Genomic DNA, 57,671 nt, shown 5'->3' with positions numbered 1-57,671 from the left:
ATCCACGTGATATTAAAAAAATGCTGCTCGTGAAAAGATCAACTGTATCAGTTTTAATACATCGGATGGAAATTCATGGCTTGATCAATAGGCATACTGATGAAAAAGATGCCCGACTCAAAAGGATTACATTGACTGATAAAGCTCTTCGAATCAGAAATATAGTAAATGATGGTTATAACGCTGAAATTCAAAAACGTCATTCACCCATATCAGAAGAAGAGTCTCACCAGTTAATCAATTTATTAAATAAACTTATTTATGGAGGTAATACCAGTTATGGTAAATACTGAGGAAAATATTTCACCACGTTTGATGTTATCAATTGTAGCAGCAGGACTGATGTCATTTTGTGGTGTCATTGGAGAAACTGCAGTCAATATTGCATTCCCAACCCTAATGAATCAATTCAATGTCTCCACTGATGCTGTTCAATGGATGACTACAATCAACCTGTTAGTTATCGCAATTATTGTTCCACTATCAGCAATTTTGAAGAAACGTTATAAAATGAAGAGTGTGTTCATTGTTGCTGATATTCTATTTTTGATTGGTCTACTACTTGATTCATTTTCACCACAATTTTCATTGTTAATCTTAGGCCGAGCAATTCAAGGTTTTGGAACTGGTCTATCATTACCATTAATGTTCAACATTATCTTGGAACAAGTTCCTGATGCAAAGAAAGGTATGATGATGGGCTTTGGCTCATTGATCACTGCCGTTGCTCCTGCGATCGGACCTGTTTTCGGTGGCGCTGTTGTTTCATCGATTGGCTGGCGTTACATTTTCATTCTATTAATTCCATTGATTGTAATTTCTCTTTTCTTAGGAATGAGTACAATTAGACAATCTAGCCCAATTGAAAAAGTTAACTTCGATATTCCAAGCTTTTTATTAATCATTGTTACTTTTGGTGGTTTGGTTTTTGGATTTAGTGAATTAGGTAGTGCTATGTTTGAAAGTTTATCTTTCATTATTATTGGAATATTAGCAATGATCGTTTGGGTAGTTCGTTCAAATAAACTCAAAACCCCAATCATTAATTTAAAGACACTCTGCCATTTTGATTTTAGTAGTCATGTCTTTTCAATTGCTGCCCTTCAATTTACTACTTTAGGATTATCATTTATTTTACCTAACTATGTTCAATTAGTTAATGGTAAGAGTGCCTTGATGGCTGGATTGATTATGCTACCAGGAGCTGCATTAGGTGCTTGTATGTCACCTTTTGCTGGTAAGTTACTTGATAAATTTGGTCCTAAAATGCCATTGATGGTCGGTTCCATTGTTATGATTATTGCCAACCTATTATTTTTCATCTTTGGATTGAACCTATCCAATCCATTGATCATGGTCTTTTACTTCATTTACATGATTGGGATGGGAATGATGTTCAGTAATTTAATGACGAATGGTATTCGTTCCTTGAACGATAAATTAGCTTCAGATGGAAACGCCATTAACAATACGGTTCAACAATTAGCCGGTGCCATTGGGACTTCAATTATTTCAGCTATTGTTGCCCTCAGTCAAAATGCTAAGGGTGTTTCCAAAGCTGCTGGAACTGCGATTGGGGCCCAACATGGATTACTTTTATTATTAGTTTTAATGGTTATTCAAATGATTATCTTAGCAATCGCATTATTTAAAAACAAAACTACTAAATAGATAACAGCATAATAAAAAAGAGTTGTACTCCATGTACAACTCTTTTTTATTTAAGCTTAATTTTGAACATCCAACTTCTTATCTATAACAACTTCATTTTGTTGTGGATACAATACAAATGATAGATCACCATTAGTAATGGATGCTAAGAATACTTGATTAATATCATAATGTTTGCCATTACGGACTAACGCTGCTTTCAATTGATTGACACTAACGTTTGCATCCGCTAAATTTTCTTTATCAACTTCACCATCAATAATCACAGTGTACGTAATGGTATCATTATTACCTTGTACGGTTAACGTCCCATTTCGTTCAAATAAGGCGTTCTTAACGCTTCGGAAATTATCAACTCCTAAACTTCTCAAGTAAAACATTAAATCACTCGCGGTCATCCCATTTCTCAAAAGTACATCAACATTTACGTGCCCGTTCTTGATTACTGTTAGGGGTTCCCCCACCATTATTCGAGTAAAGAACTTGGAGTTTCGAGCCAATATCCGCCATCCAAAAATGATAATAGACCATAAGAGTAAAACGATAATGAACGTTAATAATGTTACTGAAGTATTGTAAAGTACTCCCCCAATGATTCCACCTAAAACATAGTTCTGCATTTGATCAATAACGGTTGATTGGGCAACATTAGATTTACCTGATAAATTAATTTGTAGAACTAATACAAAGAAACCAATCAGGAGCTTTAATCCCAATAGCAAATAAAGGTTATTGAAGATATTAAGTGAAAAATCATTTTTATTAACGTAATTTACCTTGTTCGGAATGGCTTTAATTTTTGATAACTGATATCCAGTCTGATTGGCATCCAAATTAACGATGTAGTATTTTCGATTAACTTTAATCATCATCCCTTGCTTAATTGTCGTTGAATCAGTATAAATATTTTTTAAACTAACGTGTTTATCATGACTGATCTGTCTCATCATACTGGCGGTCTGACGACCATGCGAATAGTTATTATTGCTAATGTTACTAATTTGAATTCCGATCACTAATAACACCATAAAAAATAAAATAATTAAAAGATCACGAAATTTTAGATTTGTTCGATTCCTTAAATATTTGATTCCAAAAAATAATAATAATATACCAAATACAATCATTACAACTAAAAATAAGTAATTTAAAAAATCATAGTTTTTGTTCACAAAATCATAAGAATATAAATTCATATTTTTCCCTCATCCATTACAAATAAAAATGTTCAGTATGATGAGTACTAAACGCTTTTAAATCATTTTGTTAGACATTAAATTTAATTACAAGCTTACCAGTTGTGTGCCCATTTTCGCTTTCTTGAAGGGCGTTCTTAACATTTTCAAGATCAAAATTAAACTGCTTGGAAATAACTGTTTTAATATCTTTATTAGCAATTTGTTTAGCAATTTTACTTAAAACGTCAGGCTTTACATCAGTTTTGTTGAATAAACCTTTAATTCCTAATTTAGCACAAGTGCTTTGATCAGGCATACCACTTGTTGAAACAATGGAACCACCCTTTTTAACCAATCCATAACTTGTTTCAAGTGTCTTACCACCAATTAAGTCTAAGACTTTATCAAATTTATCAACGTCCTCAAAGGCATTAGCTTTATGGTAATCGATAACACCATCAGCTCCCAAATCCTTTAAAAAACCATCATGATTAGGACTTGCAGTTACATAAACTCTAGCACCAGCATTTTTAGCAAGTTGAATCACAAACATATCAACGGCACCTGCACCACCTTGAATAAGTAATCTATCACCAGATTGAATATCCAGACCTTCAAACAAAGATTGCCAAGCAGTTAATCCTGCAACTGGAATGGTTGCTCCTTCTTCAAATGATACTTAATTAGGTAGGACTGCAGTTAAACTATCATCCGTTACCGTGTATTCTTGGTATGTTCCCTTATAAGTAGCAACAAAAGAAAAGACTCGATCACCTGGTTTAAAACTGGTTACAGCAGAACCAACTAACTTAACAATTCCTGCTACATCTAATCCTGGCGTTATTGGGAATTGTAACGGCATCATTTTTTGCATGAATCCTTTCATTAATTTCCAATCCATTGGATTAATACTAACAGCTTTGTTTTCAATCACAATTTCATGTTCTTTAGGACTAGGTGCTTTTTTATCAACTAAATTCAAAACAGAATTATCACCGTATTCATTGTATTCGATTGCTTTCATATCTATAGAGCTCTTTAATTTATAATACTATTATCAACCATTTATACAATAAATGTTAGTATCATAACAAATTAAAGTCAATAAATCTGGCTACAAAAAATTAACTGATTTTAGTGATTCACTAAGTTTAGACAAACTATATTCAACTTTAGGTATTACAACAACATAAAATTTCCAACTTACAATTGAGTGACGATTTTTAAGCATTAATAAAATAAAAAATCCGAATTACTAAAGTTAATTACTTAGTAATTCGGATTTGTCCTTGTTATATTACTACATATTTATCAACGCTTTAATCGTTCTTCGTTCAGCCATTGCTTTGTAGGCGTCGTTAATATGATCCAAGTCAAATGAATCAGTAAATACTTTTCCTGGATTAATACGTCCATCTAACACTGCTTTTAATAAAATATTCTTAACATAAGTTGTAACAGAAGCAGGACCACCAGCTACCGAAATATTTTTATAGAATTGTGGTTTTGGATCCAGCCCTTCACCATGTGGTAATCCAACACGACCAACTGAAGCCCCTGGACGAGCCACTCCAATTGCAGTTTCAGTTGATAATGAACTTCCCACACATTCTAAAACAGCATCAGCACCAGCGTGATTAGTCATTTTCATAAGTTTATCGATTGCTTCTTTACCACGTTCTGCAACAACATCCGTTGCACCAAACTCAATTGCTAATTTTTGACGGTCTTCATGCCGACTCATAATAATAATTCTTTTAGCACCACGAAGTTGTGCAGCAATCACACCACATAAACCTACCGCACCATCTCCCACAACAACAACAGTATCACCTTTTTGAACGTTCGCAGTTCTAGCAGCATGATAACCAGTAGCCATAACATCTGAAAGTGCTAAAAATGATTTAATCATTGCATCGCTGTAATCATCAGGCTTACCAGGAATCTTAATTAATGCCCAATTAGCGTGTTGGTATCGAATATATTCTGCTTGTTCACCATTACTAAAATTATCTGAGTGGTTCAAGCAATCACCATCAAATCCTGCCCGACAAGCTTCACAGTGTCCACAACCATGAACGAAAGGTGCAATTACAAAATCACCAGGTTTGAAAGTTGTTATTTCACTTCCCACTGATTCAATGATTCCAATTGCTTCATGACCGGTATTTTCAGAATGTTCTGATTTCTTTTCTAAACCGCGATATGCCCATAAATCTGATCCACATACACATGTTTTAACTGTCCGAATGATAACGTCATCTGTTTTTTCGATTTTTGGTTTGTCAGTTTCTTTAATAGCAACTTGACCTGCTTTTACAAATTCTGTTGTTTTCATTAAAATACATCTCCTATTTAATATATATTGATTAGTCCTCATTACCATAGTAAAAAGATGCTGTTGCACCACCATCAGCTAAGAACGTTGATCCAGTAATAAACGCCCCTCTGTCATTCATTAACAATTCAGCAACATTGGCGATTTCATCTGCAATTCCTGGTCTTCCAGCTGGTGATTTAGCAAACATTTTCTTATAAAAATCACCACGAATGCCATTAAATTCATCAATAGCTAATGGAGTAACAATAATTCCAGGTGCGTTGGCATTTAACACGAGCACCAACAACGATCATTACATCTTTTTTCATACTCCACAACCCTTCTAATGTTTTTACCAACATTATATTCAACTACAATATCTATCACTGTTTAATATGATATCGTTTATAGTACATTATAAGTCAAATGAAAGTTTTAGAATCATGATTAATGTAATGAATATTTGCCCTTTAATTAAAAATTTAGCAAAAATAGTTGCGTTTTTATTTATGGCAACAATTACTTATCTTTTTAAAATCATATCTAAATGAGGAATTCCATCTTCTAAATACACATCTGATGACGTCTTAAAACCAAATGAAGCATAAAAGTTCTTTAAGTAATTTTGGGCTTGAATTTTAATTTGTGCCGAAGGAATCCGTCTAAAAATTTCATCAATGGTAGCTTGAACAATTTTTCGGCCAAGTTTTAATTTTCGATATTCTTTAACGACTAATACCCTTCCAAAACTAATGTAATTCTTATCATCATTGGGTACAATCCGTGTATAAGCAATAAATATGGTTATTTTGTAAAAAGGTAAACGTGCGTTGCATTATTATCCTTATCATCTACTTCTTGATAAGGACATTTTTGTTCTACAACGAATACTTTTACCCGTTCTTTCATAATATCAACGACTTCTTGTGGTGTTAACTGCTCAGTTGTTTTAACTACTTTTGTGATATTTTCCATTTTAATCTTCCTATCTAGAATTACATGGTTACTTTATTTAACTAGTTCATCATGAACTTTTTTCATCTGTGATGGTGCCATTTCACAACAACCACCAATCCACTTTGCTCCTAATTCATGCCATTTGTGTGCGTTATCAGCATACACGTTCTCAATTGGTTTACCCCATTTTTTAACACTTGGATTGTACTTAGCACCGGCATTAGGAGCTACTAAGATTTCTTTATCGCCCTTAGCAGTTTGACTTAAGTAACTCACTGCGCCATCAGCATATTTAGGATCGAAGCAGTTTACCCCATAAGCAATAATTGATGATTGTTGCTCTAAATAAGATTGAACATCACGCAAATTCGTTCCATCACTGATATGATGAGCATCTTTTAATGAACATGAGAAATAAACAGGAACATTAGGAAATTCACTAATCAAACTACATAAAGATTTAATTTCATCAAAATTAGGAATTGTTTTAATCGCTAATAATTCAACTCCAGCTTCAATCAACCACTTCATTCGATCAATATGAAAAGCTTTAAAATCATTGTCAGAAACATTATAGTCACCACGATACTCTGAACCATCTGCTAAATATGCTCCATAAGGTCCAATGGCTCCTGCAATCCACTTAGCTTGTTTCCCTGTACTATCCTCTCGAGCCTTTTGAGCTAATTGAACTGATTCTTTAATCCATTTTTCTGCTTGTCCTTTTGTATAACCAGAATCAATAAAACCTACAACATTCGCCTGATAAGTATCCGTTGAAGTAACATTTGAACCAGCATCAAAGTAACTCTTATGCACTTCATATATCTTTTCTGGATCAGTAATCAAAGCTTTAGCAGTCCAAAGTTTGTTGTTAACATCAAACCCTAAGTTCTTCAATCCTAATCCCATTGAACTATCAAACAATACTACTGGTTGTTTTGCTTCCCATTCTTTAAAATTCATTTTTATCCCGTCCTTTATATTTTGGCTTAACGATTACATAGTACAAGTAACATAAAACTGAAAATGGAATTCCAAAAATCAATGCAATCCGTTGGTTTGGATCAAACCCAATTCCAATAATTGAAGCAATACAAATAATGATTACTAACCATGGTATTATTGGGTATAGTGGTACATGATATTTTAAATCTGATAACTGATGATTCTTTAAATATTGTTTTCTAAAATTCAATTGAGCCCAACCAATTACCAACCAAACGGCAACAACTGCAAAAGCTGATAATGCATTTAAAGCCAAATAAACAGTTTGTGCTGCATAAATACTTGAAAACAATGATAAAAATCCACCTAACATGGTCAATAAGAGCCCATAAATTGGTAATCCGTGATGATTCAACTTCCCTAATTTAGGACTAATCTCTCCATGATCCGCTAATGACCAAATCATTCTTGAAGCTGCATATACTCCGGCATTAGATGCTGAAAACAACGTTATGATCAATACGGCATTCATCACATCTGCCGCATATGGAATTCCCGCTTGATTCAAAATGGCTACGAACGGACTTGTCGCTAGTGCTTTGCTATGTGGTGATAGTAACGCTCCCATAACGATAATTGCCCCGATGAACAAAACAATTAAAATAATCAATGTTTTACGAATGGCATCCGGAATTGTCTTAGATGGATCCTTAGTTTCACCAGCTGCGACTCCAATCATTTCCGTTCCTGAATAAGCAAAGTTAGCAGTTAGAATCGTTGCTAAAATTGGTCCAACCCCATGTGGTAAAATTCCACCCCTAAACAATTCACGAAAATGAGGCAACACATCTGTGTGCTTCACCATTGGCACTACTCCTAAAGTCATTAAAACCCCAATAATTATAAATGCCAATAAGGCAATTGTTTTGATCCACGACATTAACGACTCACTTTTAGTGAACCAAGATAAATTAATTAGGTTCAATCCTAATATAATAATCCCCAAAAATAAACTCAATTTCCAAATTGATATTTTTGGAAACCAGCGTTGAGTTAATAGGGACATCGTCAAAAAATTAGAACCTAAGGCAATTGTCCAAGTTAACCAGTATAGCCATGCAACTACAAAACCAACTCCAGGATTAATGAAGCGATTAGCATAATCATGAAAAGCCCCAGTTGTTGGCATATATACAGATAATTCACTTAAACACTGCATTACTAAACAAACGAGAATTGCCCCAATTAAATATGCAAAAATGGTTCCAATCGCTCCGGCACTCTGAATGAAGTACCCAGGACTCATAAAGATTCCAGTCCCAATTACGCCACCTAGTGACAAAGCAATTAAATGATTTGTTTTCATTGATTGATTCAACTTCGGTTCAGCCATTACAATTTTCCTCCTAAAATAAAAAAGCACTCGTCCTAAAAGGACAAATGCTCGTGGTACCACCTTAATTTATAAATCATCAAATAATCTATCTCTTAGTTCACTATAACGAGTGATATCGTAATAAATTAATTAATTCGTTTATTATCTCTCCAAGACCATCGTTCACTTAATCTCAATTTCCTGCTCTCACTATCTCAGGCTCGCTTTGCACCAAAATTAAATTACTCATCTTTTCAAAGAGAAACTATTAAATTGTTTTGATTATATCACCGTTATGATTTGAGTAGCAAGTATAATAATGAGATAATAATAAAACTTATTTTAAGCGTAAAAAATTCATTATCGGTTCTTTAATATCTTTTGCGATTTAATAGTTGTAGTAATGAAGAAATAAAGACGAGTGTTTATCATAAACGTAGTTTATGATATCATTTGTTGTAATTTAATTTCAGCTTAACTTCATAAATTATATTCTGGATCAAAATAACTATAATCTAGGAATTTTACTAATTTGATATGCACATTTGGTAATATGCCCATAACTTGTAATCTTATAGCCATGTTTATAACGTGTTAGCTTAATTGTTTCAGTTGGCTTATTTATCCCAAATACTTTATGAGCCTCAATATAATAAGTATTACCTTTTTTATGATAATTGGTTGCTATAACTGTATTCCTACCAGCATTCATAGCAATGAAATCCATTACATTACTACTTTTTACATATTTATTATAACGTGCATCCAATATTAAACAATTAGATGGCCTGTGTTCTTTCATTAGTTTCTTGTTAGCTCTTTCAGCATGTGTGACACTACTATAATTACTGAAAATCTTACCTTTGATGGCATTTGGGAGTCCATTATGTTGCACACTTGCATTAGCAGATACACCACTACTAACTATAAAAAATAAACCTACAATTGCAATTACAACAAAAATTAGATTACGTAACTTCATATTTAATATATCTCCTATTTTGAATGAATTGCTTAATTCAGCAGTAAATGTCTGAATACAATTTCATTCTACATTATTTAAAGAACAACTTCTAGAATCTTTATTATAGAATAATAGAACTATTTCTTGATAGTTTTTCATTTTAAATTTGATATTCTAACTAAGTAACATATATAATTATCGTCATTAAGAAAATTCTAAATAAACTAATAAGGATAATCATGATAAATAAGCTAAAATTTTTGTATAATAAATTCAACATTTAACGACACATTAGTAGTAAGGCTAATCGTGTGGCTTTATTTATAATTCTTAATACGATTTTGAACACTTTTTCAACCTTATTTAAAATTGGACTAGGTATCTTTTATGCAATCATTTTGGTTCTTGATATTTGTTTTTTATTATTTGATCTTACTAAGTAATCCGCGCTTATTTTCTAACCCGATATACACAAATTAGAACTATGAATTTACCATTAATCAATAAATTATCTTATGTTAGGATTAGAATAAGTAATAATTGTAATATAATGTCAGCATTTGAAACAGAAGAGTTCATAAAATAATTTAATTCAAAACATTAAAAAATATCTTTTTTTATGGATATTTTTGTTCGATAAATGATAGGAGATGAAAAAATAAGATAATGAAATGGTTTACTAAAAACTTATATGTCAATCTATTAGTAGTATTCATAGCAGTCATAATGATCGTGTTGGCATTCATCTTTTCTAACAGCACTGCCATTTCAACATTTGCTGGAACTTCACTAGGTTCAGTTTTAAGTTACTTTATTGCCAATTGGCAAATGCACAAACAAATTGATATCGAAAGATGGAGTAGAGAACATTCCGAAAAGGAAGATTACCTTATTCGGATTAGAAAAAATGCAGTTAGAATAAAGGAAACCATTAGAAAAACTGATAATTGGTTAGATGGAATGCCAACTACATTTAATAAAACTAGGAATGAAAAAATTCTTTTCTTTGAAATCCCCGACGAAATGGGTTCTTATGTTACAAATTACTTAAAGGAACTGAAAAATCTTAATGATAGTATTGATGAATATGCTTGGAATGCTGTTACAGTAATTTTTGTTCACAAACCCAAATATAATAACGATATTAATAAAGCTTTTCAGGATATTTTAGAGCAGAAAACAAAAATTAGTAAGGAGATTCGTAACATTGCTTTAGTCCATTCTCGCATTAATGATAGTGGTAAATTTAATCAAAACGAGTATAACGATAATCTTAAATCAATCAAAAAACATTTTAAATTCATTGATGATAAAGCAACTAGTATTATGGAAGACATTAAACTAATAAAATAATAGCGATTCACCCGTCACTGGGTAAGTCGCTATTTTTGGATAATCAATTAAATTATTTTTAGAATTTATATAAGTCAATTGATAGATAACGATCGTTGCCATCAGGAGCAACTGTCACTACCTTATGACCCTTTCCTAACTTCTTTGCAATTTCAATTTCTCCATAAACATTAGCTCCAGAAGAAATTCCAGGTATAAAACGTAATACTGTAAAATACAGTTGATTACTAACACTTTTCGAAAATATCACTAATAATAATTTAAACTCACTTAACCTTGATTATCAGAATCTACTTTCAGAAAAAATGAATAACATAGTCAACCGCTAAATTCCAACAACAAACCTTACAGTAGTTCATATCATCATAATCTACAACTGTTTACAATAAACCAATTTTACTTTAATTCATTCAAGCACTATTTTATTGATTGGTGAGAGCCAACTAAGAACTAAAATAATATACTTTTTAAAACAAAAGCCACTTTCATTCATTCGAACGAAAGTGGCTAAATAATTTTTATTGGTTAAGTGTATATTTATTTCGTTTGTTCGAAACATTTGGTGTTTTATGCATACTTTGATAAATAGCAAGAACAATCATTAAAATGATTAACAATAACCCAAACATTCCAATTCCGGGAGCAATTCCACCTAATGGGGAAAAACTACCTAAGAAGTTAACAACTGTTGGTGAGAAAGCAGTTCCGATGTTAGCACCAACAAGTAAAATGGAGTTAGCCAAAGCATCAGAACCCTTAGGAGCTGCAACCTCCATTAAGTTGAATAAGTAGTTTCCAGCTAATGGAAAGGCACATCCAATGATCATAACTGAAACAATCAACATTGGAAAAGTAGTTGCATAGTTCATGATAAGTGTTCCAACGGCTAACATGATGACTCCAAGAGTAAAGACGAATCGTTTGATCACATCGTAGATTTTACCAAACATAAAGCCCATTACCATACTAGTTAAAGTGAAGATGGTAATAACGAAACTAGCATCAGTGGCGGAACCCATCTTGTTACCAACCACAATGGATGGAGTCAAAATACTTACAATGGCCATTCCCATGGTTAGAATTCCACAGAAAATTCCGGCAGTAATAACTTTGAAGTTAACCTTAGGTTTTTCACTCTTTTTAGTTTTAGCTTGAGAAGATTGAGTTGCGGCATCATCAGTAAATGGTGGCACTACGAACCAGAACAATGCTAAAACAGCAAAAATAACTGCATATGATAAGAATGAAAATTGCCAACTAATGTTCAACATGAATCCAATTGAAAGGTTCATAATACATAAACCAATTTGTTCAAAGGAACTCCGGTTCCCTAACATTTGGGAACGATCATCACCGCTATAGAACAAGTTAACCATCGTAATTGCTAACGAGTTCAGAAGACCAATTCCAATCCCGAAGACAATCCGAGAAAGCAAAATAATCCAAAGATTAGGAATGAACGATGGGATAACTCCTGAAATTCCCATGATCAATAATCCTAATCCAATACAGTTCTTCATTCCTAATTTCCGTGAAATGGAAGCGGAGAACAATAAAACAATAAATGCTGGAATTTGTTGAATCGTCGCAATCGTATCAACTAATGAAGAAGGATAATTTGAAAAGGTCTTCTCCATCGCTGGTAATGCTGGCGAAATTGCAGTACCAATAGTAATAACTAGTGATACTGCTAAAATTGAAAATCGATGGAACAACGTTTTAGCGTTCCAACTATTCTTATCCTTAGCCATATCTTACAACTCCTATTGTGAATTTATTAATATTCACTCACTATTGTACTACCAGTCTTAAGATTGTGTTAATACTTTGCTCTATTCATTATCAGTTATGCTCATTTATAGATTTCTTAATTGCCATTTTTTGATTAATGTTTCGACCATAACGAGTTGACTGAACACCACTACTTAACTTACTCAATTCTTTACCACTAATGTTATGTGAATTCATCATAGTGATTTTACCTACTTTCTATTTGACAATTGGCAAACCTAAATTTTGATAAACTTTACTATCTCTAGCTTCAATTTTAGAAATAACATTCGAATCATCTAACTTAGCCGGAATTTCAAATTTATCAAATTTGAACCAATCATCTAAATCAGGAGAATATGATAGAATCCCCCATAACTTATTTTCAGCACTCTTTGATAAGTACTTTAATTCATGTTCATTATCATAAACTGTATTTAACGTAAAAGGTGTAGCATGTTTATTCAATGCAAAAGTTGCTTTTATATCAGTCTCATCTACTAATGATGCATCCTGAATTTGAACAATACAACTTAATACATGATGTCCATTAACCATTTCGTCATTAATTACTAAATTATTCATTTTAAAAAATCTCCTTTATTTACTTTCTAAATCTGGATTATCGGAATCAATATCATTTGTAACTTTCAAACATCTACTAATATAACTAATAATATTTTCTCGTTGTTTCTTAATAGCAGTTGTCCGGTCATTATCATTACTAGCATCCATAATTTCATTAACAGCCTCTAGTAATGAACTTAAATTAGCTTCAGATATCTTTTTTAACTTTGCATTTTGATCTTGAATTTTTTGTGCTGTAGTTAATTCATTTTGAAGCTTTTCAATCTTATCTTTCTTCTCATCAAACATACGACAAATCCCCCTATTGTGTTGTAAAGTTGTAACATATATGAATCATGATATCTAAATTGTCACAACAACAAATCAATATTAATATTTTAAATCCTTAATATCAATTAAATTGCTTATATGCTCACAGTGAGGGCAAATTCTTTGCCTAATTAACAAAAGTTCCTATAATTTAACTATAAACTTAAATAAAACATTTTGGAGGAATTATTATGTTAGTAGGAAAGAGAAAATGGTTCAAAGATGCTGTCGTTTATCAAGTTTATCCAATGAGCTTTCAAGATAGTAATCATGATGGAATTGGTGATATCAACGGAATTCGTAAGCGTTTAGATTACATAAAAAATTTAGGTGCAAATACGATTTGGTTAAACCCAATTTATAAGTCACCAAATAAGGATAATGGATATGACATTTCTGATTATGAATCCATTCAACCTGCATATGGGACCATGGAAGACTTTGATAAGATGCTTAAAGAAATGCATGAAAAGGGTCTTAAGTTGTTAATGGACCTTGTTGTTAACCATAATTCTGACCAAAGTAAGTGGTTCCAAATCAGTAAAACTTCACAAGATAATGAGTATGCTGATTTCTACATTTGGCGTGACCCCGTTGATGGCCATGAACCTAATAACTGGGGTTCTAACTTCAGTGGTTCTGCTTGGACCTATGTTCCTGCTAGAAAACAATACTACTTGCATTGTTTTGCTCCATGTCAACCAGACTTAAACTGGGACAATCCTAAACTACGTCAAACCATTTATAAAATGATGCGTTTCTGGTTAGATAAGGGTGTTGATGGTTTCAGAATGGATGTTATCAATTACATTTCTAAACCTGAAGGTCTTCTTGATGGTCCTGTTATGAAAGGCCAAAAATACTCTCCGGTCGATGTTCAAGTTACTAACGGTCCCCGTTTAGGTGAATATCTTAGTGAAATGAACAAGGAAGTTCTTTCTAAGTATGATGATATGACCGTTGGTGAAATGCCTGATTCCGAACCTGAAAATGCCATCGACTATGCTAACCTAGACGGTAGTCGTTTGAACATGGTCTTCCAATTCGAACACGTTAGTTTAGGTGTTAATCCTGACCGTCGTTTTGGTAAATGGTATGATTCCGCAGTTCCACTGAAAGATTTAAAGCTTTCATTAACTAAATGGCAACTTGCTCTTCAAGGTAAAAGTTGGAACAGTCTTTACTGGAGTAACCATGATCAACCTCGTGCCGTTTCTCGTTTTGGAAATGATGATCCTAAATACCGTGTAGTTTCAGCCAAAATGTTAGCTAATACTTTACACATGATGCAAGGTACTCCTTATGTTTATGAAGGAGAAGAACTTGGTATGACCAACGCTCATTTCAAGAAACTTTCTGATTATGAAGACATTGAATCGATCAACGCTTACCACCAATACGTTGACGAAGAAAAGATTGCTAAACCTGAACAAATGCTTAGCTACCTTGAAAGTCGTTCTCGTGATAATGCACGGACACTAATGCAATGGGACGATAGTGAAAATGCTGGTTTCTCCGATGCTAAACCTTGGTACACAGTAAATAATAACTACAAAGAAATTAATGCCAAAGCAGAAGTTGGGAAACCAGGTTCAGTATATAGTTACTATCAAAGAGTGATTAAATTACGTCATGACTACGATATCATTCGTTATGGTGACTTTGAAAAGTTAGACATTAATGATACAGAAGTCTTTGCATACAAACGTCATTATCAAGGTCAAACTTTATTAGTAATCAGCAACTTTACCGATAAAGAACTTACCCGTGATTATGATCAAAAAGATGGTCAATTATTAATTGGTAACTACGATGATGATAAAGGAACTACTTTCCGTCCATACGAAAGCAAAGTTTACTTATTCAAATAAAAAATAACTTAAAAAACAAGCTCTCCATCATTAAAATGGAGGACTTGTTTTTTAAGTTAAGGCAAAAGCTAGCAAGTATATCCCAATTATTAATAGGAGGAAAAATAAATATTTTAGAAATTTATTTTCTCCGTATTTAGATATTCCACTTAATGATAACAGGATTATTGTGCCTCCCATCATGATGATTAATATCATCCTTATAATGCTATATAACACATCGTTCACCCTTAATATAATTTTTATAAGATATCAAATTACGTTTCTAATGATTCACACTTGTGATATATCACAAGTGTGTTATACTTATATAGTTCACATATGTGAAATAGTAGATTACTATTCATATATGTGGATTCACCACACCTCTTAGCAAGGGTGAGATGATATATCGATTGCTAGATCGACACAGTAGGGTATATCTAACTTGCATTGTTTTATATCAATGCTCTTAGAAACCACGACCTTATCCTTGAATAAATTCAAAGATAGGTTGTGGTTTTTATTTTATCCAAACTGTTATCTAGTAATTTCTAATCACTTACCTGCTTTAGAGATTGGTAGATTAATGAATCATAGTCATGTGGAATAATTTTCCTAGTTTACATTTTATAAAGTAGTATCCAACATTTAATCCAGTGATATAGCCATCACTTACCCGTTTTAAAGTACCTCTTAAATAATCGTTAGAATTAACTTTTCTATAAATATAATTCTTCTTTGTTTCAGCAACGTCTTCCTTATCCATAAATAATATCTCCCTATTGTGTTTGTGTATTGTCTTAAATATTGTCATTTCACTTTAATACACTGTTTGATATAATGTAATAAATTTATTACATATTGTAAGTAAGGAGGAAGTTAAATGAGTAATCATGCTACACCTAAAAAAAAACAGTAAAAATAACATTATATTATTAATTATTATCCTTTCAATAACAACTGTTGGACAAGGTATTATGAATCCATCCGCTCGCTCTAGTTTTATAAAGGGTTTTGAAAAGGGTAGAAACGCTGCCGTAGCTAAACATCAAGTTAAAAACAAAAGTAATATTAATCAAGATAAATGAAACAAGTAATATTTATAATCATGTATAAAAAACATCCTGAAATTTTTTAGAGTAGTAAGTAAATAATTTCAGGATGTTTTTTATATTAATACTTCTCATCATACCCCCCATTTGTATAGTGAGTATCTTTAAAACTGTCATCATTTCGCTTTTTACGCTTTTCATGACTTTCTTCTTTAAATAAGTTTTCTTTAACAAATTGCTTCATTGCATGTTTACTGATTTGCGGATAGAGAACAAAACTAACTTTTCGATCAGTAACTTGAGCTAAGAAAACTTGATCAATTTTATACTGTTTTCCATTACGTTGTAATTGCACTTCAAGTTCATCCATAGATAACTTAGATTCATCCAGTGCTTGATGATTCAGATGCCCATCAACGATTACCGAATGGGTATCATTTTCATCTTTGACATGAACGGTTAGAGACCCATTTCGTTCAAACTCAGCATCCCTAACATTTCGGAAATCTTCAGCATCATGTTCCCGCAAATTGAACAATAAATCATCGGCTGACATTCCATTTTTTAATAGTGCATCAACATTCACAAGGCCGTTCCGAATGACTTTCGTTGGATGACCTATTAAGAAACGTTTGAACAGTCTAACATTTCGAGATAAAATTCGAACCGCAAACACAATTATTGACCATAATAACAATATAATCGTAAATTCAAGAATTGTAATGTTAGGCAAATAAATCATTACCCCAACTAAACTGCCCAAAACATAATTTTGCATTTGATCCAAAACAGTTGATTGAACTAAGGTTGATTTTCCAGAAAGGTTTATTTGAATTACCAACATGGCACAACCAAGCAGTAATTTTAATCCTAACGTTAAATAAGATGCCTCAAACAGGGTAATTCTGGGATGATGTTTTGGATTATACTTGATTGCATTAGGTGAAACAACTTTTGTTGGTGTCAAAGAATAACTCGTTTTGTGAGCATTGAAGTTAACATTATAAAACTTATTTTTTAATTTAATTGTCATCCCATTATGAAGGACTCGCGAATCACTTGCTACATCCTTAATTGGTGTTTTTTGAGCTAAACTCATCTCATACAAAAAATGGGCTGTTTGGCGACTATTATTCTGACTGCTTAATTCAACATTATGCCATTGTAATCCCATTAACAAAAATGAAATAAATAAAACCAGAATAAATAAATCCCTAAATTTTAAATTCGTTCGATGACGTAAATATTGCACCCCAAAAAAGATAAGCACAAAAATAAAAATGACTAATGCTGCCATTAAATAATAATTAACATTACTAACGTTGTGTTGCAAATAATGATAAGTATATAGGTTCATTAAATTGCTCCTTGCTTTAAAATTCTTGAATCATTAGAACACCTAGAAGTAGAATCACTAATCCAATAATTCGTTTTATGGTAATTGGGCGTTTGGGATTCCCCAAAAGTCCAAAACCATCAATTAAAGTACTTTCAATCATATTTCCTAATAGAACCACAACAATTGCAGTTCCTGTTCCCAGTAATGGTGCTAAAAATAAATTACCAGTGGTATATAAAGCTCCTAAAATTCCACCACTCCAAATTGATAGCGAAAAATCAGCACCTAAAACATTACCAAGTTGCCTAAAGTTATGTTGAATGATTCCCACCATGATCACCATAATTAATCCACCAGTTAAAAACGAAAAAGTCCCTGCTTTAATTGGTGACATAAACTCTTTATTTAACGCACCATTAATTGCTGTTTGGATAGCTAGTAAAATTCCATTTCCAATCCCTAGTAATTGCCATAACTCTTTTCCATGATTATTATTTTGTCCTTTAGAAGTACTAGTTGGTTTAATGATCATGAAAACTCCTATAAACAAAACCAATATTCCTAACAATCTGGGAACTGAAAAGGAATGAACTAAAGAATGGAACCAGCCCATATCATCAATTGTCATGCTTGCAATGATTTGACCAAGTAATGGCATTATAATCGTTTGAACAGCTCCTAATTTAGGTAATAATAAAACATTGATCGTTAATGCAATATCACCAAGTAATCCTCCAATCCATAACCAACTTGGTAACCGTTGAAATGATTGTAATGACACAACTGGCCACTGCATTGTGATTAAACTAAGGAATAACATGAAACAGGCTGCTACAACCATTGATACCATTGAAGCTAAATATGCTGATTGTACTTTTTTTCCTAATTCAGCATTAATTGATGTTTGAATTGGAAGAGCAAATCCTGCAATAATGCCTACTATAAATAACATAAAATCCACACTCTTCTTTATTATTTATAAATAATAAAAGGGTCATATCAACTGATATGACCCTTTTTAATAAATCATTGATTATTCACTAACTCTAGCATAACCAATCAAATTCCACCAAGGAGCATTTACGTTTTCAGTAATAACTCCACGGTCTTGAGCATCAATCATTTTACCGTTCCCCATATAGATTCCCACATGACTAATGTTATTTTCACTTGAACCAAAAAAGACTAAATCACCCTTCTTGGCATCACTAGCATCAACATGTTCAAAGGAATCATATTGTTGTTGAGCGGTTCTTGGTAGGGAAATATGATAATGTTGGTAAATATATTTTGTAAAACCAGAACAGTCGAATGTACCATTTTCGCCAGTTGCACCATATTCATAAGCTGCTCCAAGATATTTTTTACCTTCATTAATTATTTTTTTCATCGTTGAACTACTAGTATTATCACTAACAACAACAGAACTACTTGAATTATCAGCAGCGCTAGAGCTAGAATTTGCAGATGATGAATTTTGTGATGATTGGGAACTTTGATCCGAAACAGTCATCATGCTCTTATCAGCAGAACTAACTGTCATATCACTATCTGTGTTATGTAATGCACGCGATTTAAAACTAGCTGACTTCTTTTTCTTTGGTTTTAATTTTGTCATTACGCTAGCATTTTTAATTTGAGCTTTGTATTTTTTAATATTCTTCTTAGAAATCTTTGTTGCCTTTTTGGCTGTTGAATAAATATCACTCTTACCGGAATTTGTAGTAGTGGAGTTCTTTTTACTAGAAATACTGTAATTTACTGCAGCCCCACCTGCAACTGCAGCAGGTTTGTATCTATTGACCTTAACTTTCTTTACCTTAGGCTTTACGTTATTATATGTTACACCATTAACATTTTGTTTCTTAGTGGTGTTGGTATTATTAGCGTTATATGTAACTTGCTTATTAGCTGAGTAATTAGTATTGTTCTTAACATTTTTCACTTTATTTCTAACATTATTTACAGCAGCTTTAGCATCGTTCTGTAACCCTAACCCCCCAGCAATGATACCAACTGAGACAATTCCAGTTTTAATCAGTTTTGAATTTGTCATGTCAATACTCCCCTCAAACTCTATTTGTAATCTTTAAAAAATATGTAAGATTAATTATTGTGTATAGCTAAATTTTAACATATTTAAAAATAAATATCGAAAAAATTTAATTTTTTATTGACAAGAAATTAATTAGTAGATATAATCATAATCATAAATTTAATCGAATCCAAAGACAAAGCGTGAAATAGTAACCATCGGAAAGATTCCAGTGAGCTTCGTTAAGTGAAAAGAAGTAATCGGCAATTTGGTGAATGTAATTCACAAGTCATAACTATGATTTTTAAGTGTAGTAGTTATTGGGAATGCGCCCATTATCGCAATCGAGTATCGCGGCTTTTATAAGCTTGCCGTACTTGCAGAGTCTAGTATTGTAAAATACTGGAGAAAATGGGTGGTACCACGCTGAAAGCGTCCTTAGTTTATTCTAAGGGCGCTTTTTTTGTCGCCTGGATTTAAATCTTTTTTTGGAGGAATGACTTATGACTAATAAGTTGAGTTTGAAACATTATTTTCTTTTAGCATCATTAATTTTCGGTTTGTTTTTTGGCGCAGGTAATTTAATTTTCCCGCTTCATTTAGGACAATTGGCTGGCCATAACTGGGGATTAGCCACAATTGGATTTTTAATTTCTGCAATTGTTTTACCCCTGCTTTCAATTTTGGCGATTAGTAATACTGAATGTAATAGTTTGTATGATATTGCCTTACCAGCAGGAAAATGGTTTGCTTATATTTTCCTAGCCTTAATTCATCTATCACTAGGGGTTTTGATTTCATCTCCTAGAACTGCAACTGTTACTTATTCAATGGGAGTTCAACCTTTCTTACCACACGCAGGTCACATTGGATTATTCATTTTTTCATTTATTTTCTTTGCAATTGCATATATTCTTGCCTTCAAACAAGCAAAGTTAACTGATTACATCGGCAAAATTTTGAATCCTCTTTTCATTATTATTATATTTATTATTTTTATCATTGCTTTCTTTATTGAAGGTGATTTACGTTCTTTACCACTTATTGCTGCTCATCCCCAAACTAGTCAAATTACAAATGGATTTCTTCAAGGTTATAACACCATGGATGCAATTGCTGGTTTAGGATTTGGAGTTACAATCATTTCGGCTTTTGATCAATTTCACTTTAAGAATCATGATGAACGCTCACTTGCTGTTGCTAAAGTTGGAACATTAAGTATGGGTCTTGAAGCTCTAATTTATATTTTCTTGATTGCATTAGGGGCATCAAGTTTAAATTATCTTCATCTTTCTGCTGATGGTGGAACTGCATTTACCCAAATCATGACTCACTACACTGGATTAGCAGGAAGCGCTATTCTAGCCGCATTAACATTTTTAGCCTGTATCACTACTGAGATCGGGTTAATTACTTCCCTTTCTCAAGATTGGGGAAAACGTTTTCCAAAATTGGGCTATCATTTTTTCCTAACCATTGCAACCGTTCTTTCATTTATCATTGCTAATTTTGGTTTAGATAACATTATTTTATACTCTGCTCCGTTTTTAAATTTAGTTTATCCATTTGCTATTGCAATTATTTTACTTGGCCTCTTAACAAAATGGATTGATAGAAACACTATTTATTACAAAACTACGATTGTTTGGACAACAATTCCTGCTATCTTAGATTTTATCAATAACTTACCACCATTCTTTGCTCAATGGAATTGGATCAACACTCTTAAAATTTGGGGAACTAATCACATTCCACTATATAAAGAAGGTTTAGACTTTATTCCATTCTTAATCATTGGATTAATCTGTAGTTGGCTTATTAATAAGTTTACAAATAAAAAGGCATAAGTTCGAATTATTACTTCTCTTTAAAATCAATGTTAAAATAGGTTTATCGTATAAGATATAATTTATGAAAGTGAGTGAAATTCGGTGAATAAGAAATATGATTATGATGTTATCTACTTAGGCGGTGGCGTTGGTGCCGTTAATGGTGCGGTCCCCCTTGGCAAAAAGGGATTTAAGGCGGCAATTATTGAATCCACTGCAATTGGTGGCACCTGTCCTAACTTTGGTTGTACTCCTAAGTTCACACTAGATGTTCCCGCTGAATTAGCATATCATACTAAACAATTTCAAAAAATTTATGGTGGAAATGAATTAAAGGTTGATTGGTTTGAAGACATGCAGCGTAAGCATCGCAATATTGATGCGGCACCTGCAACTGGCATGCAAAAACGATTAAAAGAAGCAAAGGTTAAAGTTATTAAGGGTGTAGGTTCATTTGTAGATTCCCATACCATTAGTGTCAACGGTCAACATCTATCTGCCGATAAAATTGTGATTGCAACTGGTTTAACACCAAATCATATTGATGTTCCAGGAACTGAATTGACTCATGATAGCACTCACTTCTTATCAATTGATCATTTACCAAAACGATTAGCCGTGATTGGAAGTGGATATGTTGCAATTGAACTAGCTACCCTTGCTAACGAAGCAGGAGCTGATGTAACAATTCTAATGCATCATGATAAAGTCCTTCGGGCATTTGATGATTATCTTGTTGATAAATTAGTTGATGATTTAAAAAAACGGGGAATGAAGTTCATTCCTAATTCTGGTATCAATAAAATTAGTCAAAATGATAATGACTTAACCGTTCATTTTGGTGATAATAAAACTATTGAAACCGACTACGTTCTAGATGCTAGTGGTCGTCATCCTAACATTGACAAATTGAGGTTATCTGCTGTAAACGTTAAATATGATGAAAAAGGAATCAAAGTAAACAATCATCTTCAAACTAATGTAGATAACATTTATGCAGATGGAGATGTAATTGATTTTGGAAAACCGGAACTTTCTCCAGTTGCCACATTTGAATCTAAATATTTAACAAAACTTTTCAGTGGTGAAACTAATGATGAAATTAAGTTTCCAGCTATCCCCACAGCTGTCTTTACATCACCTCGAATAGCTCAAACAGGAGTTTCAATTCATGAAGCTGAAAGTAATCCTAACTATCGTATTGAACGTTCTGAATTAGGTGGCCAAATGTATTATAAAGCTTCTGGTGAATATGTATCTGCAAGAACTTTGATATTTGATCAAGATAATTATCTAGTTGGTGCTGGTGAATTAAGTGATGAAGCTGAAAATGCGGTTGGAATTTTTAATATGATTATTTCCTGGCATATTAGTCGAGAAAAAATTCAGGGATTAATAAATATTTTCCCATCATTAGGTAGTAATATTTTAACAAGTTTTTAGAAATAAAAAAACGTGATTTAAAATCACGTTTTTTTATTTTAATTTTTGGTTGTAATAATTAATTTCTTTAACATCTTTACGATTAGCACTAATATAAACACCATCAAAGGTCTTCAAAACTGTTTTATGATGACTTTTAACAATCGAAGTAACTGGAACTAATGATTTATATTGATAACCAATTGCATTTCCAGCACTATCATGTTGTAATTGAACAATCGTTTGACTAGGAGTATAGTTGTTACCCTTTTTTACTTCATTACTTTTTGTAAAATTCGTTGTTCTATAGGCAGTTAATCCCTTTTGATTAATGATTTTGAACCAATGCCAATTTCCCATTATTTTTAAAGTTGATTGAATTTCTTTTTCAGTTCTGTGTTCACTTTTAAGTTTATCAGCTAACCCAAAATATTTAAAACTAGTATAATAGTTTTTACTATTAACCCCACTCATTTTATTCTTAACAGCTACAGATTTATTTTTATGACTAGCATTAGCAACTGGACTAACTGCAGTTCCAATACTCATCGCTGCAACAAGCGTAATCAAAAATTTATTCTTCAATTTACCAACCTCCTTAATGAATCATGTACAATACTTTATTTTAAATCAAAAATCCAAAACTGCAACTATATTTACTAAATTGAAATCTAAATGACATATTTTACTCCTAATGATATCATGTAATCAAAGGAGGTTTTAATATTGTCTAAACCAGTTTTTATTAACAATCAAAAAGAATCAACATATAAAAGATACTGGACTCATTACTTTGATTTTAAGTCTAAAAGTACTAGAAAACAGTTTTGGTTCCCCATTCTTTGGAATACTTTTATTTATATTGCACTTATTATCTTAAATGTTATCTTATCAATTGTATTCCTTGATTTGGGAACTACATTTATAATTTCAATCTATACAATTCCAATAATATTTAGTTTAGCAACGCTAATTCCAAACATTGCCAATACTATCCGCCGTTATCGTGATGCTGGATTTGCCTGGTGGTATTTTATTCTATTAGATATACTTCCATTTATTTTAGCATTTTATTCTGAAAATATCGCAAGTAACCTGTTCATAAATATTGTAATTATAATCTTATGCTTTATAAATTTGTTTGTATTAATAAAGCCAAGTAAATAATAAAAATCGATAATCAAACGATTATCGATTTTTATCATTGATTTACAACCGTAAATCGTTTATTTACATATCTCGGATTCTTAACTTCATCAATAATTGCTTGAGCAAAGGTTCCACTGTTTACAACTGAAATCCCATCAAAATTACTCATTAAATTACTTGCTCCTCGAACATATCTAGTAACGGGACCTGCATGAAAATCTAAAGATGGAGAAACTCCCACCCAATTAACATTTTTAACGGTTTTAAGAAATTGATATTCATCAATTTGATTTTCTGAAATTGGAAGATATGGTTTTGCTTTAGGATCTTTTTCCAAATCCTTATAAACAAAATGACCATCTGAGCCACTGTGTAAACTGCCGGCACCAAGAATAAAGAAAATCCGTGGTGTTTTAGTATCCCTAAACATTGCAACTAATCGAGTAGCTAAATCAACATGTAGATATGCATGTTTTGGATCAGTCGCAAAGGCATCAACTAAAATATCAAATTTCGCTAATTGTTCATGATTAATTTCAAAAATATCTCCTACAATCCGAGGAGTATCTTTACCTAATTTCTCATTAATCTTATCTTCATTACGCGCGATTGCAGTCATTTCAAAACCAGCTTGACGACCTTGTTCCATAATAGCTGCACCAGCCATTCCGGTAGCACCAATTACACCAATCTTCATTTTAATCCACCCGCCTTTTATTTATCTACTTCCATATTAATTAAATTCTAAACTAAAAGCAATTAATTACTAAAATGAACGTGCAATCTTAGTAATTCCAAAAAACATTAATGCAAATGATAAAAAGAATAATGCAAATGAAATTGCTAACATTGGTTTAAATAACAAAACAATTCCAATAATAAATCCTAAAACAGACATTACTAAATTTAACCAATAATATCCGCCATGATCAATGTCAGTAAATTGATTTACCCAAAATTCAATAACCGCATTTAAAATTACAAATAACGAAATCGTAATCCAAATCATTGCAACTCCAAATCCTGGCATAATAAACAACAAAACACCAAATAAGATATCCAATACACTTGAAAAGTACCAACCACGTCGATCAATAGTTTTAAGTTGATCAACTTTTCGAATTTCAATAATCTTACTTATTCCCTGAACAATTGAAATTGCCCCAATTAAAAATGCTAAAGAAGCAATTGAACTTAACGGATTTCTCATTACTAATAATGAGGCAATAACTGATAAAACTCCTATAATTAATGAAAATGGATTGAACGTTGTTTCATTTGTCATGATAAAAACTCCCTTTTTAATTCTTCAATTATAATATTATCACGATTTGTCATTTTTAAACAAAAAATAGATTGTATTTCTACAATCTATCTTCAAAAATTATTTAATTGTAAGAGCTTTTTTACCGTATTCTTGTTTGAATTGAGCAAAGGATTCCCATGAAATTGCACCATGATCATATTTCATGTTCTTACCGCCGCTTCCAGCTGGTTTACTTGAGTTCGAGTACAATGGATCATAGACTCTGAACTGATGATTCTTATATCCAGTAATCGTTTTGATGTGATTACGAACATTATCACCTGGTTTTTGATAAGAAGAATAACCATAGAAAATTACGCAATGTCCACCTTGAATGTACTTTTTAATGTCATTCGTTGTTGCTCCAGAAATATTATAAACCTTTTTATCCCAATGACGAGCATATTTTGTTAAGGCACCAGGTTGAATAACATGACCAAATCCTGCTCCAGTAAATACATTTCCTTTTTGTCCTCCTTTAGTTGGGACCATTGGTAAATGATCTTGAGCATATTTTAAATCAACAGTTTTACCCTTAGAACTTAAAAGCATTGCCATCGAAGCGGATGCGCATCCCCAAGGAGCAAAAACTGGTTTATATTGACTAACGTATTTAACGTTATTTAACATAACAGTTTGGTTGGTTCCAGCTACTGCTTTTTTATTTACATATCCAATTACTGCATGTTTTTTAGAGTCAGTTAGTTGATAATATTTTTTATCATCTTTTTTAAACTCTTTTTTGACTAAATATTCATAATGAAACTTCTTCTTAGTAGTTGAAACCTTTTTATTAGCATCATTATAAATCTTGTATCCAGATTTAACGATGGAAACTTTAAAAGGTTTTACCTTCTTCATTACAATATTGGAGTTATTAGAATCTGCATTAACCATTGTTGGTAAACTACTGATCCCTAATAAACACACACTAAATACTAAAGCTACTTTGCTAGCTATTCTATACATATAAGACACTCCTGTTAGTTTAACAAAAAAATTTATAATTAATCATTTAATTAATTATTTTGTATTTTTATTAAATTAATTTATATTATTTTATAATTATATAATATGTCATTAAATTTTGTCAATCACCCAAAAAATTCAGAATGCGTTTTACTACTTTTTTTTTTAATATAATCTTATAATTATAGAAGTAAAATATAAAAGAAGAAGTGAAAATGATGAAATTATATTCATATCAATATTTAACCCATAATTCACACTTATTGGATTATTTATTTATCATTATTGGGTTAATCGTTGGAATCAGTATCATTATTCTTGGAATGAAATATGCCAAGGATCGAACCAATTTAAAGTTCAGAAATATTTTAATCGTAATGTTTGCGTTCGCTGCAATGATTATTTGTTTTGAAGTTGGTAAAATTCAAAATCAAGCTTCAACTAAAAGTGATTCTGGTGAAATTGCTCGGATCATGAAAAAAATTAGTCGGGATAAACATGTTGATATTAATAAAATGTATGTTAGTTCACCAACATTAGCTAAAGATCTTGTAATCAAAGCTGGAAAAACGTACTATCAAGCTGATATTAATAGTACAACTGAAGTTTACAGCATCAAAAAAGTTCATCCATATGTTAATAATGTAAAATACATCCATAAACAAGGTGCTAATTTAAATATTTCTAATAGTATGTTCTTTAATATTGCTGGAAAATTATTAATTGGATTTTTAATGTTAGTATTTCAAATTAATCTTTCTGGTAAGGGGAACCTTGATCCATCAAATGCTGTCGACCAATTGCAGAACTATGTCCTTGGTGGAATTGTCGGTGGAACCGTTTTTAATTTAGGAATCTCATTATTAGATTTTATTATCATTGTTTTAATTTGGACGATTATTATCTTTACTAGTAAGATATTGATTGATCAAAGTGACTTCTTTAAGAATTTAATGAATGGTAGCCCGAAGATACTAATTAGAAAAGGTAAGATTGATGTTGCGACTGCACTACGAAGTGGTGTTTCAGCAAGCGCGTTAGTATTTAAATTAAACAATTCAGGAGTTGCAGACCTAAGCAAAATCAGTAAGGTTACCCTTGAACAAAATGGTGAATTACAAATCAGTAATTATCATGATACAACCACTAACTTACCAATTATTACTGATGGTAATATAAATCAAGATGTTTTAGACACATTACATCAAAGTAAAAACTGGTTAATGAAACTTCTTAAACAAGAACACCATAAACTAAGTGATGTCTATTTAGGACAAATTGTTAATGGTAATTTGGTCTTAACACTATATCCAAATAAACACAGTGGTTTACTTCATTTTAATAAAAACGAAATCATTCACATTAAAAATGTAATTAGTGATGAAGTCGAAAAACGTAAATAATAGTACAAAAAAAGAGTGAGTGCATAAAATAAAATGCATTCACTCTTTTTTTATTAACCCAAGAAATGACGTAATTTAGCCATTCTTTCAATTAACATCGTTCTAGTTTCCTTATCTCTAATTTCATTCAAGTCGGCAGCTAATTCAGCATGTTCCTGTTCTTCCTTAGTTGTTGGGCCTGCTTGAATATCGAATAACTCATCCAATGCTTTCACGTCTTCTTCAACAAAGCTCCAAGCTGGATTTTGTTTCTTAAGAACCTTCATTGCTTCAGGACTGTAAAATTTACATACATGAGCAAAATCATGACGAATGTTAGGATAATACTTCAACAATGTTTCAAATTCTTTTTTGTTCAAGCGTTTCAATACTCGACCCGTTCCAATCAATTCTGGTGGTACTCCAACTGAGTAAAGACTTCCAGCAAATGTGATTGCTCGTGGCATCTTGTATCCATCAACATCACGAGAATATCCAATGATACCAACGTGTTGACGACGATCACGACGCTTAGGAAAGACATCAAAAATATGTTGTAAATCATTAATCAATGGATCCAATGCATCGTGATATTCCTTAGCCGTCTTACCAGCAATATTAAGCAATATTTTTTGGTCTTCATCCTTGATTGGACGGAATTCATTGTTTTGCAAACCTGTCTTTAATTTCTTAATCGCAGGTTTAACAATATCCATTGGGAAGTCATATCTAAATGCTGATTGAATTGTAGCAGTCTTTAAACCAGGAAATTCTTGAAGATAACGATCGATCATCAATGGTGAAAGTCCACCTCTAAAGATAGTACTACCAGTTCCGGCAATTGGATAAACTGGGATGTTAGCATCTTCAGAAAATTCAGCTAACTTAGTTAAGGCTAGTTTATTCCCAATGATACTATTAATGAATCCATTCGAGAGCGCTGAATCTGAACCGGCTAAGAAAACTCGTAAGTATGGTAATTCACGTCCAAAGTGTTCTTTATAAAGTTCAACGAACTTCTTCAATACTTTAGGAGCATTTAATTGAGCTTCAAAGCTTTCAAATAATGGAATCATTTGAAGAGTATCAGAATTCTTATATCCTTGACTGAATTCTTTATCCTTAAAATGAGCTAAACGGGAGAATTTTTCTTCCATTTCAAACAATTGATCAGCAGATTGACACATTGGTAAAATGGCTTCAAATAAAGGTCTCGTGTCAAATTTTAAGTCATGAGCGAAATCTTCAGCTAATAACATTGTGGTCATTGCTTGCATTAAGCTATAACCCTTTTCTTCCCAAATATTTGGTAACCGGAAAGTTAAGAATTTATCTTCACCTAATTGATGTTCTTTAAAGTAATCATAGTGTTTCGTAAATAAACGATCAATAACAGATGAATCAGCATGCTTTCCTTCCCAATCCCACATATATTCATCAGCACCTAATTTGGAAAAGTTTTGAAAAGCCTCTTCAACTTCATTTGATGCAGAAACAAATGCGGAATCTTTCATAAAGAAAGGTTTAAAAGCGTTATCTGGATGTTGCGTTCCCATAATGTTAGGAATTTTTCGTTTCATAATTTTGGTCCTCCTCGATTTGCGTTAGCTTCTTTATTTTTGTTCAGCTAAATACTTTTCAATTCGATCCATACTAGTCTTAATTGCTTCATCAGAAGCAGCATATGACATCCGAACATATCCTTCTCCACCAGCACCAAAGGCACTACCTGGAATTACACCCACTTTAGCATCTTTTGCTAATGAAAGGGCAAATTTAACATCATCTTTTCCAAAAGCACTTGGAATCTTAGCAAACATGTAGAAAGCACCTTCAGGATCAGCAGTTTCAAAGCCCATTTCGTCCAAACGAGATTTGATAAAATTACGTCTCTTTTCGTAAATCTTACACATTTCAACAGGATCGTTCATTCCATTTGTTAATGCTTCGGCAGCAGCAGCTTGATCAATATCGGAGGCACAAGTTACCATGAAAGCATGAACCTTAATAATCTTAGCCATCATTTCGGCAGGTCCAGCAACATATCCAATTCTCCAACCAGTCATGGCATGAGACTTTGAAACTCCATTAATATAGAGTGTTTGGCCAGGTAATAACTTGGCAATTGAGAAATGTTTCTTGCCATAAGTTAATTCGCTATAAATTTCATCAGATAAAATAAAAATATCTCTATCTTTTAAAACATCTGCAATTTCACGGATTTGATCTTCTGAATATTCAACTCCAAGTGGATTACTTGGATAGTTCAATAAGACAGCTTTAACACTGTCACCTTCTCGATCTAAAGTTTCTTTTAATCTTTCAGGAGTTAAAACGAAATTATCCTTTGAGGTATCAACTTGAATAACTTCTCCACCTAATAAGGTTACGATTGGATCGTAAAGAGCAAACGTAGGTGTTGGTAAAATAACCTTATCTCCTGGATTAATAATTGTTTCAAAAGTAGCATAAAGGGCTTCAGTTGCCCCAACAGTAACTACAATTTCTGATTCTGGATCATAATCAAGACCATCCTTTACCTTAAGGTAATTAGCAATAGCCTTTCTTAATTCCATTGTTCCAGGTTGTGGAGCATAATGAGTATCATTATTATTGATTGCTCTCACCGCGGCTGCTTTAATGTGATCAGGGGTATTTAAATCAGGTTCCCCAATCGTAAGTTTGATAATGCCATCAACATCAGAAATTTTCTTATCAAAACTTCTGATACCTGATGGTTTAACTAAATCTAATCTTTGGTTATAAACTTTACTAAGTCTTGGTGATAACTCAGGCATAATAATTTCGACTCCTTTATTTTCTATATTTTTATATAACTATAAATTGTACTTATTCTACAGTAAATACTTCCTTTTAACAAGTAAAATTTAAATTTTACTATTAAAATGCGAACAATGTACTAAAAAAAGCGCATTTTCATTAGAAAATACGCTTTAAGTTTTTAACTCATGTGTTGATCAGCAAATTCTTCAACATCACTAACTTGGTCTTTTTTAGCCCCAAAACCAATTCCAACTGATTTTCTAGTTGGTGCTAAGAGATTTTGATAATGACCACCGGTTGGGCCTTCATTTAAGTATAGTTTCATAAAGCCACACCCACCACGATAAGCTTGAGACTTACTAATATAAACCGTATTAATAGAATTATTATTAAATAACTCATTACTTTCGGTTGCTAGATTTTCACTCATGGTAGCAGAAGCTTGTTTATAATTCTTAAAAATCCCCATTGCAACAGCATCTAATGCTCCAACACCTTGGTGCTTAGAATTATAATGAATGCTTTCTCCATCAGCCCACAAACTCTTATTCTTAGGTTCCATTACTTGATAAGCACGACGTTGCGCAACCCGGTTCAACTTATTACTTAACGTAACTGGAGAACGACCGTTTTGCTTTCTAAATTTATTAATGGTAGCTAAAGCTCCTTCACGATATTCCTTGATGAATTGAGCATTAACAAGCTTTTGACTATATTTAGGATTACTAGGATGTTGTTTTAAATAACTAATATAATTAGCTTTAACATAAACATTATTCTTAACATTAATATAATTTTGGTTATGGTAATGATAAGTTTTTCCAACAGTGTACTTAGTCGAACCACAATAAGAATATTCACGAGTCAACTTATGGGTTTTTGAGTTCATATAGTACTCATGCAAAACCTGATTTTTAATATTTAATGTTGTTGGACGGGCAACGAACGTTGCTCCAATTAATAATAATACAACAATTAAAATTCCACCGATCCATTTTGATGACCGTTTTTTTAAAATTGCTTTTAAATTATCCATATTCAATTTCTCCCAACTTACTTAGAAGTTGAAGGATCTAACCCTCCACCATTTTTAACACTATTAACAATTGACCATAAATCTCCATCCTCAATTGATTTTCTAACGGTTTGATTTCCTGCCGTAAACCATTCTCTTCGAACTGCTTGAACATATTGTTGTGGAACTTGATTCTTTTGAGCAAGTTGATCGAACAATGCCTCATTATTGGCAGCCCTTTGCAACTCACTTAAAGGTGTATTAGAAATAATTTTGATGATTTGGGGACGAACATCTTTTGGTGCATTTTTTTTGGCTAATTGTTTCCCTTGATTTTTAATAATATTATCAAGAGTCGTATCATTTCTTCGCTGGGTATCACTCAACTCATTAATTTGATGAACTGTTTCAAATCCGAATATTAACAAGATTGCAACGATTGCCAATAAGAACCATCTCATATAATGATGTTTCTTCTTTCTTTCCGGACGTTGATAATCCTGATTATTTATCTGATTAGGATGGTTATTAGAATCATCATACTCTTGATTTTCAATGTCCTGACGATAGTTACTATATCGATTTTGTCGACTTTCTGGTTCATTATTATCCATGAACATGACCCCCTATTAGTCAGTCGTTTTCTTTATCGTATCACGTTTAAATTCATTTTTACATTAAAGAAGTCGAATCTTAACTTTTACAAATAAAAAAGCTGATAAAAATCAGCTTTTAAATCTTCTATTAAACTTCTTTTGGCATTTTAACGTTTAATTCTTTTGAAATTTTTTCCATTTGTGAAATTGTTACGTCATCAATTGAAACTCCATGTTTCTTATTTTCATCATAGAAGTGATATTCACGATCACCAGGAATTTTAATTTTAGTTCCTGGAATACTATCTAAATGACGGATTCGATTGAACATATCGGTTGCTTTAACCTTCAAAGCTTCAATGTCGCCGAAGAAACTAGGATCGATTGCTAGTAAGCATTGACTAAAATCATGCTTCCCAACGTTCGTATCAGCTGAAATTGAACCTTGAGCCAAAATTCCAGTCAACAATTCAACAACCAATGAATTTCCAAAACCCTTGTAGTTAGAGTTGTGTTCAGATGAACCACCCATTGTTAACACTCCGCCACCCTTTTGGTCTGGTGTTAATGCAGCAGTAGCTAAAATATCTTCAGCTTCTTTTGCATCTGAAACGACATTATGATTTTTATCAACAGCCCATTCACCGGGAAGTGGCTTCTTTTTCTTATCTAATACTTGAATCTTTCCTCCTGAAACAACGGAAGTTGCCCCATCAAAAACAAATGGATGGGGTTCGGCTGGAAAAGTGAAAGCAAAGGCGTTTGATCCCAAAAATGCTTCTAATGCATTCGTAGGGACAACCAATGGTCTTGTATTAGTAAATGCAATCCCAATTAATCCCTTCTTAACAGCTTTACGAGCCCAATATCCTGCCGTTCCAAAATGATTGGAGTTTCTGATAACAGCCATTGAAATAACGGATTTTTTAGCTTTTTTAATTAATTCATCCATTGCAAAATCACAAGCAATTTGACCCATGTTTTGATTAGCATCAATCAATAAGCTAGTTGGACTTTCCTTCAAAACCCGATATTTATTTTTGGGCTTAATAGTCTCATCATTTACCATGTTTAGATACCATGCTAATCTTTGAATTCCATGGGAAGAAATTCCCCGGAGATCAGCATCAACTAATGTATCTGCTAATAACTTACTATCTTCGTTAGAAAAACCACTGTTTTCAAAAACTTGTTGTAAATATTCAAACTCATCATTCGCATTTATCTTCATAAATCAATCACCTCAAATTATGTAATATTTTTAAAAAATATTTTGTCTTATTATATATCAATTTTATAAAATAGCAAGATTTAGCAAATTAAATAATTTATTATTTCTAATTTATAATTATTTCTGATTATAAAAAAAATTACTATAAATTATTTTTAATCAATAATTTGTAGTAACTATATTCTAGTAAACGACCATTGCTAGCCGATCTCGTTTATTGTATATCTTTGTAAAGTCAGCAGTTTTTACCCAGAAGACTTTGTTGGTATCGTTTTTATCCATGTAAGGATCAGCAACTAAAATTTTTCCATCTTTGTATCCAAGAGCTGCTAACACGTGGGAAGAATCTGTATTCTTCATTCTGAAAGAACCTTCAAATAAAATCGGATTGCCACGCTTAATTTCAGAAATTAATCTTGTTACTGGAGCTCCAGTAATATCTTTTGAATCAGCATTATATTTCTTGGCATATTTAACCAACGCCGAAGGATAAATCGTTGCCCCTACACCTTTTTTATATGGATTGGCATCGTATCCCTTTTTAGCATCCTTATTTCTTGGAATCCCGTCTAAGAATTTCTTATAACTAACGTTTTTAGCAATTCCCTTAGTAGATAAGGCCATCTTTAAACTTGCCGCTTCACATCCACTTGGGGCATAGGTAGGATATAATTGACTAGTGTAAGTGTAAGGCAATACATATTCCTTCGTTGTTTTTAAAGAAGATGAATTAATCCATCCATATACTTTGCCTTCTCTTTTAATTTGATAGAATAATTGTTTACCGACTTTAGCCTTAGCAACAATACTAACTTCTTTGTTTGCTAAATCATTAGTATTACCAACAACTCTTGATTTTAAGCTAACTGGATTACTATAAATATTCTTAGCATCCCCAACAACTTTTCTCATATTTATAGTACTTACTTTTTCGACTTTATAATCAGTTCTAGCTTTAACAGCGATTGATGTCAATGCTACCCCACTGGTTACCACACAAAAAATCCAGGCAAACATTACTAATATTTTATGAAATTTATTCATTCTATCAACTCTTTTCGTTTTAGTATCTTCTACTCATATAATAACGCTATTATAACCAAATGTTTAATGACTTGACATCTATTGTACACAATATTATTAATTTAATAATTTATTTTAAGCTTTCTTAATGAAATTTATTTGCAGTTTAGTGTAACTTTGATTATAATTTATCAAAAATTTAAAGCGGTGATGTTATGAATAAAATTGAGGGGCACACTCATACTGAATTATGTCCACATGGAAGTAAAGAATCAACAAGAAAAATGATCGAACGCGCAATCAAGCTTGGATTTAATGAATATTGGATCACGGAACATTCTCCAATGCCAAAAGATTTTGCTAGACACTTTAAAGGTCCGAAAGATGATTGGCAATCTGAAGGACTCTCTGAAAAACAAGTTGATACGTACCTCAAATTAGCAACTGACTTGCAACATGAATATAAAGATCAAATTCAAATTAGTGTTGGATTTGAAGTAGAATACTTAAAGGACTTTAATTCTGAAACTTTCAAGTTCCTAAATCAATATGGTCCAGATACTCAACATAACATTTTATCTGTCCACTATCTTAAAGATGATCAAAACAAGTATTGGGGAATCGACTATTCACCAGAAGAATTAAGGGCTGGATTTAACAGCGAAATTAAAACACCTCAAAACTTATATTCACATTATTTAAAGACTGTTTTAGAAAGTGCGTCAACAGATTTTGGCAAATATCAACCGGACAAACTAGGCCACATTAGTTTAATTAGAAAATTCCAAGATTATTTTAATTTTCCTGATGATTTCAATAATTCAAATCAAAAATTAATTGCCGAAATTATTCTTCAAATGCAGCGAAAAAATTTAAGTTTAGATTTTAATTCAGCAGGATTATATAAAAAAAATTGCAATGACTTTTATCCCGGAACTTTTATTCTAAAAAAAGCACTCCAAGCCAATATTCCCATTGTGTTTGGTTCTGATGCTCACGCAATCGATGAGATTGGTCGTGGGTACCATATGATGATGAATTTTAAAAAAAGTGTTGACAATTAATATAAATAATTATAATATAACTTCAACATCAATTACATTTTATGAATATTAAAAGTTATGAGTCGGAGAGTAATATTGATTCCAACATTTGAGAGAACCCTACTAAGCTGAGAATGGGAATGTTGCTTAATATGAACCACACCGATAAAACTGATTAATTGAAACTAGTAGGTTAATCCGGGTTTCCCGTTATTGAAGTTGAAATATAATTTCAACATGAGAATTATTTCGTGAGAAATAATTGAACATGAGGTGGAACCACGTTAAAACGTCCTCTTTGTCTAATATAGACAAAGAGGACGTTTTTTATTTATAAAAAATCATTTGATTAAAGGAGGAAAGCAAAATGAGCAAAATTAAATTACCATTAGGTTTACGAGATGAGTTCGGTGAATTTGCAACTAAGAAAGATTACATTACAGCTTGGTTATTAAATTCATTTCAACAACGCGGTTATCTTAGAGTTAAAACTCCAGTCGTAGAACAAAAATCTTTATTTAAGGGTTTCGATACTACCAATAAGCAATATCGGGTTTTCGATCCAGCTGGTGACGATTTAGTATTACGACCTGATTTAACTTTACCAATTGCAAGATTTTTATCAAACGTAAACATCAAGTTACCACAAAAAATTTATTATTCTGGAGATAAATTTGAAATTTCTCCTAAATTATCAGGTGGCAAGAATACCCAAACTCAAGTTGGCGTAGAGCTAATTGGATTTAATTCATTAAAAGCAGAAATGGAAGAGGTGATTATAATGCATCAATTGAACAGACATTTTCTAAAGCGACATCAATTAACAATTGAAATTGGTCATGCAAAGCTAGTCGATAAAGTTCTAGCTGAATTGCATCTCGATCATAAAATGCAAACTCAATTGGCAGAAGCCCTCTATCATAAAAACTTTCCAGCATATGCTGAACTACTTAATGAAATTGGGCCATGCGATGAAATTCCATTCCTTCAAAAATGGCCCCGCCTGTTCGGAACCGTTTCAGAAATTAGGCAAACTCTTAAAAATATAAGAGTTCCTGAGGCTGCAAAACCGATATTAAAAGAAGTAGTAACGCTAGCTGAATTTACAGCTAAGTTACCAGAACAAAAAGTCATTATCGATTTAAGTAGCAAGGTCCCCCAGAAATACTACACCGGGATCATTTTTAAAGGATACACAGCTAAATCAAATCAGTACGTTGTAAGTGGTGGAAGATATAACAAGCTACTAGCAAACTTTGAAACTGAACTTGAACCGGCCGTTGGATTAGGAATCAACATCGATGCATTCACGTCAATTGCAGATGTTAAATTATCTAATCAGCGACCGGTTTTTGTATACGCTAATTTTGATGATTTAGCTGAAGTTTCACTAATAATCGAAAAAAATCAAAACTATTCCCTATCATTAGCTGACAATTTAAAACTTGCTAAAGAACAAGCTGCACAGGCGAATGCAAAACTAATGATTTGGAATAAAGAGGAAGGATTGATTGAATGTTAAAAATCGCGCTTACAAAAGGACGCGTTGAAAAAGATCTAATTCCATTGTTAGAAAAATGTGGACTGGATTGTCAACCGCTAATAAATAAAGGGCGCAAATTAATTATTACGATTGCTGATCAATATCAATTTATTCTAGTAAAAGGTGAAGATGTTTGTACTTATTTAACGAGAGGAGCAGTTGATTTAGGAATTGTAGGCAGTGATATTTTAGCAGAGCAAGAAACAATTGATGAAGTTGATGAGCTCTTGAATCTAAACACTGGTCGTTGTCAATTCATTGTTGCTGCTCAGGAAAAATTTAACTGGAATCAACCCCGCCGAAAAGTTATTGGGACAAAATATCCAAACATCACTAGCAAATATTTCAATCAAATTGGTGAAGACGTTGAAATAATCAAAATATCAGGGTCAGTCGAACTTGGACCAATAACCGGCCTAACTGATGCAATCGTAGATATTACCGAAACTGGTCAAACCCTCAAAGCAAACCACCTCGTTATTCATGACAGATTAGATATGATTACCAGTCGGCTAGTAGCTAACCCCGTCGCATTAAAACAAAAACGAAATGAAATTTTCAAACTAATTGATAAATTACAAACAGAAATGGAGAAATAAAATTATGAAAATCTACAAAAAGAACCTCTCAGAAATGAAAAAAGTTGTCGCTCAATACACAAGTAACACAATTGATTTAGAGATCGAAAAAACGGTTAGTAACATTATTCAAAATGTTGCCAAAAATGGTGATGATGCCCTTCGCGATTATGAAAGAAAATTTGATAATGTTAATTTAGCAGATTTCTCTGTTCCGCAATTTCAACTAGATAATGCATTAGAATCAATTGATGATGAATTGTTAGCAGCATTAAAACTAGCTAAAAAGAATATTACTAGTTTTCACAAACTAGAAATCGAAAATAGTTTTGTTGATGTAAATACACCAGGAATTATCCGTGGTGAAAAAATATTACCATTAGAAAGTGTTGGTTTATATGTTCCAGGTGGGACTGCCGCTTATCCATCAACAATCTTAATGTCAGGAATTCCTGCTAAATTAGCCGGCGTTAAACGAATCGTCATGGTCACCCCTCCTCAACCAAATGGAATCAATCCAGCCGTTTTAGCAGCAGCAAAATTGGCTGGAGTCGATGAAGTGTATCAACTCGGTGGTGCTCAAGCAATCGCCGCTTTAGCATATGGAACAAAAACGATTAAACCTGTAGATAAAATTATGGGTCCTGGAAACATTTTCGTTGCTACTGCTAAAAAACAAGTTTTTGGTAAAGTCGCAATCGACATGGTGGCAGGTCCTTCCGAAATTGGTATCTTAGCTGATGAAACCGCAGATGCGAGTGAAGTTGCAGCTGATTTATTATCACAAGCGGAACATGATAAGAGAGCTCGGCCAATGTTAATTACCGATAGTGAAAAGCTTGCTGAAGAAGTATCAAAAGAAGTTGATAAGCAATTAGAAACATTACCAAGAAAAGAAATTGCAACTGCTTCTGTAAATGAACGTGGTTTTATCGCTATTATGAAAAATATTAGCGAAATGTTCGAATTAATGAACACTGTGGCTCCAGAACACTTGGAAGTACAACTAAAGAACCCGTCTCAATACATTGGAGCAATTAAAAATGCTGGATCCGTCTTTTTAGGCCGTTACGCAAGTGAACCACTTGGTGATTATGTTGCTGGTCCAAACCACGTTTTACCAACCGGTGGAACTGCTCGTTTTGCATCACCATTAGGCGTTTATGATTTTGTAAAAAGAACCCAATTCATTCAATTTAATGAAACTAACCTGAAGCAAGATCTAGCTGCCATTACTAAATTAGCACGAACAGAAGGTCTTGAAGCCCACGCCCGTGCTGTTGAAAGTCGATTCAATAAAAAGGAAGGTAAATAGCATGCGAAAAAGTAAAATTACTAGAAATACTGGTGAAACTCAAATTACTGTTGAACTAAACTTAGATCAACAAACTGGGATCGAAATTGATACTGGAGTCGGTTTTTTTAACCACATGTTAACGCTATTTGCTAAACATGGTCGTTTAGGATTAAAAGTAACAGTCAGTGGTGATTTAGATGTCGATGTTCACCATAGTGTTGAAGATACCGGAATTGTAATCGGCGAATGCCTAAAAGAAGCCCTTGGTGATAAAAAACAAATCGAACGCTATGGGGATGCTTGGGTCCCAATGGACGAAACTCTTTCTCAAGTTGTCATTGATTTAAGCGGTCGTCCCTATCTTGTCTTTAATGCTGAATTATCAAATCCCCGTCTTGGCGATTATGAAACTGAAGTTACCGAAGACTTCTTTCAATCGTTTGCCTTTAATGGCTTGATGAATTTACATGCCCGCGTTATATATGGAAGAAATACCCATCATGAAATTGAATCACTTTTTAAGGCAACCGGAAGAGCCCTTAGAAAAGCGATTACCATCAATCCCGAAATTAATGGAGTTAATTCAACTAAAGGAGTGATCTAATGATTGCCGTCATTGATTATAAAGCTGGTAATGTTTTCAATGTTTTAAAAGCTTGTCATAAAATTGGTTTAAAGGCTAAACTTACTGCTGATTCCAATGAAATTAAGAATGCCGATGCGGTTATTTTCCCGGGAGTTGGTGCTTTCTACAGTGCCATGAAAACCCTTGAAGAACGAAACTTAATTTCGGCGATTAAAACCACCATTAAAAAGGGAACCCCCTTTTTAGGAATCTGCTTAGGAATGCAGTTATTATTTGATTCATCGACTGAATTTGGAAATTGTAAAGGTTTGGGTATTATTCCAGGAAAAGTCGTTAAGATTCCTGATGAAAATGGTAAATTAATCGTCCCTGAAGTTGGTTGGAATCAAAATAAATTAAATCAACCAAGTCAACTTTTTTCAGATATTGAAGATCAATATACTTATTTTACCCATTCCTACTACGCTGTTTGTGATTCCCAAAATGTAGTCTCATACGTTGACTATGGAGTTAAAATTCCTGCCATCGTTCAAAAAGATAACGTATATGGATTCCAATTTCATCCAGAAAAAAGCGGTAAAGTCGGTTTGGAATTACTAAAGAACTTTTTTAATCAGGTGGTGAAGAAATGATATATCCTGCAATTGATATCTATCAAGGCAAAAGTGTTCGTTTATACAAAGGTCAATATGACCAATCAACAGTTATTAATCAAAGTCCCATCAAACAAGCTCAAATCATTAGTCAGTCTGAAATTCCCTTTTTACATCTCGTTGATCTTGATGGTGCCAAAAAAGGAAGTCCGGTTAACTACGATTTATGCTGTCAAGTAGCTAGAACTATCAATGGAATTACAGAAGTTGGTGGTGGGATTAGAACTGAAGAAACTATTGCTAACTACCTTAATAATGGTCTTTCAAGAGTTATTCTTGGATCTGTTGCCTTAAAAAATCCCGATTTTACAATTAAAATGTTACAAAAATATGGTGCTAATAATATTACCATCGGGATTGATGGTCGAAATGGTAAAGTTGCTACAGAAGGTTGGTTAAAGCAATCCAAAGTATCAATGAATGCTTTAATTCAAAAGTTAATTGAAAATGGTGCAAATCGATTCATCATAACCGATACCGAAACAGATGGCACATTACAAGGACCTAATTTTAATTTAATTACAGTTTTAAAAAATAAGTTTCCAAATGCATCAATCGTTGCTTCTGGTGGCATTAGAGATTTAGCAGATATCAAACAACTTCAGAAACTGAAAATCAATGATATCATCGTTGGAAAAGCACTCGCAGCAAATAAGATCACCCTAAAACAAATTGCGGAGGTGAACAATAATGTTAGCTAAAAGAATTATCCCCTGCTTAGATGTAGATGACGGAAGAGTAAAAAAAGGCGTTAACTTTGTTAATCTTCGGGATGTCGGAGACCCTGTTGAAATTGCTAAAATGTATGAGAAACAAGGCGCAGATGAATTAGTTTTTTTAGACATTTCCGCAACCAATCAACAAAGAAAAACAATTAGTGAAGTGATATCTGCAGTTTCACAAGAAGTTTTCATGCCACTAACAGTTGGTGGTGGTATAACTAATATAACTGATATGGCAAAAATTTTAGCTGCGGGTGCAGATAAAATATCAATCAACTCAGCAGCAGTTAGTAATCCTAATTTAATCAGTGACGGTGCCAAACGATTTGGCAGCCAAGCCATTGTTGTCGCAATTGATGTTAGTTGGGATACTAATCAAAACAAATACTTTGTCTATACTCATGGTGGAAAGAAAAAAACAGAGTTAGAAGCCCTTAGTTGGGCAAAACAAGCTGTTAATTTGGGTGCTGGTGAACTGTTGGTTACAAGTATGGATAAAGACGGAACTAAAAAAGGATTCGATTTATCACTATATGAACAATTAACAAAAATGATCAACGTACCAGTTATTGCTTCAGGAGGTGCCGGTAATATCAATGACTTTAAACAATTGTTCAAAGAAACGAATGTTTCAGGTGCTTTAGCTGCTTCTGTCTTTCATTTTAAAACCATTTCAATTCCTGAACTAAAAGTTGAACTTAGAAACGATGGTGTGGAGGTTAGATGATGAACCCCAATTTTGATAAGACCAATGGCTTACTAACAACGGTCGTTGTTGATAATAAAACAAAAAATGTTCTAATGGTTGCTTGGATGAATAAAGAAAGTTATCAAAGAACCATTAAGAGTAAAGAAACGTGGTTTTGGTCCCGTTCCAGACAAGAACTCTGGCATAAGGGTGCAACAAGTGGTAACACTCAAAAAGTAGTTAGCATGACACTAGATTGTGATCAGGATACCCTCTTGGTCAATGTCATTCCAAATGGTCCAGCTTGTCATACTGGCCATAAAACCTGTTTCTTTAACTCAATCCCAATAAATAAAAAAGAAGGTCATGATAATGGAAAAACAAAATCTCGATGAATTATATAACATGGTTAAAGATCGGAAAGACAATCCGGTTAAGGGCTCTTATACTGAATATCTATTTAATAAGGGACTTGATAAAATTCTCAAGAAAGTTGGTGAAGAAACTACAGAGGTCATTGTTGCAGCTAAAAATAATGATAAAAAAGAACTTCAATATGAAACCGCTGATATGTTGTACCATTTAATGGTATTACTAGTAGAATCTAATGTTTCATATGATGATATAAAAACTGAATTAGGGTCTCGCATTGGAAATCTAAGTCAATTCAAGGACCGCGCTCCAATTAAAAAACTATAAACAGGTGATAAAAATGAAGGAAATAATCAAAAAATTAGTTCCATATACTCCTCCTAAATCAATTTCAGAATTAAAAAAGGAATTTTCACTTAATCACATTGCAAAATTATCTGCAAATGAAAATCCTTATGGAACTTCTCCTAAAGTTGCTAAATCAGTGATTGATGCCGTTCCTCAAAATGAGAACTACTATCCTGATGGGAATGCTTCGGAACTTCGAAGTTTAATTGCTAATAAATTATCTATAAATGTCGATCAAATCTCTTTTGGATGTGGATTAGATGAAATCATTGCAGTAATTTCTAGAGTTTTCTTAACCCCAAACGATGAGATCATTGTTTCAAACCCAACTTTTTCCGAATATGAGCTAAATGCAGAAATTGAAGGTGCTAAAACGGTTAAAGTCCCTGTCAATTCAAATACCGGCTCAAATAATTTATCCAAAATGCTTCAAGCTATCACTTCCAAAACCAAAATCATTTGGATTTGTAACCCAAATAATCCCACTGGTGGATACAATTCTACCAGTGAATTACGAAAATTTATTCAACAAGTCCCTAATGATATTTTGGTTGTTATTGATGAAGCATACATTGATTTTGTAACCGTTGATGGTCCTGCTTCTGCCATTGAATTACTAAATGAGTTTCAGAATGTCTCAATCATGAGAACTTTCTCAAAGGCTTACGGGTTAGCAAGTTATCGAGTTGGTTACGTAATTTCATCTTCTAAAAATACTAAGTATTTAGAATCTGTTCGTCTTCCTTACAACCTGAACCAATTATCACAAGTAGCTGCTATTGCGGCTCTCAAAGACCAATCATTCTTAAAATCAGTGGTTGTAAAGAATGCTGAAGAAAGAAAAAAATGGGAACAATTCCTACAAAAAAATAGCATCGATTTTTACCCTTCACAGACTAATTTCATCTATTTTAAAATTAAAAATTCATCAGCGATTGAACATGCCCTTCTCAAAAAAGGTTATCAAATTAAATCATATTCTCCAACAGATTGGTTCCGTATTACAATTGGAACTAAAGAAGAAAACCAAGAAATTCAATCAATTATTAAAAAATATAAATAAAACCTGTTAATCACTTTATAATCTGTGATCAACAGGTTTTTTTCATTAATTTTGGGAACCCATATCGTAAGCTACGTATACATATCCATTGGATTTTACGCTAATTCCAATTCCAATTTCATTCATTTCAGAATTCAAGAAATTATCCCGATGGCCCCAGTTAGAAGCTGCATCATTATACATCATTTCATGAATATCATTTAAAACTGCCGAATTCAAACTAGTTCTAAGATAATCCATTCCAATGTTTTCAGCTATTTCAGAGATTTGGTACCCCTGTGTACTAGCCAAATCCATTGCAATAAAATTACCATTATCATCAACGTGACTAAAACTAGTTGTAATCTGCTGAGCTCTTTGGTCTGCAACATTTGATAAGGTGGCATTAAAAGTGTAAGGACTAATCCCTCGCGATTGTCTTTCTTTATTAATTTGATCTAAGGCAACTTGTTTGGCTGCATTAATATCAGCTTGGTTAATTGGCTTATTAACGGCCTTTTTTTGTTTCTTGGTCTTCTTAACACTGTGTTTCTTTTTGCTTTGTTTGTGCTTTTTATGTCCATGCGCAGAAATTCCAATCGTTGCAGTAACTGTATAAGCATGGGCAATTGTTAAAAATGTTGATGTTGTGGTTGCAAATAAAGCAGCTCCTAACATCACTAATAATTTTTTCTTCATATAAATAACTCCTATTTTTTTATAAATAGTATTTTATATGAAAATGCTCAATTTGTAAACTAGAAAAGTATCTTTTACAAATTAATGATATAATTGAAAAAATACATTGGGAAGTGAAACCATGACTGAGGAAGACCAGATTGCTCATTTTTGTTGCGAAGTTGGAAAAACACTATTAATTAGTGGGGCAGAAATTAATCGTGTCGAACAGACTGTTGAATACATTGGCCAAAAAACTGGTTTAGATTTACATTGTTACGCTGATTTAAATATGTTGTTCGTTTACTATCATGATGGGATGAAAGATCAAGCTTTAAAGGTCCGTGAACATCAATTAAATTTTCAAAAAGTTGATGAAATCAATGATTTATCTAGACGATATGTTGCTGGGGAAATTGGGTATGATTTTTTACAAAGTGACTACTATCGAATTAAAGCAAAAGTAATTGATTTTCCATTATGGAAAAAAATTTTAGGAGCTGGTTTAGTTTCAGTTGCTCCAATGTTACTATTCCACACGCCTTGGTATAATCTGTTAATTGCTTTTTTTGTTGGTATCCTAGGATATCTTGCGTGTCTTGGAATGCAACAATTTACTAATAGACCCTATTTAGATGTTGCTAGTGGAGGATTAGTAATTGGAATCGTTGCTGCAATTATTTATGAAATTCTCCCATTTAGTAACTTAGAAACAGTTTTATTTAGTGCTCTCATGCCATTAGTCCCCGGAGTTGCGTTGACGAACTCATTTCGTGAATTCATGGCAAGGAACATTTTATCAGGAGTGATTCTATTCATCGATGCTACAACAACAGCTTTAGCAATCAGCAGTAGTGTTATTATTGGACGTTTGCTAATTACATGGGCATTAGGAGGTCATTTATGATTTTATTAATTGAATTTATATTTGGCTTTTTATCAACTTGGGGATATGGAATCATTACAAACGTTCCTAGAAGAACCCTACTATTTTCAGGATTAGTTGGCGCACTATCATGGACCGTTTATATCATTATCTCTGGAGTTACTACTAACGTAATTATTCCTAACCTTATGGCTGCGATTATTATTGGATTATTTGCAAACATTGAAGCCGTCATTATTAGAACTCCCGTTAACTTAATATTCGTTCCAGCCGTTATTTCACTAGTTCCCGGAGCTTTATTCTACAAAAGTATGGAATTATTAACTGTTGGAGCTAATCAATCAGCAATGGGAAAGTTTTTAAAAACTGGTTTGATCGCAATGGCTTTGGTAATTGGATTTATTATTGGTGAAATTATTTTTACTTTAGTTAAACCATTGATCATTAAACTATCTAAAAGAATCAATCACAAAAAAAGTTGAAATCAAAAGATTTCAACTTTTTTCTTTAACTAATTTTTCTTTTCATGAACGGGAGCGACTCCGATTTTTGAAACCCCGTCGTCTTTTCTACAATGTATAAAGGGCGTTCACGAGATTGTTCAAAAATACGGTACAAGTATGCATTCATGATTCCAGAAGCAATCATTAAACTACCGATTAACCCAAACATTGAAACGATTACAAATTGAAGGGTATGAAAACCAGTAAACAAACTTACGATTCCATAAACTCCACCAAATAATAACGATAAAGTACCTAAAAATGTAACCAATTTTAATGGTAAATCTGAAAATGAAGTTAATCCATTTGCGGATAAATGAAGCATCTTAGATAATGGATATTTCGTTTTCCCAGCAACTCGTTCTTCTCGTTCATATGGGACAAAAGTTTGTTTAAATCCAACCCAACTAACCATCCCTCGAACGAAAGGATCAGGTTCGTTCATCTTGGATAAAACATTAATTACTTTTCGATCCATTAAGCGAAAATCACCAGTATCCATTGGAATATCAATACTTGCAACTCGATGTAAAATCCGGTAAAAAGCAGCAGCAGTTACCTTTTTGAACCAGCTCTCGCCGTCTCTTTGAATTCGTTTCCCATAAACAACGTCACTGCCATCTTGCCACTGTTTAATCATTTCTGGAATTACCGATGGTGGATCTTGTAAATCTGCATCCATCACAACAACAGCGTCCCCTGATGCATATCTAATTCCAGCCGTAATTGCTAATTGATGTCCAAAATTACGTGAGAAACTTATTAAACGAATATTATTATGCTCTTGTGAAGCTAACTTTATAATATCAGGACTACGATCGCTACAACCGTCATCAACAAATACTAATTCATATCTTTCTTTTTGACTATTAACATAATTTTCTAGGACTTCAATCGTTCTTTTAATTCCAGGTTCTTCATTAAAAACTGGTAACACGATCGAAATCAATGGATTGCTATTTCTTAACATTATTTATAACCTCCCTATTTGTAAATAGTTGATAAATCGTAAAGGGTTCCATTATTACCACCCATCATGCCACCACCGTTGCTAGGCATTCCTGATTTCTTATTATTTCCAGATGGCTTTTGTGATGGTTTCTGGGATGGTTTTTGACCTGTCATCTTTTTACCAGACATCTTCATCCTACTTGGCATTTTATTCATTCCTGATGATTGATTTGTTTGCTTAGAACTGGATGTGCCACCGTATTCGCTGGCTTTTACTTTAGTTGCATTTTTCTTGATCCAGTTAACGATTGAGCTATTTGCAGAACCAGCCTTACCACCAGAGTAGTAGTACTTCAATTGACCAGTTTTTACTAACTTCTTGAATTGAGTTAATGTAATTGCCGGGTCAGTTCCATTGAAACCACCCATTGCCATAACAGCTTTACCAGTTTTTACAATGTATGGAGCCGCAGTTGATGAATCATCAGTTGCAAATAAATATTTGGCATTTCCTTGATTCTTTTCAACGTACTTCAACAATTTATTGTTAACGGAACCACTACCAATGCCACCCATGTTGTTTCCGCCACTAGTTAGTAAATCGGGACCAGCGGTTGGAATTGCTGCAGATTCACCAGCAATTGCAGGTGTCATTGACCAAAAACCTGGTGCCAGCATAATGGCAACTAAACTCCCCAATGTGAACGTTCTTAATGACTTCTTGGGGCGAATTAATAAAACAATTGAAAGTACACTACCGACTATGACTAACAACCAAGCAGCCCACATGTAGTAGCTACTTAAGTACCAGGCTTGTAGAAATGATGTTGAAGCAACAGCTAATGGTAATAAGTACCGTTTCCAATCACGGAACGTTGCGCTTTTTAGTTGCTTGAACATCGTTACGAATCCAATTCCGAAGAAAGCGGCAATTGGTGGTGCTAACATGATCGTGTAGTATGGATGAAAGAAACTAGCCACGGAGAAGAATCCGTATACCGGAACTAACCAACCAGCCCAAAGAACAATTTCTTTTTGTTGTTCAGTTAATTGAAGTTGGTACCATTTCTTTTTACGTTTCATAAAGTATACAAATGAACTGATTAATCCAAAGATTGCAAATGGTAACATCCAACTTATTTGTGGTCCTAGTGCACTTTGGAACAATCTAAATGGTCCAGCTGTTCCGATGTTGAAGGCACCACCTCCACCACCGGCTCCCATACCACCTTTTTGCTTTCCGCCGGGTTGACCAGAAGGCTTCGTTCCACCAGGTTGTTGAGAACCAGAAGGTTTAGTCCCCTTACCAGGATTCCCTTTCATTCCTTGAGGCTTATTTTTACTGTTAGATCCACCAGGTTGACCCATTTGACCACCTGGTTGACCACTCTTACTCTTACTTTTACTGCTATTTCCCATTCCTGGGAATGCTCCACCAGTTCCAGTAGTTTGACCTAATAAACGCTGAGTCCCATTGTATCCAAACGCTAATTCCATCACAGAATTATGTTGAGAACCACCTTCATATGGTCGTTTACTAGCTGGTGTCATATCAACTGACAATGGCCAGATTAACGTGAAGATAGCCAGTACAACCGTTGCTGCTGATAAATGAGCAAGTTTCTTTTTCCAGTTGTAATGAGAGGCAATCCAGTAAAAGATAACGATTGCTGGTAATACCATAAACGCTTGAAGCATTTTGGTATTAAATGCAATCCCGATAATTGCAAAACTAATCAATAATTTCCAGATACTCTTAGTATCAACTGCTTTTTGAACAAAGTAGAAAGCTAATAGTAAGAAGTACACTAACGTTGCATCCATATTATTAGTTCTAGAATCTGCAACTACGATTGGTGTAATTGTCATTATTAACGCTGAAAGGTTCGCTGCCAATCTACCGAACTTCGGTTTTACCAAACGGTAAATTAGATATACGGAACCAATCCCAAAGAGCACTGATGGTAATACAACACTCCATTGATGAACCCCGAATATCTTAGCACTAATTGCCATGAACCAAAGTGCAACTGGTGGCTTATCAACAGTTATATATCCAGCAGGATCAAAACTAGCATACCAGAAGTTTTTCCAGCTTTCCGTCATACTAGTAATCGCCGATGTATAAAAATCATTGGCACTCCCTGACTCCCAAATTTTCCATGTATATAGCAATGCTGATGCGACCAATATAACAGTTAAGAACCAATCAATTTTAAATTGGTGGTTCGACTTTGGTCTTGATCGAATGTTTTCTTGATCTGACATTTTCGATTGCCCCTTTCCTTTATTGAATATCTGTATTCTAAAGGGTGAACCATAAATCAACCTTAAAAAATAAAATTAAAATGATATTTTTTCTCAATCAAGTTACAATATTATCTATTAGGAGTGATTACGAATGAAAAATTTAAAAATATTGATCGTTGAAGATGATGAAGCATTAGCGAAAAGCATTGCAACTTTTTTAAAACCCCTTGGTGAAACAGCAATCGCAAATGATGGTCTCACTGGAACTCAAATGGGCCAGGATAACATCTATGATATTGCCATTTTGGATTTAATGCTCCCTGATCGGGATGGCTACAGCGTACTACATCATTGGCGTAACGAAGATCATTTATCATTACCAGTTTTAATATTAACTGCTAAAGATACAATTGCGGATAAGGTTCAAGGATTTTCAAACGGAGCCGATGATTACCTAACGAAACCATTTCATCGTGAAGAATTAATGATGCGAGTTAAGGCAATTCTAAAACGTTCTGGTCGTTTAGGAGCTGAAAATCAATTAGTTGTGGGACCATTTCACGCTGATCTAGATAATCACACGATTGAAATCAATGGTAAACAAGTTCAATTGAACGGAAAAGAATATGATTTATTAATCTACTTTATGCAGAACCCCAATATTATTATTACCAAGGATCAAATTTTTGATCGATTATGGGGATTTGATTCTGAAACAACATTAACGGTTGTTGAAGTTTATATGAGTAACCTTAGAAAAAAAATTAAACCATTACTAGATCAACAACCAATCAAAACATTGCGAAATGTCGGATATATTTTAGAAACGGAGTAAGTAATGAAGGATAATCCACAGAAAAAACAACAATTCAACTTATTTATTAAAGAACTATTTGCCTTTGCACTAATATTTATTAGTTTAGGATTCGTGATTTACTTTTTCTTTAATCAATCTATATATAAAAACATTGACCATAGCCTTAATTTTCAAAAGACCCAATTAATTCATCCAAAACAACCTAAACAACAACAAAGACCCATGCAGCCTCAATTTACTCATGGGCGTAACTTTTCTCAAGGTCCATCAGTAAACAGTCCTTTTCGAACAACTCAACTGGTTTTCAATAAAAAGGGCAAAATTGAAAATTCTGCTTCGATTGGAAATCGTAATTTTAAATTATTGAACACAGCTCAATTGGATAAAAGAACAGTAAATAAGGTTCTAGATATGAGTCTTTCTTATGACGGAATTGTTAGCCATTTTCGTTCATTATTAATTAAAATTCCTAACTCAAATACTGATAAACGAGTTGCTGGTAAATACGTTCTATTGTTAGAAAACGTTGATAGTGATTTATTGGCAATCAATAGCTTTAAAAATTCGTTAGTTGCAACGCTGTTAATTTTCTGGCTATTAGCAATTATTGTTGCTTTCTTATTGTCCCGTTCCTCAATGAAACCAATTCTAAAATCATGGCAACGCCAAAGCGAATTTAGTTCAAATGCTGCTCATGAACTTAGAACCCCATTAACAGTTATTCAAAACCAAATGGAAACGTTACTTACTAAACCGAAAGATACCATCATGAATCAAGTTGAAGCTGTTTCAACGACCTTAGATGAAACGAAACATCTTAAAATTTTGACTGATCGATTACTAATGTTGTCCCGTTCCGATTCAAATATCATTCAAATAAATCGTCAATCAACGCCAATTAAGCCTTGGTTAACTAATATTATTCGTCCCTATAAAGAAATAGCCATTAGTCAACAAAAACATTTTGAAGAAAGAATTCAAACTGATTCGTCAGCTAATATTGACGCAGATTTAATTCACCAGTTACTTACCATTATCTTTGATAATGCATTTAAATATACTAAAGCTAGTGACACAATCAGTATTTCTGCAACTAATAATGAACATTATCTAACAATAAAAATAAGTAACTCTGGTCCTTCAATTAGTGATGAAGATAAAAGTCACATTTTTGATCGGTTCTATCGAACGGATAAATCAAGGGCATCTTCGACTGGTGGTTATGGGCTCGGACTTTCAATCGCTAAATGGATCGTTAACGAACATCATGGTCGAATATCAGTAAGGGATTTACTTCCCCACGGAATTGTCTTTTCAATCCAAATTCCACTTCATTAGAGATATATAAAATATTAATCGCTCCAACCTTAAACGAAACTAAAAAATGAATTAAGAAAGATTAGCAAATAATGAATTTCGTTGTTTCTAATTATGATAAATGGCATCCTTAATTACAGGGCAAGAATCCTTTATAATTTCTTCATAAGACACCCTAAAAATATCTTCTATCTTGCCCTTATTCAAAGAGCCATATCCAATACTTAAAAGTAATGGATATGGCTTTTTTTAATATTATTAAAATTCACTAATTAAAATATTCATGTTGAATTTTCTTAAAGCTAGCTAGTTTTGTTAATCGATGTAATAACAACATTGCAATTACAGATCCTGATATTGCACCACCAAAGAAACGTGGAGTAAATATCCACCAATATAAATTGCTAGTAGTACCAGTATAAAGAACCATTATTGGATAAGAAGCCAATGAGCCTAATAATCCAGTCCCAATAATTTCTCCTAATGCTGCTAACCAAATATTCTTACTATATTTATAAAAGAATCCTGCTAATAAAGCACCAAAGAATGCCCCGGTAAATGCTAATGGTGGAATTCCAAAAAGTAGCATTCTCATTGCAGCGCATATTAATGCCATCAAAACTGTATATTCTGGTCCCATTAAAACTGCAGCAGTAACATTCATCACACTCGACATTGGTGCCATCCCTTCAATTCTAAATATTGGAGACAAAATGAAGTCCATTGCAATCATTAATGATAAAATCGTTATTTTTTGTAATTTAGTATTGTTATTCAATTATCTTATCTATCCCTTCATTGCTATGTTACTAGGCCAACTTTGTTTTTCATAGGCCATTGTCCAAAATAGATATTCATAACGCGTTGTGTTAATAAAAATTTGTTCTAACCTCTTTAGATAATTTTTATCCAAATCAGAAGTGAGCTTATCCAACAAACTGATGGTCCAATTAGTTAGTTCAGTATATTCATTACTGCAATACATTTTGATCCAGTTTGAATATAATTCACTTTTTGCCCCAGGTGTATCTACTAATTTTAAGCCAATTTGGTTGTAACTCCACATACACGGTAATAGTGCAACGATAACCATTTCTAATCCACTACTTTGTGCCACTGATAACATGTAGTTGGTATAGCTTAACGTAACTGGAGTTGGTTCTGCGTTTTCTAATTCATTTTCACTAATTTTAAACCGCTTTGCATATTGACGATGTAAACCCATTTCCGTATTAAGAGTTTCAGATAACAAGTCAGCAAACTTTGCTTCAACTTTTAAATCATTAGCCTTAAATGATCCTAGAGCAAATAATTTTGCATAGTCTTTTAAATATAAATAGTCTTGAATCATATAAAACCTAAATTTTTCAACCGGCAATGTTCCAGCAGCTAATTCCTTTACGAATGGGTGTTGATGATTAGCTTCCCAAATACTACCTAAATCATTAATTAATTGTTCACTAAATTTCATTAATATTATCCTTTCTTAGTATTTAACCATTCATACATAAATTTAATTAATACTTTGGTATAGTCTACTAAATCATCAATCGAAACTGATTCGTTAACAGAATGCGCTTCTTCAATTTGTCCTGGTCCATAAATAGCAGCTGGAATTCCCTTATAACCAAACCAACCACCATCCGTAACACTTGGCGACACATCTTCTACTGCTGTTGTTTTGGTAACCTGTTCATGGGTTTGTTTAAGCATTTTTACAGAATTAGCATCCTTATTCAAATCTAACGCTGGAAACACTTCACCGCGGTCTTCAATCATGGATTTACCACCCCACTTGTACAATGGCATGTGATCCTTCAACCAAACATCTGCTTTTGCCACATTATTAATATGAGTTTCAACTTCTTTAATTACTTCCTTATAATCTTCATTCGGATAAAAATGCACTGTTACCCACAATCGACATTCATCCGCAACAAAAGCAGCGTTTCGACCACCTTCAATTACTGCTGGATTGATCGTATCTGAGCCAGGTTCAACACCAGGATAGCTTTTATTAATTGACCAATCTCGTTCTAATTCATTAAGTCCTTGAATGATTTTCATCATTTTTTCAATTGCACTTGCTCCACGTAACTTACCACCCGCGTTAATCATTTGCCGTCTCGTAGCATCGTGAAACGTCTGATCACTTTTTATCGTTATCCAACCAGTAATAACACCACCTTGACCTTGAATGTGAAAATCACTAATGTCACCAACAATTGCAAAATCCGATTTATAGCCATGTTCAATTGCAGCTAAGGTTCCAGCTTCACCACTTTCTTCGCCAATAACAGATTCAAAGGTTAAATTGCCAGGTAAATCGATTGCAGAATTTCTCAATAATTTTATCGCAAGTAACATTGCAGCCATAGCTCCTTTCATATCCGCAACACCACGACCATATGCTCGATTCCCTTTAACCAATAATTTAAATGGATTCGAATTCCATTTTTCGTCCTTTTGTAATTCTGCAACGTCAATATGCCCATTTAAAATCAAGTTTTGGTATGTGCCAGAATTATTTTTTGATGAAGTTCCAACAACTATTGAATCGTCGCGGTACATCTCCCATTGATCAACATTAAAATTTAAATTTTTCAAGAAATCCACAATAAAACCTTGAGCTTCATTAGAATTTCGACCGGGTGGATCTAAAGTTGGGAATGACACCAATTTATCTAATAATTGTAAAAGCTCATTTTTACTTACTTTATTAATAACTTCATCTATTTCAGTCATAATAACCTCCTAATAAAATTATTTTCTATTAAATTATCTAATCTAAAAATATCATTTCAAAAAAATATTTTAAAACAGTTTAAAAAATAATTAATTAGTATGTTTCGATCAAAAAAATCAGAGACTTACAATAATTATCTATATATTTATGAGATTTATTTTTAACATTATCAATATAAGTAAATCCACCCCACCTCATATGACAATAATTTGAAAAAGACTGTAAAGGAGATATTACTTGTCTAATAGAAATATTGTTAGCTATGGATCCGAAAGTAAGCGAAACTATTAATGTTTTATTAGCAAGTTTTTTCTTCTCATTACCATAAGCGAATCCCTTAGTAAATACATCTTCAATCCATTTCTTTAGTAAAAAGGGCGTAGACCCCCAATACACCGGAAATTGAAAAACAATTACATCTGCTTTAATAATCTTTGATTGTTCTTGAGTTATATTAAATTCATAATTATTATTATTTAAATTTAATATATCAATTGTTGCATTAGAAAGTTTCTTTTGTAAGTTGCTAATAATATAATCGTTTAACATTGAATTAGATTTAGGATGTCCAGAAATAAATAATACATTAGACATTTAAAAGCCCCCTTAATTTCCAAGATTATCCCTTAAAGTTTTACCTGTATATTGCTTTCTAAATAATTCTCTTTTTTGCAAAACTGGTACAACATAATTAACAAAGTCTTCTAGAGATTCTGGATAAGTTGGTTCCATAATATTAAATCCATCTGCTCCATTATTGTTAAACCATTTTTGCATCATGTCAGCTATTTCGTCTGGGGAACCAACAACAGTTGCATGACCTCCTCCAGCAGCTAATCTTTGGAATAATTGTCTAACAGTTGGTTTATCAACATCTACAATTCTTTTTATAACTTCATAGCGACCTTTTGGTCCACTAAATTCATCAACTGATGGTAATTGTGGAACAGGACCATCTAAATCCCACTTACTAACATCTTGATTTATAAAATCACCAAGTTGTGCAACTGATTCATTTAGTGGTAATAAATCGTCTAATTTCTTCTGTTTTCTTACAGCTTCTTCATGTGTACTGCCAACGTAAGGAACTAATCCTGGTAAAATTAATGGGATGTTTTTAGGACGTGAAAACGAATCAGCTCTTCGTTTAATATCATTATAATAATTTTGTGATTCTTTTAAATCCCAAGCTACTGAATAAATCGCATCAGCATATTTAGCTCCTAGGTTTTTACCTTGTTCCGATGCTCCTGCTTGAAAAATAACTGGATCTCCTTGTGGAGATGAAGGTATATTTAAAGGACCCTTTACATTAAAGTATTTTCCTTTATGATTAATGGGCTTAATTATGGAACGATCAAGCCATTGATTATTCTTATAATCATCAATAATCGACTCTTTAGGAAAAGAATTCCAGAGTTGTTTCATAACACTTATAAATTCATCAGATCTAGAATAACGTTCAGAATGATTAGGTAACCTACTTAGTCCATGATTTTGAGCTTCTGCATCAAACATGGATGTTACAATATTAACACCTGCTCGGCCATGACTAATATGATCTAAACTTAAAATTAATCTTGCTATATTATATGGATCATATAATGTTGAAGAAACTGTAGGAACTAAACCAATGTGTTTTGTTTTTGTTGCAATAGCTGTCATACATGTTATTGGCTCTAGAAAATATGAAACTCCACCATAATAGCCACCCATAATCGATTGGCCGTCAGCTAAAAACAAACAATCAAATTTACCACTTTCTGCAATCTGTCCTAATTTTTGAAAATATTCAATATTTCCGACTTGATCAATACTACTATTAGGTCTTTTCCAAGCTGCTCCATGATGACCTGAACTAAATAAAAGCGCTCCTAAATGCATCTGCTTTTTCAATTTAATTTTCCTCCTATACATAAGCATAATTAACAATAATAAATTGAATCTGAAGTAATTGATTTCTAATTTATTAATATAGATAAATAAAAAGCACTCCTAAAAAGAAGTGCTTTAAATATTTTTCACAATAAGACAATATTTAAACATTCACTTCCCTACGCTAGTATTAACTAGTTCAAGTTCAAAGGGTTTCATCTCAGCTATAAAAGCACCCCTAGTGATTTTTATTCTTCTGTTATAATAATAATAAAGTGATTGGAATCAATAAAATTACAATTCCTACTATTATATATTGAATCAATGGAATCTTAATTTGCTCTAAGTGTGTCCTTGGAGCATCCTCAACAAAACCATGCGAAAACATTGCTTTAGTAAGGTTATCTGACCAACGCCACGTCTTTAAAATCGCTTTAAAATACAATTTGGGAGACCAAAAAGATAGGTATGTTCCCCGCATTAACGCTGCAGAACGAATTTCATTAATTGCAACTTGGACTTTGCCAAACAAATTCATTGCTCCATAGACTCCATAAACAACCTTTGTTGGAACTTTAAAAGTCTGTTCTAACGTCATAGCAAACTGACGAGAATTATTAACTTGGATAAAAGCTGCCCCCAAAAAGATATAAGCATAGATTCTCGTAGCAAGCACTTCCCCCTTAAATGGACTTCCAAAGGTCCTTTGCGCAATGTAAGTCCCAATTGCAGGGAGCAGCGGTGAAAAAATCAATGCATAAATTATTTTCTTGCTTGGATGATTTGTTAAAACGATAATTAAACAAATTAGCATTATAATAATATTAATCGGGATTACATTAGTAAATGTAATTTCAAGTCCTAAAATCAGAACCATTAAAAAACTTAGTACCGGATTCATTTTTTCACCACTTTCATTTCCGTAAGAGTTTTGTTTTTAAATTGAACATAGTGATCAATAATTGATTCTAAGCCGTTCAATTGATGAGTAATGATAATAATCGTCTGACCAAATTTATTTTTTGCATCAATCAATAGCTCACATACAACCTGAATTGAGTGATAATCCAATCCTGCAAAAGGTTCATCCATTAACAAAATTTTCTGCCCCATAATTAACATTAATAATATTTGTAATTTTTTCTTTTGCCCGCCACTTAACGTGTAAACAACTTGATCCTTATGTTCAAATAAATTCAGCTGTTTTAACCACTTGTTGATTAGTTCGTCTGAAAAAAGATTAGTAACTGAATTTTGTTTCGATAATTGGATCTCCTCTTTAACCGTCATCATAATAAATTGCGTATTGGCTTCTTGAAAAAGCAAAGCCACATGTTTTAGATATTGTCTGGTCTTAATTTTTTGAATTGATTTCTTATCATACAGAATTGTCCCAGTATATGGGAAAGCTTTAGTCATCGCTTTAAATAATGTTGACTTTCCTACACCGTTCTCTCCTTGAATGATAGTAATAGCGTTTACACACCACTTAAAATCACTAACATTCAATAACACTTGATCATAATTATTTAATTGTAACTGATTTAACTGCAAATTAAATTGAAATGAAGGATTCTCATCAACTTTAACAAATTGAAGCTGTTCTTGATTAAAGTTTGCAGTTAATGAATTGATTTCAGATTTAGATAATTGTTTAATGGTATGTTGCTTTAATTCAAAAATATTCTTGGTTATATCTTCATAACCACTTAAATCATGATCAACAATAATAATGGTTTTCTTAAGTTGACGTAAAACGTTCATCAATTGTTTACGACTTTGTTGATCAATATTTGCAAATGGTTCATCTAAAACAATAATTTTAGAATCCATTGCAATGATGACTGCCAAAGCAATTTTTTGTTGTTCACCACCAGATAAATGATTAACTGGATGGTCAACAATGTTTTGTATTCCAGTAATTTTAACTGCTTGCTCAATTCTTTTAGAAATTTCTTTAACAGGAGTACAGATATTTTCGAGAGCAAATTGAATTTCTTGCCTCCCTGTTGGCATTGCAAATTGTTGATCAGGATTCTGAAATAACATTGCTACCCATTTGCTCCGTTCTTCTTTAGAAATTTCAGAATCTTCCTTACCGTCAAACGTGATTGTCCCCTTAATTGCTAAATTATCATCAATGTTCCCTTCTGTAATTAATTCACATAATGTTGATTTACCCATCCCAGAAGGCCCTATTAATAATGATATTTGTTGACTTGGAAAGGTTACATCAACATTGGTTATTAATGGTTGTTGATCAACATAACCTAAAGTTAAACTATGCAATTGAATTGTTGGCATTATCTTCCTCCAAATTTATAAATAAAAAGCGGCACCTAAAAAGGAACCGCTGAA

58 protein-coding genes, 3 pseudogenes, 1 riboswitch and 1 other annotated feature (1 of these 63 cut by a window edge) are annotated in these 57,671 nt (G+C 32.9%); of the genes and pseudogenes, 23 read left to right on the top strand and 38 right to left on the bottom strand.

Features of this window, described 5'->3' with window-relative positions; genetic code table 11:
* Positions 1-293 carry the 3' portion of a MarR family winged helix-turn-helix transcriptional regulator gene (locus tag AC3B6G_RS07935; protein ID WP_489849876.1) on the top strand. It extends 148 nt beyond the left edge of the window, so the window shows 293 of its 441 coding nt (coding positions 149-441); its start codon lies beyond the left edge, outside the window; the stop codon is at positions 291-293.
* On the top strand, positions 280-1,671 hold the full coding sequence (locus AC3B6G_RS07930; RefSeq protein WP_489849875.1) for a DHA2 family efflux MFS transporter permease subunit: 1,392 nt from the start codon (positions 280-282) through the stop codon (positions 1,669-1,671). Before AC3B6G_RS07935 ends, AC3B6G_RS07930 begins: the two co-directional genes overlap by 14 nt.
* 56 nt (positions 1,672-1,727) lie before the next feature.
* Here AC3B6G_RS07930 and AC3B6G_RS07925 read toward each other — a convergent pair whose 3' ends face one another.
* The 9 genes and pseudogenes from AC3B6G_RS07925 to AC3B6G_RS07885 all read right to left on the bottom strand — a co-directional run bounded on the left by AC3B6G_RS07925 (position 1,728) and on the right by AC3B6G_RS07885 (position 9,431).
* The gene (locus AC3B6G_RS07925; RefSeq protein ID WP_489849874.1) at positions 1,728-2,867 is read right to left on the bottom strand and encodes a DUF3290 family protein; all 1,140 of its coding nucleotides are present in this window, start codon (positions 2,865-2,867) and stop codon (positions 1,728-1,730) included.
* A gap of 70 nt (positions 2,868-2,937) precedes the next feature.
* A complete protein-coding gene (locus tag AC3B6G_RS07920) occupies positions 2,938-3,471 on the bottom strand; it encodes a zinc-binding dehydrogenase (RefSeq protein ID WP_489849873.1) in 534 nt (177 codons plus the stop codon).
* A gap of 57 nt (positions 3,472-3,528) precedes the next feature.
* Entirely contained in the window at positions 3,529-3,873 is a 345-nt protein-coding gene (locus tag AC3B6G_RS07915) for an alcohol dehydrogenase catalytic domain-containing protein (protein ID WP_489849872.1), read from the bottom strand.
* Between the two features lie 276 nt (positions 3,874-4,149).
* Positions 4,150-5,187: a zinc-binding dehydrogenase gene (locus AC3B6G_RS07910; protein ID WP_489849871.1), complete on the bottom strand. Its 1,038-nt coding sequence runs from the start codon at positions 5,185-5,187 to the stop codon at positions 4,150-4,152.
* A gap of 31 nt (positions 5,188-5,218) precedes the next feature.
* Positions 5,219-5,461, bottom strand: a pseudogene (locus AC3B6G_RS07905) (SDR family oxidoreductase); the annotation flags it as partial.
* Positions 5,462-5,692: 231 nt separating this feature from the next.
* A pseudogene (locus AC3B6G_RS07900) lies at positions 5,693-6,144 on the bottom strand (GNAT family N-acetyltransferase).
* A gap of 33 nt (positions 6,145-6,177) precedes the next feature.
* Complete coding sequence (gene mmuM / locus AC3B6G_RS07895; RefSeq protein WP_489849870.1) at positions 6,178-7,092, bottom strand: homocysteine S-methyltransferase; 915 nt, start codon at positions 7,090-7,092, stop codon at positions 6,178-6,180.
* Positions 7,082-8,467: an amino acid permease gene (locus AC3B6G_RS07890; protein WP_489849869.1), complete on the bottom strand. Its 1,386-nt coding sequence runs from the start codon at positions 8,465-8,467 to the stop codon at positions 7,082-7,084. Before AC3B6G_RS07890 ends, mmuM begins: the two co-directional genes overlap by 11 nt.
* A gap of 490 nt (positions 8,468-8,957) precedes the next feature.
* Positions 8,958-9,431, bottom strand: a complete 474-nt coding sequence (locus tag AC3B6G_RS07885) for a hypothetical protein (RefSeq protein ID WP_489849868.1) — start codon at positions 9,429-9,431, stop codon at positions 8,958-8,960.
* Positions 9,432-10,079: 648 nt separating this feature from the next.
* Between AC3B6G_RS07885 and AC3B6G_RS07880 the strand changes: the two genes are divergently transcribed.
* Positions 10,080-10,766 (top strand): hypothetical protein, encoded by a 687-nt coding sequence (locus tag AC3B6G_RS07880; protein ID WP_489849867.1) that lies wholly within the window; start codon positions 10,080-10,082, stop codon positions 10,764-10,766.
* Positions 10,767-10,824: 58 nt separating this feature from the next.
* On the opposite strand, the pseudogene AC3B6G_RS07875 reads toward AC3B6G_RS07880, so the two are convergent.
* The 5 genes and pseudogenes from AC3B6G_RS07875 to AC3B6G_RS07855 all read right to left on the bottom strand — a co-directional run.
* Positions 10,825-10,965 (bottom strand): annotated as a pseudogene (locus tag AC3B6G_RS07875) (cysteine synthase A); the annotation flags it as partial.
* A gap of 319 nt (positions 10,966-11,284) precedes the next feature.
* Positions 11,285-12,517, bottom strand: a complete 1,233-nt coding sequence (locus tag AC3B6G_RS07870) for an MFS transporter (RefSeq protein WP_489849866.1) — start codon at positions 12,515-12,517, stop codon at positions 11,285-11,287.
* A 91-nt stretch (positions 12,518-12,608) separates the two neighbouring features.
* Complete coding sequence (locus AC3B6G_RS07865; RefSeq protein WP_489849865.1) at positions 12,609-12,737, bottom strand: hypothetical protein; 129 nt, start codon at positions 12,735-12,737, stop codon at positions 12,609-12,611.
* Between the two features lie 18 nt (positions 12,738-12,755).
* Complete coding sequence (locus AC3B6G_RS07860) at positions 12,756-13,121, bottom strand: hypothetical protein (protein ID WP_489849864.1); 366 nt, start codon at positions 13,119-13,121, stop codon at positions 12,756-12,758.
* Positions 13,122-13,136: 15 nt separating this feature from the next.
* On the bottom strand, positions 13,137-13,412 hold the full coding sequence (locus AC3B6G_RS07855; RefSeq protein ID WP_489849863.1) for a hypothetical protein: 276 nt from the start codon (positions 13,410-13,412) through the stop codon (positions 13,137-13,139).
* Positions 13,413-13,624: 212 nt separating this feature from the next.
* On the opposite strand from AC3B6G_RS07855, the gene AC3B6G_RS07850 reads away from it, so the two are divergent.
* Positions 13,625-15,304, top strand: coding sequence for a glycoside hydrolase family 13 protein (locus AC3B6G_RS07850; RefSeq protein ID WP_489849862.1), 1,680 nt, complete (start codon positions 13,625-13,627; stop codon positions 15,302-15,304).
* Positions 15,305-15,869: 565 nt separating this feature from the next.
* On the opposite strand, the gene AC3B6G_RS07845 is transcribed toward AC3B6G_RS07850, so the two are convergent.
* The 4 genes from AC3B6G_RS07845 to AC3B6G_RS07830 form a co-directional block, all read right to left on the bottom strand.
* Entirely contained in the window at positions 15,870-16,052 is a 183-nt protein-coding gene (locus AC3B6G_RS07845) for a hypothetical protein (protein WP_489849861.1), read from the bottom strand.
* Positions 16,053-16,459: 407 nt separating this feature from the next.
* Positions 16,460-17,695 carry a DUF3290 family protein gene (locus AC3B6G_RS07840; RefSeq protein ID WP_489849860.1) on the bottom strand — a complete coding sequence of 412 codons (1,236 nt, stop codon included), beginning with the start codon at positions 17,693-17,695 and terminating at the stop codon, positions 16,460-16,462.
* Positions 17,696-17,711: 16 nt separating this feature from the next.
* Positions 17,712-18,629 (bottom strand): DMT family transporter, encoded by a 918-nt coding sequence (locus AC3B6G_RS07835; protein ID WP_489849859.1) that lies wholly within the window; start codon positions 18,627-18,629, stop codon positions 17,712-17,714.
* Between the two features lie 81 nt (positions 18,630-18,710).
* Positions 18,711-19,733 (bottom strand): C40 family peptidase, encoded by a 1,023-nt coding sequence (locus AC3B6G_RS07830; protein ID WP_489849858.1) that lies wholly within the window; start codon positions 19,731-19,733, stop codon positions 18,711-18,713.
* 482 nt (positions 19,734-20,215) lie between these two features.
* On the opposite strand from AC3B6G_RS07830, the gene brnQ reads away from it, so the two are divergent.
* Positions 20,216-21,559 (top strand): branched-chain amino acid transport system II carrier protein, encoded by a 1,344-nt coding sequence (gene brnQ, locus AC3B6G_RS07825; protein ID WP_489849857.1) that lies wholly within the window; start codon positions 20,216-20,218, stop codon positions 21,557-21,559.
* 84 nt (positions 21,560-21,643) lie between these two features.
* On the top strand, positions 21,644-22,984 hold the full coding sequence (locus AC3B6G_RS07820) for a dihydrolipoyl dehydrogenase family protein (RefSeq protein WP_489849856.1): 1,341 nt from the start codon (positions 21,644-21,646) through the stop codon (positions 22,982-22,984).
* A 33-nt stretch (positions 22,985-23,017) separates the two neighbouring features.
* On the opposite strand, the gene AC3B6G_RS07815 is transcribed toward AC3B6G_RS07820, so the two are convergent.
* Complete coding sequence (locus AC3B6G_RS07815; protein ID WP_489849855.1) at positions 23,018-23,548, bottom strand: hypothetical protein; 531 nt, start codon at positions 23,546-23,548, stop codon at positions 23,018-23,020.
* Positions 23,549-23,689: 141 nt separating this feature from the next.
* Between AC3B6G_RS07815 and AC3B6G_RS07810 the strand changes: the two genes are divergently transcribed.
* The gene (locus AC3B6G_RS07810) at positions 23,690-24,130 is read left to right on the top strand and encodes a DUF805 domain-containing protein (RefSeq protein WP_489849854.1); all 441 of its coding nucleotides are present in this window, start codon (positions 23,690-23,692) and stop codon (positions 24,128-24,130) included.
* 34 nt (positions 24,131-24,164) lie between these two features.
* Here AC3B6G_RS07810 and AC3B6G_RS07805 read toward each other — a convergent pair whose 3' ends face one another.
* The 3 genes from AC3B6G_RS07805 to AC3B6G_RS07795 all read right to left on the bottom strand — a co-directional run bounded on the left by AC3B6G_RS07805 (position 24,165) and on the right by AC3B6G_RS07795 (position 26,387).
* Entirely contained in the window at positions 24,165-24,809 is a 645-nt protein-coding gene (locus AC3B6G_RS07805; RefSeq protein WP_489849853.1) for an NAD(P)H-binding protein, read from the bottom strand.
* Positions 24,810-24,878: 69 nt separating this feature from the next.
* Positions 24,879-25,397, bottom strand: coding sequence for an HdeD family acid-resistance protein (locus tag AC3B6G_RS07800; protein WP_489849852.1), 519 nt, complete (start codon positions 25,395-25,397; stop codon positions 24,879-24,881).
* Between the two features lie 99 nt (positions 25,398-25,496).
* Positions 25,497-26,387, bottom strand: a complete 891-nt coding sequence (locus AC3B6G_RS07795; RefSeq protein ID WP_489849851.1) for a C39 family peptidase — start codon at positions 26,385-26,387, stop codon at positions 25,497-25,499.
* Positions 26,388-26,602: 215 nt separating this feature from the next.
* Here AC3B6G_RS07795 and AC3B6G_RS07790 point away from each other — a divergent pair, with 215 nt between their 5' ends.
* Positions 26,603-27,790, top strand: coding sequence for a DUF3290 family protein (locus AC3B6G_RS07790; protein ID WP_489849850.1), 1,188 nt, complete (start codon positions 26,603-26,605; stop codon positions 27,788-27,790).
* 53 nt (positions 27,791-27,843) lie between these two features.
* On the opposite strand, the gene ppcA is transcribed toward AC3B6G_RS07790, so the two are convergent.
* The 6 genes from ppcA to AC3B6G_RS07760 all read right to left on the bottom strand — a co-directional run bounded on the left by ppcA (position 27,844) and on the right by AC3B6G_RS07760 (position 34,439).
* Positions 27,844-29,349 carry a phosphoenolpyruvate carboxylase gene (gene ppcA / locus AC3B6G_RS07785; protein WP_489849849.1) on the bottom strand — a complete coding sequence of 502 codons (1,506 nt, stop codon included), beginning with the start codon at positions 29,347-29,349 and terminating at the stop codon, positions 27,844-27,846.
* 33 nt (positions 29,350-29,382) lie between these two features.
* A complete protein-coding gene (locus AC3B6G_RS07780) occupies positions 29,383-30,567 on the bottom strand; it encodes an aminotransferase class I/II-fold pyridoxal phosphate-dependent enzyme (protein ID WP_489849848.1) in 1,185 nt (394 codons plus the stop codon).
* A 164-nt stretch (positions 30,568-30,731) separates the two neighbouring features.
* Positions 30,732-31,589: a CAP domain-containing protein gene (locus AC3B6G_RS07775; protein ID WP_489849847.1), complete on the bottom strand. Its 858-nt coding sequence runs from the start codon at positions 31,587-31,589 to the stop codon at positions 30,732-30,734.
* Positions 31,590-31,606: 17 nt separating this feature from the next.
* Positions 31,607-32,182, bottom strand: a complete 576-nt coding sequence (locus AC3B6G_RS07770) for a hypothetical protein (RefSeq protein ID WP_489849846.1) — start codon at positions 32,180-32,182, stop codon at positions 31,607-31,609.
* A 130-nt stretch (positions 32,183-32,312) separates the two neighbouring features.
* On the bottom strand, positions 32,313-33,395 hold the full coding sequence (locus tag AC3B6G_RS07765) for an Ldh family oxidoreductase (protein ID WP_489849845.1): 1,083 nt from the start codon (positions 33,393-33,395) through the stop codon (positions 32,313-32,315).
* A 183-nt stretch (positions 33,396-33,578) separates the two neighbouring features.
* A complete protein-coding gene (locus tag AC3B6G_RS07760) occupies positions 33,579-34,439 on the bottom strand; it encodes a C39 family peptidase (protein WP_489849844.1) in 861 nt (286 codons plus the stop codon).
* 194 nt (positions 34,440-34,633) lie between these two features.
* Here AC3B6G_RS07760 and hisJ point away from each other — a divergent pair, with 194 nt between their 5' ends.
* The 11 genes from hisJ (at position 34,634) to hisC (ending at position 43,311) form a co-directional block, all read left to right on the top strand.
* Positions 34,634-35,482, top strand: a complete 849-nt coding sequence (gene hisJ, locus AC3B6G_RS07755) for a histidinol-phosphatase HisJ (protein ID WP_489849843.1) — start codon at positions 34,634-34,636, stop codon at positions 35,480-35,482.
* Positions 35,483-35,530: 48 nt separating this feature from the next.
* Positions 35,531-35,761, top strand: a binding site (T-box leader).
* Between the two features lie 67 nt (positions 35,762-35,828).
* Positions 35,829-36,983 (top strand): ATP phosphoribosyltransferase regulatory subunit, encoded by a 1,155-nt coding sequence (locus tag AC3B6G_RS07750; RefSeq protein ID WP_489849842.1) that lies wholly within the window; start codon positions 35,829-35,831, stop codon positions 36,981-36,983.
* Complete coding sequence (gene hisG / locus AC3B6G_RS07745) at positions 36,977-37,603, top strand: ATP phosphoribosyltransferase (protein WP_489849841.1); 627 nt, start codon at positions 36,977-36,979, stop codon at positions 37,601-37,603. The genes AC3B6G_RS07750 and hisG overlap by 7 nt, the downstream gene beginning before the upstream one ends.
* A 4-nt stretch (positions 37,604-37,607) precedes the next feature.
* Complete coding sequence (gene hisD, locus AC3B6G_RS07740) at positions 37,608-38,897, top strand: histidinol dehydrogenase (RefSeq protein WP_489849840.1); 1,290 nt, start codon at positions 37,608-37,610, stop codon at positions 38,895-38,897.
* Between the two features lies 1 nt (position 38,898).
* Positions 38,899-39,483 (top strand): imidazoleglycerol-phosphate dehydratase HisB, encoded by a 585-nt coding sequence (hisB, locus tag AC3B6G_RS07735; RefSeq protein WP_489849839.1) that lies wholly within the window; start codon positions 38,899-38,901, stop codon positions 39,481-39,483.
* Entirely contained in the window at positions 39,483-40,097 is a 615-nt protein-coding gene (gene hisH / locus AC3B6G_RS07730) for an imidazole glycerol phosphate synthase subunit HisH (RefSeq protein WP_489849838.1), read from the top strand. Before hisB ends, hisH begins: the two co-directional genes overlap by 1 nt.
* Complete coding sequence (hisA, locus tag AC3B6G_RS07725) at positions 40,094-40,819, top strand: 1-(5-phosphoribosyl)-5-[(5-phosphoribosylamino)methylideneamino]imidazole-4-carboxamide isomerase (protein ID WP_489849837.1); 726 nt, start codon at positions 40,094-40,096, stop codon at positions 40,817-40,819. Before hisH ends, hisA begins: the two co-directional genes overlap by 4 nt.
* Positions 40,809-41,567: an imidazole glycerol phosphate synthase subunit HisF gene (hisF, locus tag AC3B6G_RS07720; RefSeq protein ID WP_489849836.1), complete on the top strand. Its 759-nt coding sequence runs from the start codon at positions 40,809-40,811 to the stop codon at positions 41,565-41,567. Before hisA ends, hisF begins: the two co-directional genes overlap by 11 nt.
* Positions 41,567-41,923 carry a phosphoribosyl-AMP cyclohydrolase gene (hisI, locus tag AC3B6G_RS07715; RefSeq protein ID WP_489849835.1) on the top strand — a complete coding sequence of 119 codons (357 nt, stop codon included), beginning with the start codon at positions 41,567-41,569 and terminating at the stop codon, positions 41,921-41,923. The genes hisF and hisI overlap by 1 nt, the downstream gene beginning before the upstream one ends.
* The gene (hisE, locus tag AC3B6G_RS07710) at positions 41,901-42,227 is read left to right on the top strand and encodes a phosphoribosyl-ATP diphosphatase (RefSeq protein WP_489849834.1); all 327 of its coding nucleotides are present in this window, start codon (positions 41,901-41,903) and stop codon (positions 42,225-42,227) included. The genes hisI and hisE overlap by 23 nt, the downstream gene beginning before the upstream one ends.
* A 13-nt stretch (positions 42,228-42,240) precedes the next feature.
* On the top strand, positions 42,241-43,311 hold the full coding sequence (hisC, locus tag AC3B6G_RS07705; RefSeq protein WP_489849833.1) for a histidinol-phosphate transaminase: 1,071 nt from the start codon (positions 42,241-42,243) through the stop codon (positions 43,309-43,311).
* A 45-nt stretch (positions 43,312-43,356) separates the two neighbouring features.
* Here hisC and AC3B6G_RS07700 read toward each other — a convergent pair whose 3' ends face one another.
* The gene (locus AC3B6G_RS07700) at positions 43,357-43,989 is read right to left on the bottom strand and encodes a CAP domain-containing protein (protein ID WP_489849832.1); all 633 of its coding nucleotides are present in this window, start codon (positions 43,987-43,989) and stop codon (positions 43,357-43,359) included.
* A gap of 121 nt (positions 43,990-44,110) precedes the next feature.
* Here AC3B6G_RS07700 and AC3B6G_RS07695 point away from each other — a divergent pair, with 121 nt between their 5' ends.
* Both AC3B6G_RS07695 and AC3B6G_RS07690 read left to right on the top strand, forming a co-directional pair.
* Entirely contained in the window at positions 44,111-44,875 is a 765-nt protein-coding gene (locus tag AC3B6G_RS07695; protein ID WP_489849831.1) for a threonine/serine exporter family protein, read from the top strand.
* The gene (locus tag AC3B6G_RS07690) at positions 44,872-45,336 is read left to right on the top strand and encodes a threonine/serine exporter family protein (RefSeq protein ID WP_489849830.1); all 465 of its coding nucleotides are present in this window, start codon (positions 44,872-44,874) and stop codon (positions 45,334-45,336) included. Before AC3B6G_RS07695 ends, AC3B6G_RS07690 begins: the two co-directional genes overlap by 4 nt.
* A 25-nt stretch (positions 45,337-45,361) precedes the next feature.
* On the opposite strand, the gene AC3B6G_RS07685 is transcribed toward AC3B6G_RS07690, so the two are convergent.
* Positions 45,362-46,327 (bottom strand): glycosyltransferase family 2 protein, encoded by a 966-nt coding sequence (locus tag AC3B6G_RS07685; protein WP_489849829.1) that lies wholly within the window; start codon positions 46,325-46,327, stop codon positions 45,362-45,364.
* 14 nt (positions 46,328-46,341) lie between these two features.
* Positions 46,342-48,576, bottom strand: a complete 2,235-nt coding sequence (locus tag AC3B6G_RS07680) for a glycosyltransferase family 39 protein (protein WP_489849828.1) — start codon at positions 48,574-48,576, stop codon at positions 46,342-46,344.
* Positions 48,577-48,709: 133 nt separating this feature from the next.
* Between AC3B6G_RS07680 and AC3B6G_RS07675 the strand changes: the two genes are divergently transcribed.
* Together AC3B6G_RS07675 and AC3B6G_RS07670 are read left to right on the top strand one after the other, a co-directional pair.
* Positions 48,710-49,393: a response regulator transcription factor gene (locus tag AC3B6G_RS07675; protein ID WP_489849827.1), complete on the top strand. Its 684-nt coding sequence runs from the start codon at positions 48,710-48,712 to the stop codon at positions 49,391-49,393.
* Between the two features lie 3 nt (positions 49,394-49,396).
* Entirely contained in the window at positions 49,397-50,713 is a 1,317-nt protein-coding gene (locus AC3B6G_RS07670) for a sensor histidine kinase (RefSeq protein ID WP_489849826.1), read from the top strand.
* Positions 50,714-50,960: 247 nt separating this feature from the next.
* On the opposite strand, the gene thiW is transcribed toward AC3B6G_RS07670, so the two are convergent.
* The 7 genes from thiW to AC3B6G_RS07635 form a co-directional block, all read right to left on the bottom strand.
* Positions 50,961-51,470, bottom strand: coding sequence for an energy coupling factor transporter S component ThiW (gene thiW / locus AC3B6G_RS07665; RefSeq protein WP_489849825.1), 510 nt, complete (start codon positions 51,468-51,470; stop codon positions 50,961-50,963).
* 9 nt (positions 51,471-51,479) lie between these two features.
* Positions 51,480-52,163, bottom strand: a complete 684-nt coding sequence (gene tenA / locus AC3B6G_RS07660) for a thiaminase II (protein ID WP_489849824.1) — start codon at positions 52,161-52,163, stop codon at positions 51,480-51,482.
* A 5-nt stretch (positions 52,164-52,168) separates the two neighbouring features.
* Complete coding sequence (locus AC3B6G_RS07655) at positions 52,169-53,437, bottom strand: acetylornithine deacetylase (protein WP_489849823.1); 1,269 nt, start codon at positions 53,435-53,437, stop codon at positions 52,169-52,171.
* 94 nt (positions 53,438-53,531) lie between these two features.
* Positions 53,532-54,032, bottom strand: a complete 501-nt coding sequence (locus AC3B6G_RS07650) for an NAD(P)H-dependent oxidoreductase (RefSeq protein WP_489849822.1) — start codon at positions 54,030-54,032, stop codon at positions 53,532-53,534.
* 12 nt (positions 54,033-54,044) lie between these two features.
* Complete coding sequence (locus AC3B6G_RS07645; RefSeq protein ID WP_489849821.1) at positions 54,045-55,334, bottom strand: LLM class flavin-dependent oxidoreductase; 1,290 nt, start codon at positions 55,332-55,334, stop codon at positions 54,045-54,047.
* Positions 55,335-55,472: 138 nt separating this feature from the next.
* Positions 55,473-55,563, bottom strand: a riboswitch (TPP riboswitch).
* A 9-nt stretch (positions 55,564-55,572) separates the two neighbouring features.
* Complete coding sequence (locus tag AC3B6G_RS07640) at positions 55,573-56,214, bottom strand: energy-coupling factor transporter transmembrane component T family protein (RefSeq protein ID WP_489849820.1); 642 nt, start codon at positions 56,212-56,214, stop codon at positions 55,573-55,575.
* Entirely contained in the window at positions 56,211-57,617 is a 1,407-nt protein-coding gene (locus AC3B6G_RS07635) for an ATP-binding cassette domain-containing protein (protein WP_489849819.1), read from the bottom strand. The genes AC3B6G_RS07640 and AC3B6G_RS07635 overlap by 4 nt, the downstream gene beginning before the upstream one ends.
* Positions 57,618-57,671 lie beyond the last annotated feature (54 nt).

The sequence above is a fragment of the Nicoliella sp. ESL1149 genome (assembly GCF_058107265.1).
The sequence above is the reverse complement of the archived record's forward strand: the minus strand, read 5'-3'. Positions and strand labels throughout refer to the sequence as shown.

What these genes read in the sequence shown, in the direction of transcription:
- AC3B6G_RS07765 (WP_489849845.1), bottom strand. Translation starts at nt 33,395, where the DNA reads ATGAAGATAAATGCGAATGATGAGTTTGAATATTTACAACAAGTTTTT.
- AC3B6G_RS07885 (WP_489849868.1), bottom strand. Translation starts at nt 9,431, where the DNA reads ATGAAGTTACGTAATCTAATTTTTGTTGTAATTGCAATTGTAGGTTTA.
- AC3B6G_RS07830 (WP_489849858.1), bottom strand. Translation starts at nt 19,733, where the DNA reads ATGACAAATTCAAAACTGATTAAAACTGGAATTGTCTCAGTTGGTATC.
- AC3B6G_RS07915 (WP_489849872.1), bottom strand. Translation starts at nt 3,873, where the DNA reads ATGAAAGCAATCGAATACAATGAATACGGTGATAATTCTGTTTTGAAT.
- AC3B6G_RS07795 (WP_489849851.1), bottom strand. Translation starts at nt 26,387, where the DNA reads ATGTATAGAATAGCTAGCAAAGTAGCTTTAGTATTTAGTGTGTGTTTA.
- AC3B6G_RS07640 (WP_489849820.1), bottom strand. Translation starts at nt 56,214, where the DNA reads ATGAATCCGGTACTAAGTTTTTTAATGGTTCTGATTTTAGGACTTGAA.
- AC3B6G_RS07670 (WP_489849826.1), top strand. Translation starts at nt 49,397, where the DNA reads ATGAAGGATAATCCACAGAAAAAACAACAATTCAACTTATTTATTAAA.
- AC3B6G_RS07860 (WP_489849864.1), bottom strand. Translation starts at nt 13,121, where the DNA reads ATGAATAATTTAGTAATTAATGACGAAATGGTTAATGGACATCATGTA.
- hisD (WP_489849840.1), top strand. Translation starts at nt 37,608, where the DNA reads ATGAAAATCTACAAAAAGAACCTCTCAGAAATGAAAAAAGTTGTCGCT.
- AC3B6G_RS07805 (WP_489849853.1), bottom strand. Translation starts at nt 24,809, where the DNA reads ATGAAGATTGGTGTAATTGGTGCTACCGGAATGGCTGGTGCAGCTATT.
- AC3B6G_RS07930 (WP_489849875.1), top strand. Translation starts at nt 280, where the DNA reads ATGGTAAATACTGAGGAAAATATTTCACCACGTTTGATGTTATCAATT.
- brnQ (WP_489849857.1), top strand. Translation starts at nt 20,216, where the DNA reads ATGACTAATAAGTTGAGTTTGAAACATTATTTTCTTTTAGCATCATTA.
- AC3B6G_RS07655 (WP_489849823.1), bottom strand. Translation starts at nt 53,437, where the DNA reads ATGACTGAAATAGATGAAGTTATTAATAAAGTAAGTAAAAATGAGCTT.
- mmuM (WP_489849870.1), bottom strand. Translation starts at nt 7,092, where the DNA reads ATGAATTTTAAAGAATGGGAAGCAAAACAACCAGTAGTATTGTTTGAT.
- hisB (WP_489849839.1), top strand. Translation starts at nt 38,899, where the DNA reads ATGCGAAAAAGTAAAATTACTAGAAATACTGGTGAAACTCAAATTACT.
- AC3B6G_RS07675 (WP_489849827.1), top strand. Translation starts at nt 48,710, where the DNA reads ATGAAAAATTTAAAAATATTGATCGTTGAAGATGATGAAGCATTAGCG.
- AC3B6G_RS07855 (WP_489849863.1), bottom strand. Translation starts at nt 13,412, where the DNA reads ATGTTTGATGAGAAGAAAGATAAGATTGAAAAGCTTCAAAATGAATTA.
- AC3B6G_RS07835 (WP_489849859.1), bottom strand. Translation starts at nt 18,629, where the DNA reads ATGTTATTTATAGTAGGCATTATTGCAGGATTTGCTCTTCCAATTCAA.
- AC3B6G_RS07780 (WP_489849848.1), bottom strand. Translation starts at nt 30,567, where the DNA reads ATGCCTGAGTTATCACCAAGACTTAGTAAAGTTTATAACCAAAGATTA.
- AC3B6G_RS07750 (WP_489849842.1), top strand. Translation starts at nt 35,829, where the DNA reads ATGAGCAAAATTAAATTACCATTAGGTTTACGAGATGAGTTCGGTGAA.
- hisG (WP_489849841.1), top strand. Translation starts at nt 36,977, where the DNA reads ATGTTAAAAATCGCGCTTACAAAAGGACGCGTTGAAAAAGATCTAATT.
- hisE (WP_489849834.1), top strand. Translation starts at nt 41,901, where the DNA reads ATGGAAAAACAAAATCTCGATGAATTATATAACATGGTTAAAGATCGG.
- tenA (WP_489849824.1), bottom strand. Translation starts at nt 52,163, where the DNA reads ATGAAATTTAGTGAACAATTAATTAATGATTTAGGTAGTATTTGGGAA.
- AC3B6G_RS07790 (WP_489849850.1), top strand. Translation starts at nt 26,603, where the DNA reads ATGATGAAATTATATTCATATCAATATTTAACCCATAATTCACACTTA.
- AC3B6G_RS07880 (WP_489849867.1), top strand. Translation starts at nt 10,080, where the DNA reads ATGAAATGGTTTACTAAAAACTTATATGTCAATCTATTAGTAGTATTC.
- hisI (WP_489849835.1), top strand. Translation starts at nt 41,567, where the DNA reads ATGAACCCCAATTTTGATAAGACCAATGGCTTACTAACAACGGTCGTT.
- AC3B6G_RS07775 (WP_489849847.1), bottom strand. Translation starts at nt 31,589, where the DNA reads ATGGATAATTTAAAAGCAATTTTAAAAAAACGGTCATCAAAATGGATC.
- AC3B6G_RS07925 (WP_489849874.1), bottom strand. Translation starts at nt 2,867, where the DNA reads ATGAATTTATATTCTTATGATTTTGTGAACAAAAACTATGATTTTTTA.
- AC3B6G_RS07865 (WP_489849865.1), bottom strand. Translation starts at nt 12,737, where the DNA reads ATGATGAATTCACATAACATTAGTGGTAAAGAATTGAGTAAGTTAAGT.
- AC3B6G_RS07685 (WP_489849829.1), bottom strand. Translation starts at nt 46,327, where the DNA reads ATGTTAAGAAATAGCAATCCATTGATTTCGATCGTGTTACCAGTTTTT.
- AC3B6G_RS07700 (WP_489849832.1), bottom strand. Translation starts at nt 43,989, where the DNA reads ATGAAGAAAAAATTATTAGTGATGTTAGGAGCTGCTTTATTTGCAACC.
- hisA (WP_489849837.1), top strand. Translation starts at nt 40,094, where the DNA reads ATGATATATCCTGCAATTGATATCTATCAAGGCAAAAGTGTTCGTTTA.
- hisJ (WP_489849843.1), top strand. Translation starts at nt 34,634, where the DNA reads ATGAATAAAATTGAGGGGCACACTCATACTGAATTATGTCCACATGGA.
- AC3B6G_RS07760 (WP_489849844.1), bottom strand. Translation starts at nt 34,439, where the DNA reads ATGAATAAATTTCATAAAATATTAGTAATGTTTGCCTGGATTTTTTGT.
- AC3B6G_RS07850 (WP_489849862.1), top strand. Translation starts at nt 13,625, where the DNA reads ATGTTAGTAGGAAAGAGAAAATGGTTCAAAGATGCTGTCGTTTATCAA.
- AC3B6G_RS07690 (WP_489849830.1), top strand. Translation starts at nt 44,872, where the DNA reads ATGATTTTATTAATTGAATTTATATTTGGCTTTTTATCAACTTGGGGA.
- AC3B6G_RS07695 (WP_489849831.1), top strand. Translation starts at nt 44,111, where the DNA reads ATGACTGAGGAAGACCAGATTGCTCATTTTTGTTGCGAAGTTGGAAAA.
- hisF (WP_489849836.1), top strand. Translation starts at nt 40,809, where the DNA reads ATGTTAGCTAAAAGAATTATCCCCTGCTTAGATGTAGATGACGGAAGA.
- AC3B6G_RS07800 (WP_489849852.1), bottom strand. Translation starts at nt 25,397, where the DNA reads ATGACAAATGAAACAACGTTCAATCCATTTTCATTAATTATAGGAGTT.
- AC3B6G_RS07870 (WP_489849866.1), bottom strand. Translation starts at nt 12,517, where the DNA reads ATGGCTAAGGATAAGAATAGTTGGAACGCTAAAACGTTGTTCCATCGA.
- AC3B6G_RS07845 (WP_489849861.1), bottom strand. Translation starts at nt 16,052, where the DNA reads ATGGATAAGGAAGACGTTGCTGAAACAAAGAAGAATTATATTTATAGA.
- AC3B6G_RS07680 (WP_489849828.1), bottom strand. Translation starts at nt 48,576, where the DNA reads ATGTCAGATCAAGAAAACATTCGATCAAGACCAAAGTCGAACCACCAA.
- AC3B6G_RS07910 (WP_489849871.1), bottom strand. Translation starts at nt 5,187, where the DNA reads ATGAAAACAACAGAATTTGTAAAAGCAGGTCAAGTTGCTATTAAAGAA.
- AC3B6G_RS07770 (WP_489849846.1), bottom strand. Translation starts at nt 32,182, where the DNA reads ATGGATAATAATGAACCAGAAAGTCGACAAAATCGATATAGTAACTAT.
- AC3B6G_RS07890 (WP_489849869.1), bottom strand. Translation starts at nt 8,467, where the DNA reads ATGGCTGAACCGAAGTTGAATCAATCAATGAAAACAAATCATTTAATT.
- ppcA (WP_489849849.1), bottom strand. Translation starts at nt 29,349, where the DNA reads ATGAAACGAAAAATTCCTAACATTATGGGAACGCAACATCCAGATAAC.
- AC3B6G_RS07635 (WP_489849819.1), bottom strand. Translation starts at nt 57,617, where the DNA reads ATGCCAACAATTCAATTGCATAGTTTAACTTTAGGTTATGTTGATCAA.
- AC3B6G_RS07840 (WP_489849860.1), bottom strand. Translation starts at nt 17,695, where the DNA reads ATGAACCTATATACTTATCATTATTTGCAACACAACGTTAGTAATGTT.
- AC3B6G_RS07650 (WP_489849822.1), bottom strand. Translation starts at nt 54,032, where the DNA reads ATGTCTAATGTATTATTTATTTCTGGACATCCTAAATCTAATTCAATG.
- hisH (WP_489849838.1), top strand. Translation starts at nt 39,483, where the DNA reads ATGATTGCCGTCATTGATTATAAAGCTGGTAATGTTTTCAATGTTTTA.
- hisC (WP_489849833.1), top strand. Translation starts at nt 42,241, where the DNA reads ATGAAGGAAATAATCAAAAAATTAGTTCCATATACTCCTCCTAAATCA.